Annotated in this window: 44 protein-coding genes and 2 tRNA genes (1 of these 46 cut by a window edge); 27 read left to right on the forward strand and 19 right to left on the reverse strand. The window is 62.7% G+C overall.

Annotated features, from left to right (window positions below; translation table 11 throughout):
- Window positions 1-73: 73 nt before the first annotated feature.
- The 8 genes from H8S55_RS02455 (at window position 74) to H8S55_RS02495 (ending at window position 12,277) form a co-directional block, all read left to right on the forward strand.
- Complete coding sequence (locus H8S55_RS02455; protein ID WP_186877657.1) at window positions 74-1,240, forward strand: D-alanyl-D-alanine carboxypeptidase family protein; 1,167 nt, start codon at window positions 74-76, stop codon at window positions 1,238-1,240.
- A gap of 218 nt (window positions 1,241-1,458) precedes the next feature.
- Window positions 1,459-3,732 (forward strand): 1,4-alpha-glucan branching protein GlgB, encoded by a 2,274-nt coding sequence (gene glgB / locus H8S55_RS02465; protein WP_243200421.1) that lies wholly within the window; start codon window positions 1,459-1,461, stop codon window positions 3,730-3,732.
- 120 nt (window positions 3,733-3,852) lie between these two features.
- Window positions 3,853-5,061 (forward strand): glucose-1-phosphate adenylyltransferase, encoded by a 1,209-nt coding sequence (locus H8S55_RS02470; protein WP_186877659.1) that lies wholly within the window; start codon window positions 3,853-3,855, stop codon window positions 5,059-5,061.
- Window positions 5,058-6,170: a glucose-1-phosphate adenylyltransferase subunit GlgD gene (gene glgD, locus H8S55_RS02475; protein WP_186877660.1), complete on the forward strand. Its 1,113-nt coding sequence runs from the start codon at window positions 5,058-5,060 to the stop codon at window positions 6,168-6,170. The genes H8S55_RS02470 and glgD overlap by 4 nt, the downstream gene beginning before the upstream one ends.
- Before the next feature lie 103 nt (window positions 6,171-6,273).
- Window positions 6,274-7,707: a glycogen synthase GlgA gene (gene glgA, locus H8S55_RS02480; RefSeq protein ID WP_186877661.1), complete on the forward strand. Its 1,434-nt coding sequence runs from the start codon at window positions 6,274-6,276 to the stop codon at window positions 7,705-7,707.
- Between the two features lie 213 nt (window positions 7,708-7,920).
- Window positions 7,921-10,353, forward strand: a complete 2,433-nt coding sequence (locus H8S55_RS02485; RefSeq protein WP_186877662.1) for a glycogen/starch/alpha-glucan phosphorylase — start codon at window positions 7,921-7,923, stop codon at window positions 10,351-10,353.
- Between the two features lie 129 nt (window positions 10,354-10,482).
- Window positions 10,483-11,328, forward strand: coding sequence for a transketolase (locus H8S55_RS02490; RefSeq protein WP_186877663.1), 846 nt, complete (start codon window positions 10,483-10,485; stop codon window positions 11,326-11,328).
- A 1-nt stretch (window position 11,329) separates the two neighbouring features.
- The gene (locus H8S55_RS02495; protein ID WP_186877664.1) at window positions 11,330-12,277 is read left to right on the forward strand and encodes a transketolase family protein; all 948 of its coding nucleotides are present in this window, start codon (window positions 11,330-11,332) and stop codon (window positions 12,275-12,277) included.
- 66 nt (window positions 12,278-12,343) lie between these two features.
- Here H8S55_RS02495 and H8S55_RS02500 read toward each other — a convergent pair whose 3' ends face one another.
- Window positions 12,344-13,300 carry a LysR family transcriptional regulator gene (locus tag H8S55_RS02500; protein WP_186877665.1) on the reverse strand — a complete coding sequence of 319 codons (957 nt, stop codon included), beginning with the start codon at window positions 13,298-13,300 and terminating at the stop codon, window positions 12,344-12,346.
- A 400-nt stretch (window positions 13,301-13,700) separates the two neighbouring features.
- Between H8S55_RS02500 and H8S55_RS02505 the strand changes: the two genes are divergently transcribed.
- The 4 genes from H8S55_RS02505 (at window position 13,701) to H8S55_RS02520 (ending at window position 19,023) form a co-directional block, all read left to right on the forward strand.
- Entirely contained in the window at window positions 13,701-14,882 is a 1,182-nt protein-coding gene (locus H8S55_RS02505; RefSeq protein WP_186877666.1) for an amidohydrolase, read from the forward strand.
- 43 nt (window positions 14,883-14,925) lie between these two features.
- A complete protein-coding gene (locus H8S55_RS02510; RefSeq protein WP_186877667.1) occupies window positions 14,926-16,338 on the forward strand; it encodes a YfcC family protein in 1,413 nt (470 codons plus the stop codon).
- 242 nt (window positions 16,339-16,580) lie between these two features.
- Entirely contained in the window at window positions 16,581-16,865 is a 285-nt protein-coding gene (locus H8S55_RS02515; RefSeq protein WP_186877668.1) for a DUF6110 family protein, read from the forward strand.
- Window positions 16,866-16,923: 58 nt separating this feature from the next.
- Window positions 16,924-19,023, forward strand: coding sequence for a heavy metal translocating P-type ATPase (locus H8S55_RS02520; RefSeq protein ID WP_186877669.1), 2,100 nt, complete (start codon window positions 16,924-16,926; stop codon window positions 19,021-19,023).
- 93 nt (window positions 19,024-19,116) lie between these two features.
- On the opposite strand, the gene H8S55_RS02525 is transcribed toward H8S55_RS02520, so the two are convergent.
- From H8S55_RS02525 to H8S55_RS02545, 5 genes are all read right to left on the reverse strand, one after another.
- Window positions 19,117-19,578 carry a helix-turn-helix domain-containing protein gene (locus H8S55_RS02525; RefSeq protein WP_186877670.1) on the reverse strand — a complete coding sequence of 154 codons (462 nt, stop codon included), beginning with the start codon at window positions 19,576-19,578 and terminating at the stop codon, window positions 19,117-19,119.
- Window positions 19,579-19,774: 196 nt separating this feature from the next.
- Window positions 19,775-20,545, reverse strand: coding sequence for an HAD family hydrolase (locus H8S55_RS02530; protein ID WP_186877671.1), 771 nt, complete (start codon window positions 20,543-20,545; stop codon window positions 19,775-19,777).
- Window positions 20,546-20,581: 36 nt separating this feature from the next.
- Window positions 20,582-21,343 carry a response regulator transcription factor gene (locus H8S55_RS02535; RefSeq protein WP_186877672.1) on the reverse strand — a complete coding sequence of 254 codons (762 nt, stop codon included), beginning with the start codon at window positions 21,341-21,343 and terminating at the stop codon, window positions 20,582-20,584.
- Complete coding sequence (locus H8S55_RS02540) at window positions 21,337-23,049, reverse strand: sensor histidine kinase (protein ID WP_186877673.1); 1,713 nt, start codon at window positions 23,047-23,049, stop codon at window positions 21,337-21,339. Before H8S55_RS02540 ends, H8S55_RS02535 begins: the two co-directional genes overlap by 7 nt.
- A complete protein-coding gene (locus H8S55_RS02545) occupies window positions 23,046-24,080 on the reverse strand; it encodes an ABC transporter substrate-binding protein (RefSeq protein WP_186877674.1) in 1,035 nt (344 codons plus the stop codon). The genes H8S55_RS02540 and H8S55_RS02545 overlap by 4 nt, the downstream gene beginning before the upstream one ends.
- Before the next feature lie 209 nt (window positions 24,081-24,289).
- Between H8S55_RS02545 and H8S55_RS02550 the strand changes: the two genes are divergently transcribed.
- The 5 genes from H8S55_RS02550 (at window position 24,290) to H8S55_RS02570 (ending at window position 33,226) form a co-directional block, all read left to right on the forward strand.
- Complete coding sequence (locus tag H8S55_RS02550; RefSeq protein WP_186877675.1) at window positions 24,290-25,672, forward strand: hypothetical protein; 1,383 nt, start codon at window positions 24,290-24,292, stop codon at window positions 25,670-25,672.
- A gap of 122 nt (window positions 25,673-25,794) precedes the next feature.
- Window positions 25,795-27,624, forward strand: a complete 1,830-nt coding sequence (locus tag H8S55_RS02555) for an ABC transporter permease (protein WP_186877676.1) — start codon at window positions 25,795-25,797, stop codon at window positions 27,622-27,624.
- A gap of 3 nt (window positions 27,625-27,627) precedes the next feature.
- Window positions 27,628-29,247, forward strand: coding sequence for an ABC transporter ATP-binding protein (locus H8S55_RS02560; protein ID WP_186877677.1), 1,620 nt, complete (start codon window positions 27,628-27,630; stop codon window positions 29,245-29,247).
- A gap of 191 nt (window positions 29,248-29,438) precedes the next feature.
- Window positions 29,439-30,833: an asparagine--tRNA ligase gene (gene asnS / locus H8S55_RS02565; RefSeq protein WP_186877678.1), complete on the forward strand. Its 1,395-nt coding sequence runs from the start codon at window positions 29,439-29,441 to the stop codon at window positions 30,831-30,833.
- 194 nt (window positions 30,834-31,027) lie between these two features.
- Window positions 31,028-33,226 (forward strand): S-layer homology domain-containing protein, encoded by a 2,199-nt coding sequence (locus H8S55_RS02570; RefSeq protein ID WP_186877679.1) that lies wholly within the window; start codon window positions 31,028-31,030, stop codon window positions 33,224-33,226.
- 607 nt (window positions 33,227-33,833) lie between these two features.
- Here H8S55_RS02570 and H8S55_RS02575 read toward each other — a convergent pair.
- The gene (locus H8S55_RS02575; RefSeq protein WP_186877680.1) at window positions 33,834-34,874 is read right to left on the reverse strand and encodes a hypothetical protein; all 1,041 of its coding nucleotides are present in this window, start codon (window positions 34,872-34,874) and stop codon (window positions 33,834-33,836) included.
- Between the two features lie 829 nt (window positions 34,875-35,703).
- Between H8S55_RS02575 and H8S55_RS02580 the strand changes: the two genes are divergently transcribed.
- On the forward strand, window positions 35,704-36,009 hold the full coding sequence (locus H8S55_RS02580; protein ID WP_186877681.1) for a tyrosine-type recombinase/integrase: 306 nt from the start codon (window positions 35,704-35,706) through the stop codon (window positions 36,007-36,009).
- 110 nt (window positions 36,010-36,119) lie between these two features.
- Here the strand turns inward: H8S55_RS02580 and H8S55_RS02585 are convergent.
- Together H8S55_RS02585 and H8S55_RS02590 are read right to left on the reverse strand one after the other, a co-directional pair.
- Window positions 36,120-36,195 (reverse strand) — tRNA-Met (locus tag H8S55_RS02585).
- A 3-nt stretch (window positions 36,196-36,198) separates the two neighbouring features.
- Window positions 36,199-36,285 (reverse strand) — tRNA-Leu (locus H8S55_RS02590).
- 247 nt (window positions 36,286-36,532) lie between these two features.
- Here H8S55_RS02590 and H8S55_RS14320 point away from each other — a divergent pair.
- Together H8S55_RS14320 and prfB are read left to right on the forward strand one after the other, a co-directional pair.
- Window positions 36,533-36,655: a hypothetical protein gene (locus H8S55_RS14320; protein ID WP_279287388.1), complete on the forward strand. Its 123-nt coding sequence runs from the start codon at window positions 36,533-36,535 to the stop codon at window positions 36,653-36,655.
- Between the two features lie 162 nt (window positions 36,656-36,817).
- Window positions 36,818-37,939 carry a peptide chain release factor 2 gene (prfB, locus tag H8S55_RS02595; RefSeq protein ID WP_186877682.1) on the forward strand — a complete coding sequence of 374 codons (1,122 nt, stop codon included), beginning with the start codon at window positions 36,818-36,820 and terminating at the stop codon, window positions 37,937-37,939.
- Between the two features lie 74 nt (window positions 37,940-38,013).
- Here prfB and H8S55_RS02600 read toward each other — a convergent pair whose 3' ends face one another.
- The 3 genes from H8S55_RS02600 to H8S55_RS14440 all read right to left on the reverse strand — a co-directional run bounded on the left by H8S55_RS02600 (window position 38,014) and on the right by H8S55_RS14440 (window position 41,591).
- Window positions 38,014-38,715 (reverse strand): coenzyme F420-0:L-glutamate ligase, encoded by a 702-nt coding sequence (locus H8S55_RS02600; RefSeq protein ID WP_186877683.1) that lies wholly within the window; start codon window positions 38,713-38,715, stop codon window positions 38,014-38,016.
- Between the two features lie 135 nt (window positions 38,716-38,850).
- Window positions 38,851-40,140, reverse strand: coding sequence for a tRNA (N(6)-L-threonylcarbamoyladenosine(37)-C(2))-methylthiotransferase MtaB (mtaB, locus tag H8S55_RS02605; RefSeq protein WP_186877684.1), 1,290 nt, complete (start codon window positions 40,138-40,140; stop codon window positions 38,851-38,853).
- The gene (locus H8S55_RS14440; RefSeq protein ID WP_186877685.1) at window positions 40,140-41,591 is read right to left on the reverse strand and encodes an AAA family ATPase; all 1,452 of its coding nucleotides are present in this window, start codon (window positions 41,589-41,591) and stop codon (window positions 40,140-40,142) included. Before H8S55_RS14440 ends, mtaB begins: the two co-directional genes overlap by 1 nt.
- A 209-nt stretch (window positions 41,592-41,800) precedes the next feature.
- Here H8S55_RS14440 and H8S55_RS02615 point away from each other — a divergent pair, with 209 nt between their 5' ends.
- On the forward strand, window positions 41,801-42,832 hold the full coding sequence (locus H8S55_RS02615) for an SH3 domain-containing protein (RefSeq protein ID WP_186877686.1): 1,032 nt from the start codon (window positions 41,801-41,803) through the stop codon (window positions 42,830-42,832).
- Window positions 42,833-42,896: 64 nt separating this feature from the next.
- Here the strand turns inward: H8S55_RS02615 and H8S55_RS02620 are convergent, their stop codons facing one another.
- Together H8S55_RS02620 and H8S55_RS02625 are read right to left on the reverse strand one after the other, a co-directional pair.
- Window positions 42,897-44,210, reverse strand: a complete 1,314-nt coding sequence (locus H8S55_RS02620) for an LCP family protein (RefSeq protein WP_186877687.1) — start codon at window positions 44,208-44,210, stop codon at window positions 42,897-42,899.
- 111 nt (window positions 44,211-44,321) lie between these two features.
- Window positions 44,322-45,335 carry an alpha-hydroxy-acid oxidizing protein gene (locus H8S55_RS02625; protein ID WP_186877688.1) on the reverse strand — a complete coding sequence of 338 codons (1,014 nt, stop codon included), beginning with the start codon at window positions 45,333-45,335 and terminating at the stop codon, window positions 44,322-44,324.
- 368 nt (window positions 45,336-45,703) lie between these two features.
- Here H8S55_RS02625 and H8S55_RS02630 point away from each other — a divergent pair, with 368 nt between their 5' ends.
- Window positions 45,704-46,978 carry an IS110 family RNA-guided transposase gene (locus H8S55_RS02630; protein WP_186877689.1) on the forward strand — a complete coding sequence of 425 codons (1,275 nt, stop codon included), beginning with the start codon at window positions 45,704-45,706 and terminating at the stop codon, window positions 46,976-46,978.
- 53 nt (window positions 46,979-47,031) lie between these two features.
- Here H8S55_RS02630 and H8S55_RS02635 read toward each other — a convergent pair whose 3' ends face one another.
- The 4 genes from H8S55_RS02635 to H8S55_RS02650 form a co-directional block, all read right to left on the reverse strand.
- Window positions 47,032-48,435, reverse strand: a complete 1,404-nt coding sequence (locus H8S55_RS02635; RefSeq protein WP_186877690.1) for a Sapep family Mn(2+)-dependent dipeptidase — start codon at window positions 48,433-48,435, stop codon at window positions 47,032-47,034.
- A gap of 20 nt (window positions 48,436-48,455) precedes the next feature.
- Window positions 48,456-49,334: a radical SAM protein gene (locus H8S55_RS02640; RefSeq protein WP_186877691.1), complete on the reverse strand. Its 879-nt coding sequence runs from the start codon at window positions 49,332-49,334 to the stop codon at window positions 48,456-48,458.
- On the reverse strand, window positions 49,331-50,401 hold the full coding sequence (gene mutY / locus H8S55_RS02645) for an A/G-specific adenine glycosylase (protein WP_186877692.1): 1,071 nt from the start codon (window positions 50,399-50,401) through the stop codon (window positions 49,331-49,333). Before mutY ends, H8S55_RS02640 begins: the two co-directional genes overlap by 4 nt.
- Window positions 50,402-50,562: 161 nt before the next feature.
- Complete coding sequence (locus H8S55_RS02650; protein WP_186877693.1) at window positions 50,563-50,739, reverse strand: hypothetical protein; 177 nt, start codon at window positions 50,737-50,739, stop codon at window positions 50,563-50,565.
- Window positions 50,740-50,992: 253 nt separating this feature from the next.
- Between H8S55_RS02650 and H8S55_RS02655 the strand changes: the two genes are divergently transcribed.
- The 5 genes from H8S55_RS02655 (at window position 50,993) to H8S55_RS02675 (ending at window position 57,515) form a co-directional block, all read left to right on the forward strand.
- On the forward strand, window positions 50,993-51,577 hold the full coding sequence (locus tag H8S55_RS02655; protein WP_186877694.1) for a hypothetical protein: 585 nt from the start codon (window positions 50,993-50,995) through the stop codon (window positions 51,575-51,577).
- Between the two features lie 151 nt (window positions 51,578-51,728).
- Entirely contained in the window at window positions 51,729-53,429 is a 1,701-nt protein-coding gene (locus H8S55_RS02660; protein WP_186877695.1) for an efflux RND transporter periplasmic adaptor subunit, read from the forward strand.
- 4 nt (window positions 53,430-53,433) lie between these two features.
- Window positions 53,434-54,174 (forward strand): ABC transporter ATP-binding protein, encoded by a 741-nt coding sequence (locus H8S55_RS02665; protein WP_279287389.1) that lies wholly within the window; start codon window positions 53,434-53,436, stop codon window positions 54,172-54,174.
- Window positions 54,171-55,421 (forward strand): ABC transporter permease, encoded by a 1,251-nt coding sequence (locus H8S55_RS02670; protein WP_186877696.1) that lies wholly within the window; start codon window positions 54,171-54,173, stop codon window positions 55,419-55,421. Before H8S55_RS02665 ends, H8S55_RS02670 begins: the two co-directional genes overlap by 4 nt.
- Window positions 55,422-55,646: 225 nt before the next feature.
- The gene (locus H8S55_RS02675) at window positions 55,647-57,515 is read left to right on the forward strand and encodes an S-layer homology domain-containing protein (RefSeq protein ID WP_186877697.1); all 1,869 of its coding nucleotides are present in this window, start codon (window positions 55,647-55,649) and stop codon (window positions 57,513-57,515) included.
- 63 nt (window positions 57,516-57,578) lie between these two features.
- Here H8S55_RS02675 and H8S55_RS02680 read toward each other — a convergent pair whose 3' ends face one another.
- Window positions 57,579-57,671: the 3' end of an NUDIX hydrolase gene (locus tag H8S55_RS02680; protein ID WP_186877698.1), read on the reverse strand. It continues 396 nt past the right edge of the window; only the last 93 of its 489 coding nucleotides appear in the window; its start codon lies off the right edge, out of view; it ends in the stop codon at window positions 57,579-57,581.

The raw sequence follows: 57,671 nt of genomic DNA on the forward strand, positions 1-57,671 counted from the left end.
TTTTCCCCGCATAGTCCGCCCGTTTTTTCCTATCCTATGGACAAACACCGCCATCAAAACAGGAGGGACCCCTATGTATCAGCTCCGCCGCCTTTCCGCTCTGGCCCTCAGTCTGGCCATAACCTCGCTTCTCTTCTCGCCGCTCCCCGCCGCAGCGGCCCAGGAGGACAACATGCCCCTCCCCCTCTCCTCCGCCTCCGCCCTGCTCATGGAGAAGGAGACCGGTACGATCCTCCTCCAGCAAAATGCCCATCAAAAATTAGAACCCGCCAGCGTCACCAAGGTCATGACCCTGCTCCTAGTCATGGAGGCGGTGGACTCTGGCCGCCTCTCCCTGGACGAGTCCGTCCCCGTCTCCGCCCACGCCGCCGGCATGGGCGGCTCCCAGGTCTATTTAAAGGAGGGGGAGCGCCTCTCCGTCTCCGACCTCATCAAGTGCGTGGCCGTGGTCTCAGGCAACGACTGCGCCGTGGCCCTGGCCGAGCGCCTTTCCGGCAGCGAGTCCGCCTTTGTGGACCAGATGAATCAAAAGGCCCAGGCCCTGGGCATGGAGGACACCCACTTTGTCAACTGCACCGGCCTCCCCGCCCCCGGCCACCTCACCTCTGCCTACGACATCGCCCTCATGTCCCGCCAGCTCCTTCTTCACCACCCGGACATCCGGCAATACACCACCATCTGGACCGACTCCATCCGAAACGGTGCCTTCGGCCTCACCAATACCAACCGCCTGATCCGCTTCTACGACGGGGCCACCGGCCTGAAAACGGGCTTCACCGCCTCCGCCCAATACTGCATGTCCGCCGCCGCCCAGCGAAACGGCATGGAGCTCATCGCCGTGGTGATGAAGGCCCCCACCACCGCCCAGCGCTTCCAGGATGCCTCCTGCCTGCTGGACTACGGCTTTGCCAACTACGCCCTGCTTACCCCCCAGCCCGAAGGCCCCCTGGCCCCCATCGACGTACTCCTGGGTCAGAGCAAGACCGTCCAGCCTCAGCTCCAGCGGGAATGCCGTCTGCTGGTAGAAAAGGCCCAGGCCGATCAAATCACCACCCGCGTCGACCTGGCCCGGGATGTCCAGGCCCCGGTAGACCCCGGCCAGACCCTGGGAGAGTTTCAGGTCTATGTGGGGGAGCAGCTGCGGGACACCGTCCCCATCGTCGCCGCCCAGGGGGTGGAGCGTCTCTCCGTCCCCGGCCTGTTCTCCCAGCTTCTCCGCCGCCTGCTGTTTGCCGGCTGAATCGTCAAAGAAACGTCTGTAGCCTCCATCCCATCCGGCCCCCCGGCCAGCCGGATGGGGATACATCTCCCGTTTTCCCGCCCTGGTTTACCGCTATTTTACTTGACGGCTCCGCTGTATGGTTGTATAATTTATATAAATAATTCCAGTCACTTTCAATGTGGAATTGTGCTTTTTCGCCCATCCCACCATGGAAATCCCAACCAGAGGTGATCACTTTGTCCAAATATTTAGAAAATCTCAACCCCAATGACCTGTTTTTAGAGCTCCAGGCCTTTTCCGACGGCCGCTCCGCCCATGCCTGGCGCTGCTTCGGCTCCCACCCCGCCAAAACAGAGGACGGGACCGAGGGCTATCTCTTCCGGGTCTGGGCCCCCAATGCCCCCAAGATCACCCTCATCGGTGACTTCAACCACTGGGACCTCCAGGCCACCCCCATGGAAAAGATCGAGGGCGGCATCTGGGAGGTCTTCGTCCCCGGCCTCCAGCGCTACGATGCCTATCAGTATGCCGTTTTCCAGGCCGACGGCTCCTATGTGGGCAAGGCCGACCCCTTCGCCTTCCACGCCGCCACCCGGCCCGATGTCTCCTCTAAAATTTACGACCTGAACACCGGCTACACCTGGGGCGACCAGGCGTGGATGGACCGCCGGGCCAAGCAGGTACCTTACACCGCCCCCATGAACATCTACGAGTGCCATCTGGGCTCCTGGCGGCGCACCGGCGACGGCGAGTTTCTCAGCTACCGGGACACCGCCTCCTACTTAGTGCCCTATGTGAAGGAGATGGGCTTCACCCATGTAGAGCTCCTCCCCGTCACCGAGTACCCCCTGGATGCCTCCTGGGGCTACCAGTGCACCGGCTACTTCGCCGCCACCAGCCGCTTCGGCATCCCCGATGATCTGAAATACCTCGTCGACCAGCTCCATCAGGCGGGCATCGGTGTCATCATGGACTGGGTCCCCGCCCACTTCCCCCGGGATGCCTTTGGCCTCTACCAGTTCGACGGCACCCCCACCTATGAATACGCCGACCCCCGAAAGGGCACCCACGCCGACTGGGGCACCAACGTCTTTGACTATGGCCGCAGCGAGGTCCGCTCCTTCCTCCTCTCCTCCGCCATGTTCTGGCTGGAGGAATACCACATGGACGGCCTGCGGGTGGATGCCGTCTCCTCCATGCTCTATCTGGACTACGGCCGCAAGGATGGGGAGTGGGTCCCCAATGTCAACGGCGGCCACGAGAATCTGGAGGCCGTGGACTTCCTGCAGAAGCTGAACACCGCCGTCTTCTCCGCCCACCCCGACGTGCTCATGGTGGCCGAGGAGTCCACCTCCTGGCCCAAGGTCACCCACCCCGTGGACCAGGGCGGCCTGGGCTTCAACTTCAAGTGGAACATGGGCTGGATGAACGACATCTGCCACTACATCAAGATGGACCCCTACTTCCGCCAGTTCAACCACAAGGACATCACCTTCTCCCTCATGTACGCCTTTTCCGAGAACTATATCCTCCCCCTCTCCCACGACGAGGTGGTCCATATGAAGGGCTCCTTCTTCGGCAAAATGCCCGGGGACGACCCCCAAAAGTTTGCCGGGGTCCGGGCCTTCTATGCCTACATGATGACCCACCCGGGAAAAAAGCTCTCCTTCATGGGGGCTGAATTCGCCCAGTGGAACGAGTGGCACTATGAATACTCCCTGGATTGGCACCTGCTCCAGTATCCCCCCCACCGCCAGACCCAGGATTTCTTCAAGGCCATGAACGCCTTCTACCTCCAGCAGCCCGCCCTCTGGCAGCAGGACGACTCCTGGCACGGCTTCCAGTGGCTGTGCGCCGACGACAACACGGCCAATACCGTCTCCTTCCTCCGCTGGGACAAGGACGGCAAGCCTCTGCTGGTGGTGTGCAACTTCTCCCCCAACCACCGCAAGGGCTACCGGGTGGGCGCACCCTTTGCCGGTGTCTGGGCCCCCGTGCTGAACACCGATGATGCCCAGTTCGGCGGCCAGGGTCTGGGAGATCACGACCCCGTCAAGACAGAGAAGGTCCCCTGCCACGACCAGGCCCAGTCCCTGGTCATCGACCTGCCCCCCATGTCCGCCATGATCTACCGCTGCACCCGCCGGTTCCCGGTGCGCAAGCCCGCCGCCCCAAAGGCGGAGCAGGCCGCAGCCAAAAAGGCCGCCCCCAAAAAGCGTGCGGCCAAGGCCAAAGCAGCCGCCGCCCCCGCACAGGAGGCGGCCCCTCAGGCCGCTCTGCCGGAGAAGCCCGCCCGGAAGGCGCTGCCCAAGAAAGAGCCCCAGCAGGCGCTGCCCAAAAAGGAAGAGAAGCAGGCCCTCCCGGAAAAGGAGAAGCAGCACGCCCTGCCCAAAAAGCCGGAGCAGACCGCCCTGCCCAAAAAGGAGGACAAGGCCGCCCTCACCGCTCCGCCCCAGCCCAAGGCGCTGACGGGCCGCAAAAAAGCCAGCAAGCGAAAAAAGCGCTCCTAAAGCTCCGCCTTCAGCCTCCCCTGTAAAAGGGAGATAACACAGGCTCTGCCTGTGCCGGAAGGACCACACTCAGCGCCTTCGCTGCATGATATCGACCCAGTATTCGTAAGAGGTGACAGTATGAAAAAAGAAGTTGTAGCCATGCTGTTGGCCGGAGGACAGGGCAGCCGTCTCTACGCCCTCACCAGCCACGTGGCCAAGCCCGCCGTCCCCTTCGGCGGCAAATACCGCATCATTGATTTCCCTCTCTCCAACTGCGTCAATTCCGGCATCGACACCGTGGGTGTCCTCACCCAATACCGGCCCCTGGAGCTGAACAGCTACCTGGGCAACGGCCAGCCCTGGGACCTGGACCGGGCCGACGGCGGCGTACATATCCTCCCCCCCTACATGCGTGAGGGGGACCAGGGCACCTGGTACAAGGGCACCGCCAACGCCATCTATCAGAACATCGGCTTTCTGGACCTGTATGACCCGGAATATGTGGTCATCCTGTCCGGCGACCATATCTACAAGATGGACTACACCCACATGATCGACCTGCACAAGAAAACGGGGGCGGCCTGCACCATCTCCGTGCTGGAGGTCACCATGGAGGAGGCCACCCGCTTCGGCATCATGAACGTGGACGAGCACGACCGTATCTACGAGTTCGAGGAGAAACCCGCCCACCCCAAGAGCAATCTGGCCTCCATGGGCATCTATGTGTTCACCTGGTCCAAGCTGCGGCAATATCTCATCGACGACGAGGCCGACCCCGGCTCCTCCAACGACTTCGGCAAAAACATCATCCCCAACATGCTCGCCGCCGGCGAACTTCTCACCGCCTACCGCTTCCATGGCTACTGGAAGGACGTGGGCACCATCGACTCCCTGTGGGATGCCAACATGGACATGCTGGCCCCCCACAACTCCATCGACCTCCACGACCCGGAGTGGCCCATCTACGCCCGCTCCCCCATCAAGCCCCCCCACGCCACCGGTCCCCATGCAAAAATTTCCCATTCCCTGGTCACCGGCGGCGGCCAGATCGACGGCACCGTGGAAAACTCCGTCCTCTTCCACTCCGTCGTGGTGGAGGAAGGCGCCCGGGTGCAGTACTCCATCCTCATGCCCGGCGCAGTGGTCAAAGCCGGGGCCGACGTGTCCTATGCCATCGTGGCTGAAAACGCCGTCATCGAAGCAAACGCCCATGTGGGCTCCGCCCCGGACGACAGCCCTGACTGGGGCATCGCCGTGGTGGCCGGCGGTGTCACCATCGGCGCAGGGGCCACTGTCGCCCCTCGCGCCATGATCCGCGAAGATGTGAAAGGAGGCGAGCAGGCATGAACGACCTCCACGGACTTCTCTTTGCCTATCGCGCTGATGCCAACCTGGGTGAGCTCACCCGTCCCCGCAACACCTGTTCTCTCCCCTTCGGCGGGCGCTACCGCCTCATCGACTTTATGCTCTCCAACTATGTCAACGCCGGCATCTCCGACGTGGGCATCATCGTCCACCAGAACTATCAGTCCCTCCTGGACCACCTGGGCTCGGGCAAGGACTGGGACCTGAGCCGTAAGCACGGCGGCCTGCGCATCCTGCCCCCCTTCAGCTATGCCCGCCGGGGCGGGGACTACCGGGGCCCCATGGACGCTCTGGCCGGGGTGTCCGACTACTTAAACAACATCCGTCAGGACTATGTCATCCTCGGCCGGGGGGATGTGGCATTAAATCTGCCTGTGGCCGACGTGTTCCAGCAGCACCTGGACTCCGGGGCCGATGTCACCGTGGTCTGCACCCCCACCCTCCGGGGCGCGCCCCGCTCCTCCGAGTATGTGGAGGTCAGCGAGTCCGGCCGCATCACCGACCTGTCCATCCACCCCATCGCCGCCGGCGACCAGCTGGAATCTCTGGAGCTGTACGTTCTGTCCAAGCAGCTGCTGCTGAGCATGGTAGACTACTGCGCCGCCCACGATGTCACGGACTTCAGCCGGGGCGTTCTCCAGCCCCGCCTGGACTCTCTGAAGCTCATCCCCTATGTCCACAAGGGCTATGTGGGCCGCTTCCAGTCGGTGGATGACTACTACCACCGCTCCATGGATCTGCTGGACCCCGCCGTCCGGGCTGACCTCTTCAACCCCCAGCGCCCCATCCGCACCAAGGACCAGTCCAACCCCTCCACCTACTACGGCCCCAGTTCCACCTGCACCTGCTCCCTGGTGTCCGATGGCTGCCACATCGAGGGGGACGTGGAAAATTCCATCATCTCCCGTGGTGTCACCATCGAACCCGGGGCCAAGGTGGTCAACAGCGTCCTCATGCAGGGAACGGTGGTCAAGGCCGGTGCCTCTCTGGCCTACGTCATCGCCGACAAAAGCGTCACAGTGAACCAGGGCCGCATGCTTATGGGCCACAGCACCTATCCCCTGGCCATCGCCAAGGGTTCCGTCGTGTAAACTCTGACTTGCCCGCGCTCTTGTCCTTGCGAGGAGCGCAGCGGCGTGGCAATCCGTATTCTCATGTTTCTTCGGGGGCTCCGCCCCCGGAAAGGGGATATCTATGAACATTCTTTTCGCCTCCTCCGAGGTCGCTCCCTTCATCAAAACCGGCGGTCTGGCCGACGTGGCCGGCTCCCTGCCCCAGGCCCTTGTCAAAGAAGGACACCAGGTCACCGTCATCCTCCCCCTCTACCAGGGCATCAGCCAGTTCTGGCGGGACCAGATGACCTTCCTCAAGCACTTTAATGTCTCCCTGTCCTGGCGGCAGGCCTACTGCGGCCTGTTCCAGCTGGTGCGGGAGGGCGTCACCTACTGGTTCGTGGACAACGAGTACTACTTCAAGCGCGCCCAGGTCTACGGCCACTTCGACGACTGCGAGCGCTTCGCCTTCTTCTCCCGGGCCGTTCTGGCCGCCCCCGCTCAGATGGACTGGGCCCCGGACATCATCCACTGCAACGACTGGCAGACCGCCCTGATCCCCGTCTATCTGCTGGAGGAGCGCTACCGGGTGCCCCAGCTGGCGGGTGCCCACGCCGTTTTCACCATCCACAATATCGAGTACCAGGGCCGCTATGGCGAGCAGGTCCTCCAGGATGTCATCGGTCTGGACAGCAGCTATTTCAACGAGGGCATGCTGGCCTACTTCGGGGACGTGAACCTGATGAAGGGGGCCATTCTGGCCTCCAGCCAGGTGACCACCGTCTCCCCCACCTATGCCCAGGAGCTGCACACCCCCTTCTATGCCCACGGCATGGATGGGGTCATCTGCCAGCAGGACGGCAAGTTCTGCGGCATCTTAAACGGCATCGACATGGACCTCTACGACCCCGCCGCCTGCGCCGACCTTCCTGAGCACTACTCCGCCAAAGACCTCACCGGCAAGGCCGCCTGCAAGGCCGCCCTCCAGCGCTCCATGGGCCTGCAGGAGGACCCCTATGTCCCCCTCATCGGCTGCGTCTCCCGCCTGGTGGGCCACAAGGGCTTCTCCCTGGTGACCGATGCCCTCCACGACATCATGGGCCTGGACGTACAGATGGTGGTCCTGGGCACCGGCGAGTGGCAGTATGAGGAGGCGTTCCGCAGCGCCCAGGGTCAGTACCCCGGCCGCTTCGCCGCCCATCTGGCCTACTCCCCCGCCCTGTCCAACCTGGTCTACGCCGGGTCCGACCTGTTCCTCATGCCCTCCGTGTCCGAGCCCTGCGGGCTCAGCCAGCTCATCGCCATGCGCTTTGGCTCCGTCCCCGTGGTGCGGGAGACCGGCGGGCTGAAGGACACCGTCCCCCCCTACAACAAGTATACCGGCGAGGGCCGGGGCTTCACCTTCACCAACATCAATGCCGGGGACATGGTCTGGGTCCTGCGGGAGGCCGCCGCTCTCTACCGCAGCAACAAGCCCGCCTGGCGCTCCCTGCAGAAGGCCGGCATGACCGCCGACTTCTCCTGGGGCCCCTCCGCCAAGCAGTATCTGGAGGTCTATCAAAAAGCCATGGGCTGATCTCCCCGTCCGAAACGTCTCCCGCCAAACCCGGCGGGAGACGTTTTTTCTTGTGCATTTTTCGCCCGCAGCCCCCGAACTCCCCTGTGTTTACGCCCCTTTTGCCGATTGACGCACCTTTTGAAAGCTGATAAAATGTTTCAGCGGGGGAAAGATACGTTCCAGCCCCCACTTTTCTTGAAAATTCAATTAAACCGTACAGGAGGAACTGTTATGGCTGAATATACCAAAGCGCAGCTCACCGAAATGATCACCGGCAAGCTCCAGCGCAACTTTGGCCGCACTGTGGACGAGGCCGCCCCCCCCCACATGTTCAAGGCCTGCGCCCTGGTCCTGCGGGACATCATGTCCCGCCGCCAGATGGCCACCGACAACCAGGTGTGGGAGGGCCAACAGCGCCAGGTCCACTACCTCTCCCTGGAATTTCTCATGGGCCGCTCTCTGGAGAAAAACGCCTATAACCTGGGCCTGCTGGGCACCTTAAAGGACGCTCTGGAGGGCCTGGGCTTCTCCGCCTCCGACCTGTTCGAGCTGGAGCCCGATGCCGGCCTGGGCAACGGCGGTCTGGGCCGTCTGGCCGCCTGCTATCTGGACTCCATGACCACCCTGGAGATCCCCGCCACCGGCTACTCCATCTGCTACGAGCTGGGTATCTTCAAGCAGAAGATCATCGATGGCAAGCAGGTGGAGCTGGCCGACAACTGGCTGGGCCTGGGCGATGCCTGGCTCATCCCCAAGATGGACGAGGCGGAGGAGGTCCGCTTCGGCGGCAAAGTGGAGGACTGCTGGGACAGCGAGGGCCACAACCACCCCGAGCACACCGGCTACACCACCGTGCTGGCCATCCCCCGGGATATGGAGATCGCCGGCTACCAGACCCGCCACACCAACGTCCTGCGCCTGTGGGATGCCAAAAGCCCCGTCCCCGTGGACATGTCCCTGTACTCCCGGGGGGAATACCTCAAGGCGGTGGAGCAGCAGGCCATGGCCGAGGTCATCGCCAAGGTCCTCTACCCCGACGACAACCACTACGAGGGCAAGTCCCTGCGTTTAAAGCAGCAATACTTCTTCGTCTCCGCCACGGTGCAGTCCATCATCCGCAAGCACCGCGCCCAATACGGCACCCTGCGCAACTTCCACGAAAAGCACGTCATCCAGATCAACGACACCCACCCCACTCTGGTCATCCCCGAGCTGATGCGCATCCTGCTGGACGTGGAGGGCTACTCCTGGGAGGACGCCTGGCACATCGTCACCCAGACAGTCTGCTACACCAACCACACCGTCCTGGCCGAGGCCCTGGAGCGCTGGCCCCAGTCCCTCATCCAGACCCTGCTCCCCCGCATCTGGACCATCCTCAAGGAGATCGCCTCCCGCTATCAGCGGGAGCTGGAGCACCGCTACGGCAATGACACCGGCAAGATCGCCAACATGGCTATCATCTGGGGCGGCGAGGTGCGTATGGCCAACCTGTGCATCTGCGCCTGCCAGACGGTGAACGGTGTCTCCGCCCTCCACTCCGAGATCCTGAAGAAGGATGTCTTCCACGACGCCTATCTGGCCCGGCCCGAGCAGTTCACCAACGTGACCAACGGCATCGACCACCGCCGCTGGCTGTCCCAGATCAACCCCCGGCTGGACGCCCTCATCCGGGACTGCACCGGCGGGGATGCCTACCTCCTTCACCCGGAGGCTCTCCAGGGTCTGGAGAAATACCGCTCCGACAAGACCGTGCTGAAAAAGCTGGCGGACATCAAGCACGACAACAAGCTGCGCTTTGCCTCCTGGGTGGCCCGGGAGTCCGGCGTGGTGCTGAACACCGATGCCGTCTTTGATGTCCAGGTCAAGCGCCTGCACGAGTATAAGCGCCAGCTGCTCAACGTGCTGCACATCATCTCCCTCTATCACCAGCTCCGGGATAACCCCAATATGGACTTCGTCCCCCAGACCTTCCTCTTCGGGGCCAAGGCCGCCCCCGGCTATCATGTGGCCAAGGAGATCATCCAGCTCATCAACTCCCTGTCCGCCCAGATCGACCGGGACCCCGTGTGCAAGGATAAGCTCCAGGTGGTCTTTTTGGAAAACTACCGGGTCTCCCTGGCAGAGAAGCTCATCCCCGCCTCCGAGATCAGCGAGCAGATCTCCACCGCCGGCAAGGAGGCCAGCGGCACCGGCAACATGAAGTTCATGATGAACGGCGCCCTCACCATCGGCACCCTGGACGGCGCCAACGTGGAGATGCACCAGCAGCTGGGGGACGAGAACATCTTCCTCTTCGGCCTCACCGCCCAGGAGGTGGTCCAGCGCAAGCAGCAGGGCTACCACCCCATGGACTACTACCAGCAGGACCCCGTCCTCAAGCGGGTCATCGACCAGCTCTCCGCCGGCTTCGACGACCACGTCTCCTATGCCGACCTGGCCACCCGCCTGCTCTATGGGGCCGGCGGCTCCCCCGCCGACGAATACCTGCTCCTGGCCGACTTCCAGAGCTACTGCCAGGCCCACGACCGGGCCCTCCGGGTCTATGGCGACAGCAAGCGCTGGAACCAGATGTCCCTGACCAACATCGCCCGCTCCGGCATCTTCGCCGCCGACCGCTCCATCAAGGAATACGCAGAAAACATCTGGCACGTCCCCACTCGCTAAGCCCCACTTTTTCTCCCCGCGCCCTTGTCCCTCTTTGGGAAAAATGGTATAATGATTCGTACCGATCAAGCCGCCTTTGCGGCCTCACTTTCCGCCTGTCGGAAAAAACAGAAGAAAGGTTGATCCTATATGCAGCCACTTTCTAATCAGCAGCTGGCGATCAAGGCCAACGAGGCCCGCATTCTGGGCCTGACCATGGTCCACGATGCCGCCTCCGGCCACCCCGGCGGCTCCATGTCCTGCATGGACCTGGTCACTGCCCTGTACTTCAATGTCATGCATGTGGACACGCAGAATCCCCAGGACCCCGACCGTGACCGCTTCGTCATGTCCAAAGGCCACTGCAGTCCCGCCCTCTACCCCGTCCTGGCGCTGCGGGGCTTCTTCCCCGTGGACGAGCTGCACATGTTCCGCCGCATCGACGGCCATATGTCCGGCCATGTGGAGATGCACCACGTCCGGGGCGTGGATATGTCCACCGGCTCCCTGGGCCAGGGTGTCTCCGCCGCCGTGGGCATGGCCCTGGGCGGCAAGCTCAACCACAAGGACTACCGGGTCTATGCCGTCATGGGCGACGGCGAGCTGGACGAGGGCCAGGGCTGGGAGGCCTTTATGTCCGCCGCCAAGTACAAGCTGGACAACCTGTGCGTCATTGTAGACGTGAACGGTCTGCAGATCGACGGTGCCACCAAGGACGTGATGCCTCTGGAGCCCCTGGACCAGAAGTTTGCCGCCTTCGGCTTCCACGTCATCACCATCAACGGCCACGATTTCGACCAGATTCTCTCCGCCTATCAGCAGGCTGCCGCCACCAAGGGCCAGCCCACGGTCATCCTGGCCAAGACCGTCAAGGGCAAGGGCATCTCCTTCATGGAGAACGACGCCGGCTGGCACGGCAAGGCCCCCAACGACGAGCAGCTGGCGCAGGCTGTCTCCGAGCTGAAGGCTAAGATCAAGGAATTGGAGGGGAACTGACATGTCTGAAAAGAAAGCCACCCGTAATGCCTACGGCGACGCCCTGGTCGCCCTGGCTGACCGCTATCCCCAGCTCGTCGTGCTGGAGGCCGACCTGGCCGGAGCCACTATGACCAAGGGCTTCAAGGCCGCCTATCCCCAGCGCTTCTTCGACATGGGCATCGCCGAGAGCAACATGCAGGGCGTGGCCGCCGGCCTGTCCACCTGCGGCTTCAAGCCCTTCACCAACACCTTCGCCATGTTCGCCGCCGGCCGCTCCTGGGAGCAGGTGCGCAACTCCATCGCCTACCCCGGCATGAACGTCAAAGTCGTGGGCTCCCACGGCGGCCTGTCTGTGGGCGAGGACGGTGCCACCCACCAGTGCATCGAGGACTTCTCCCTCATGCGCACCATCCCCGGCATGACCGTTCTGTGCCCCTGCGACGCCCACGAGATGACCCTGGCCGTAGAGGCCCTGCTGCAGTACGAGGGCCCCGCCTACATGCGCCTGGGCCGCTCCGCTGTGGAGACCGTCACCGACTCCATCCCCGGCTACCACTTCCAGCTGGGCAAGGGCGTCACCCTGCGTGACGGCAAGGACGTGACCATCGTGGCCGTGGGCATGATGGTCCAGATGGCCCTGAAGGCCGCCGATATCCTCTCTGCCGAGGGCATCTCCGCCCGTGTGCTGGACTTCCACACCATCAAGCCCCTGGATCAGGAGCTGCTGCTTGCCGCCGCCAAGGAGACCGGTGCCATCGTCACCTCCGAGGAGCACAACGTCATCGGCGGTCTGGGTGCCGCCGTGGCCGAGTTCCTCAGCGAGAACTGCCCCGTGCCCGTCATCCGCCACGGCGTGAACGACCAGTTCGGCCGCAGCGGCAAGGCCGACCAGGTCCTGGCCGCCTACGGCCTCACCCCCGAGGTGCTGGCTGACAAGGCCCGCCAGGCCATTGCCAAAAAGGGCTGATCCTCTCTGATCGCATAAAAATACGGCGATCCCAATATTTTGGGACCGCCGTATTTTTATGCTTTTTTATTCATATTGGACCTGCCTCAGCATCTGTAAAAATCCATCCACCGCCTCTGACAGTTCCTGTCCGGGGCGGTACACGACGTACACACCCCCGTTCATCGCTCCCTCAAAGCCTGCAACAAAATCCGGGTCAAAGGGCAGGGACATCACCTGATTCACCCGTTCCTGGTTGTTCACCGCCTGGGCCCCCACAGCCACCGCATCGGTCTGGGTCAGCAGGTCATAAAAGGTCCCTCGGCTGGAGACATAGATGATCTTCCCGATCCGGCTCCAGTCCATATTCTTCATGCCCCGCTCCACCGAGGAGTGGATGCTGGACCCGCCGGGCATCAGCCAGTCCAGCTCGGGATAGATCACAAAGCTCTGGCCATACAGGTCCTCCGCCCGGATGGGCCGATTCAGCCTTGCCAGCGGGTGGCCCACCCGCACCACCAGATGGGGCACGGTATCAGACAGCTTCTCCATGTACAGCCCCCTGCTCTCCACCTCCCGCCGGGCCAGCTCCAGCACACCGTTGTGCAGGTGGAGCACCCCCAGCTCCGACTCCCCGGTGAATACGTCTCCGATGGCCGCCAGGGGGTCGGTCTCCTTATAGAAAAATCGGAAGCCGTCTTTCTCTCCCCAGGTCCTTACATACTCCAAAAACACGTCGCAGGTAAAGGACAGAAAGGTTGCAGATATTCTGGCGCTGTTGGCCTGGTCCACCAAATACAGCAGTTTCTCTTTCCCCTCCGCCTCCTCCACAATGTCCCGGGCGATCTTTAAAAATTTCTGTCCCGCCTCCGTGGGCGTAAGGCCGTTGTTCTCCCGTTTGAAAATGGCCACGCCGTATTTTCGCTCTGTCTCCGCCAAGATCTTGCTCAGTCTGGGTTGGGACAGATACAGAACTTTGGCCGCCGCCGTCACCGATCCCCGCTGGGCGATCTCCAGCAGATACCGCAGATTCTGTATGTTCACTGATTTCCCCTCCTTTTTAGATATTCCTCTCGGGAATACGGTTTGTTGATTTTATGATAGCAGTTCCCTCTTTTTCAGCTGTTTCACTCATATCCTACCTGTTTATTTGTGTAAAGTATCAATTTTCCCCTCCGCCCACGCTCTCCCATGGGATAGGGCCCCGCTGTTTGGTTATTTGCCCTTCGTCCGACCCAGCTTTATAATCTCTATCGCCGGCAGCAAAATTCTTTTCTTTTGTTGGTTTAGATTCGTCGAACCCTTAATTTTTAAAAGTTTTCCTCTTTCGGCGCTGCCTGTATCCACCGGTTTTTTGATTATAACATATCTGCCGCCGGGATGCAAAATGCGCCGCTGCCCCGTCTGTCATCAGACGAGATCACACCGAAAAGGATGAAAGACCATGATCTCTAACGACCTCTCCCAGGCCATCCAACGGCACTGGCATACCGCCGTTGCCCTTAGCGACGACCTCTATGCCCACCCCGAGATCGCCCATCAGGAGTTCCGCTCCAGCCAGAAAGTCGTGGAATTGCTCCGCCAGGCCGGTTACCAGGTGGAATACCCCTACATGGGCTACCCCACCGCCTTCCGGGGGGTACTGAAAAATGGGGAAGGTCCCTCCGCCGCCATTCTGGTGGAATACGATGCCCTCCCCGGCCTGGGCCACGCCTGCGGGCACAACGCCCACTGCGCCATGGCCGTGCTGGCCGCCCTGGCCATGGCCGACCTCAAGGACCGGTTTCAGGGCACGATATACGTCTTCGGCACCCCCGCCGAGGAGGAGGCCGGTGCCAAGATCGGCATGGCTGCCAACGGCGCATTCGACGGCATGTCTCTGGCCACGATGATCCACAGCTGGAGCGGCCCGGCCAGCATCTCCGACATGGACGTGCTCAGTCTGCGGTGTTATCTCATGGAGTTCAAGGGGACCAGCGCCCACGCCGTGGCCGGTCCCTGGGCGGGCCACAGCGCCCTGGCCGCCGCCCGGGGCTTCCTGTCCCTCATCGATGCCCGGCGGGAGAGCTTCACCAGCGATGTCCATGTCAACGGCATCATCACCGACGGCGGTCTCTGCCCCGCCATCCTGCCGGATCGTGCGGAGCTCCGCATCGAGTTCCGTACCGATTCTCTCTCCAAGCTGGAGCGGCTGGACGATATCATCAAAAAGTGCGCCCATGGCGCAGCCTCCGCCATGGACTGCACCGTGAACTTCACCAAGGCCTTCGACGACTTTGCCGACATGGTCCGGGTCCCCGTGCTGGAGGATACGGTGGAGGAGCTGCTCCATGAGATGGGACGGGCCAGCGAACCCGTGCGGATTCCCAACGGCTCCTCCGACGTGGGCAACGTGAGCTATCACTGCCCCGCCATCCAGCCCCTGCTGACCATCGGCGACACGTTTTACGCCCTGCACACCCCGGAGTTCCGGGAGGAGACCCTCAAGGAGCCCGCCCACCAGGCCATTGCCGACGGCGGCAAGCTCATCGGCAGCCTGATCCTGCGCACCCTCACCGACGAGAAGTTCCGGGACCAGGTCTGGCAGTCCTATCTGACCCAGCGGGAAAAAAAGTTAGACCCCTGATCCTCGCTGCCCCTACTATTTGTGTGAAAAAGGAGTGCTCTTCATGTCAAGCGGAAACATGTTAAAAAAGAAAAAAGGCATCCAGCTTCCCCACATCTATGTTCTGCTGTTCAGCGTCATCATCGTCTGCACCATCCTCACCTGGGTCCTCCCCGCCGGCGAGTTTGACCGGGTGATGAACGAGGCCACAGGCCGTACCGTAGCCGTGGCCGGCACCTTCCACACGGTGAAGCAGTCGCCGGTCGGTATCTTCCAGATGTTCCAGTCCATCTATAACGGCATGTGCGACGCCGGGTCCGTCACCTTCTTTGTCTTCGTCTCCTTTGCCTCCATCAATATCATCATCGCCAGCGGTGCATTCAACGGTCTGGTTGCCGGCCTGCTGAAGGTGTTCAAGGGCAAGGCCCGCGTGGCCATCATCCCCATTTTCATGTTCATCGTGGGTATTGCCTCCTCCACCATCGGTCTGTTCGAGGAGTGGTTCCCCTTCGTCCCCGTATTTGCCGGCATCGCCATGGCCATGGGCTTCGATGCAGTTGTGGGCATGGCCATTGTGGCCTTCGGTGCCGCCACGGGCTACTCCGGCGCTATGATGAACCCCTTCACCGTGGGCATCGCTCAGGGCATCGCCGAGGTGGCCCCCATGTCCGGCACGGGCTATCGCTTCCTCTGCCACATGGCCCTGCTGGTGGTGGGCTCCGCCCTCACCATCCGCTACGCTCTGAAGGTCCAGGCCGACCCCAGCAAAAGCCTGGTCTACGGCGAGACCGGACACATCACCATGAGCGAAAACGACGTGCAGAATTCCCCCTTCGGCATTCGGGAAAAGCTGGTCCTGCTCATCCTGCTGGGCGGCATCATCGCTGTGGTCTATGGCTGTAAGGTCTATGGCTGGTACTTCGCTGAGCTGTCCGCTGTCTTCGTCATCATGGGCGTCCTCAGCGCCCTCGTCATGGGCTGGGGTCCCAACAAGATCGGCGAGCTGTATTCCAAGGGCTTCACCGACATCGCCATGGCCTGTATGATGATCGGCCTGGCCCGGGGCATCCTGATGGTCCTCCAGGCCGGCAACATCATCGACACCGTGGTGTACTACTTCTCCCTGCCCCTGGCCGCCTTCCCCTCCTGGTTCTGCGGCGTGGCCATGCTGGTCATGCAGACCCTGCTGAACTTCTTCATCCCCTCCGGCTCCGGTCAGGCCGCTGCCTCCATGCCCATCATGGCTCCCCTTGCCGACCTGCTGGGCGTGTCCCGGGACACCGCCGTGCTGGCCTTCCAGTTTGGCGACGGTCTGTCCAACGTTCTGTGGCCCACCGCCTACCCCGCTATCCTGGCCGGTCTGGCCGGCATCAAGGTGGAGAAGTGGTGGAAGTTCGCCATCCCCGTGGGCCTCGCTCTGGTCCTCACCCAGGCCGGACTGATGATCCTGGCTGTTCTCACAGGCTTCGGGGCCTGAACCCCTTTTCTTTTCCCTTCTGGCGGCGGTCCCTCCCGGGGCCGCCGCTCTCTTTTGTCTATTTTGCTGTTTTTTGTTTTTTACACGCTTTTTACTTTCTCCAGTTATCCTACGATAATATTTCCAAAAATAATTGCATTTTTTTGTCCCTTGTGCTATATTTCTTGCATCAAAAAAGTTGGCCCGTCCGGCTCCCCGCCTGACATGCCGCCTTACTTATTTACTTTAAGGAGGAACGCTCTATGAATATCTACAAGAAACTGGCCCTGTTCGCCGGCGGCACCCTGTTTGGCTCTGCCGGTATCAAGCTGCTCTCCAGCAAGGATGCCAAGAACGCCTATGCCCACACCGCCGCCGCCGTCCTGCGGATGAAGGACTGCGTCATGACCACTGTGAACACCGTGCAGGAGAACGCCGCCGATGTTCTGGCCACCGCCAAGGACATCAACGAGCAGCGCGCCCAGCAGGCCGAGCAGGCCCAGCAGGCTGACGAGTCCGCCCAGGCCGAGCCCGCCGACGCTGAGTAAATCCACCACGCCGTAGGGGGCCGCTTCGGCGGCCCTCTTTCCTTTGGAGGCATACGCTATGAAATTCATCATCAAACACGAAAGCCGGGGGCGGATGCGGGTGCAGCTGTGCCAGTCCCGCATGACCCTGGCGCAGGCCGACCTGCTTCAGGCCTGGCTCCACGCCCAGCCCCATGTGCTCCAGGCCGATGTCCACGAGCGCACCTGCTGCGCCGTGGTCACCTTCCGGGGCGACTGCCGGGAGCAGCTGCTCTCCTCCCTGCGCCGCTTCTCTTATTCTGACAAGGCCGTCCAGGCCTTCTCCGGCGTCCAGAGCGGCCGGGCCATCAACCGGGCCTATCAGGAAAAACTGGTGGGCCTGGTCTGCGGCAAAGCCGCCCGCTTCCTCTTCCTGCCCGCCCCTCTCCAGGCTGCCTGGGCGGTGGTCACCGCCGTTCCCTATGTCCTGCGGGGCCTGGGCTGCCTCATCCGCCGCCAGATGCATGTGGAGCTGCTGGACGGCCTGTCCATCGGCATCTCCCTGGTCCGCCGGGACTTCGGCACCGCCGGCTCGGTCATGTTCCTGCTGCGCCTGGGCGAGCTGCTGGAGGAGTGGACCCACAAGCGCTCGGTGGACAACCTGGCCCGCAGCATGTCCCTGAACATCGACCGGGTCTGGCTGAAGACCCCCGGCGGGGACGAGATCCTGGTCCCCCTCACCCAGGTCCAGCCCGGCGACCGCATCTGCGTCCGCACTGGCGGCATGATCCCCCTGGACAGCGTGGTGGACCAGGGGGAGGTCACCGTGAATCAGGCCTCCCTCACCGGCGAGTCCATCCCCGTGCCCAAGCGCCCCGGCTCCGCCGTCTACGCCGGCACCGTGGTGGAGGAGGGCGAGTGCGTCCTGCTGGTGCGCCAGCACTCCGGCTCCAGCCGCTATGACAAGATCGTCTCCATGATCGAGCAGTCGGAGAAGCTCAAGTCCGCCGCCGAGAGCCAGGCCGCCAACCTGGCCGACAAGCTGGTGCCCTACACCCTGGTGGGCAGCGGCCTGGTCTATCTCCTCACCCGAAACGTCACCCGGGCCCTGTCCGTGCTCATGGTGGACTTCTCCTGCGCCCTCAAGCTGGCCATGCCCCTGGCCGTCCTGTCCGCCATGCGGGAGGCCAGCGACTTCCGTGCCACCGTCAAGGGCGGCAAATATCTGGAGGCCATCGCCAAGGCCGACACCATCGTCTTTGATAAGACGGGCACCCTGACCTATGCCAGCCCCGTGGTGGCCCAGGTGGTCCCCTTCGGCGGCAACAGCGAGGAGGAGATGCTCCGCCTTGCCGCCTGTCTGGAGGAGCACTTCCCCCACTCCATGGCCAACGCCGTGGTCAGCGCCGCCCAGCAGCGGGGCCTGTCCCACGAGGAGCTCCACTCCCAGGTCCAATATCTGGTGGCCCACGGCATCGCCAGCACGGTGGGCGGCAAAAAGGTCATCATCGGCAGCGCCCACTTCGTCTTCGAGGACGAGCACTGTGCCATCCCCGCCGGGGAGCAGGACAAGTTCGACGCCCTGCCCCCGGAGTACTCCCACCTCTATCTGGCCATCGCCGGCCAGCTCTCCGCCGTCATCTGCATCGCCGACCCCTTGCGGAAGGAGGCCGCCCAGGTCATCCAGACCCTGCGCCAGCTGGGCGTGAAAAAGACCGTCATGCTCACCGGCGACAGCGAGCGCACCGCCGCCGCCATCGCCGCCCAGGTGGGCGTGGACGAGTACCACTCCGAGGTCCTGCCCGAGGACAAGGCCAACTTTGTCCAGCAGGAGCGGGCCCTGGGGCACACCGTCATCATGCTGGGTGACGGCATCAACGACTCCCCCGCCCTGTCCGCCGCCAGCGTGGGCATCGCCATCAGCGACGGAGCGGCCATCGCCCGGGAGATCGCCGATGTCACCGTGGCCGCCGAGGACTTAAACGAGCTGGTCGCCCTGCGCCGGGTGGCCCAGGGGCTGATGGACCGCATCCACTCCAACTATCGCTTCGTCATCGGCTTCAACGGCTCCCTCATCGCCCTGGGCGCTCTGGGCATCCTGCCCCCCGCCACCTCCGCCATGCTGCATAACCTGTCCACCCTGGGGGTCAGCCTGCGCAGCATGACCGACCTCCTCCCCGACCAGGACAAGCTGGTCTGACCCCAGCCCATAAAACACAGTGAAAAAGCGGCCCCCGGTTCGGCATATGCCAAACCGAGGGCCGCTTCTCTTTTGCTCAAAGGCGGACTCCGCTCATCTCCGGTCCAGCTCCCGGCGCACGGTGCGGGACAGCAGCTCCTGCCCCTCGGGGGAGCGGAGCACCTCCAGCACCGTCTCCCGGACCATCTCCTGGAAGGCCGGGGTACGCAGGAGGGAGCCGAACACGGTGCCCTGGTCCCCGCCGCCGCTCTTGGGCTGGGGCGCAGGCCGCACGGCCCGCTTGGGGGCGGGGCGGACGGGCTCGTCGTCGTCCACAAAGTCCCCGTCCATCCAGGTCTCCTGGCGGGTCTTATCGTTGCTCTCCCCCTTCAGATAGAACAGGGACACCCCGAAAAAGTCCGCCATTTTCTTCTGCTGCTCGGCGGTGGGGGTGGCCCGCCCGGTCTCAAACTTCTCCGCCGCCGTCTTGGGAAAGCCCAGTGCGGCGGACAGGGCGGGGCGGCTGAGCCCCTTCTCGGTGCGCAGTTCCTCAATGCGCTGTGCCATGGTGATCATAACAAATTCCTCCTTGGATAGTTGAGTTGTTGACATAATAGCCGCCCCTACAAGAGCAATCGTGACCTGGTGTAGGGGCGGATGTCCCCATCCGCCCGTTCAATGGCCGTCCGGGTAACGCCGGGCCGCTGGGGACAGCGGCCCCTACGGTAGGGTGCGGTAGCTCTCGTAGGGACGGCCTGTCCCGTCTGGCCTCTCACAGCGTGCGCAGCACGTCCTCCACCCTGCGGCAGTGGTTGGGGAATTTCTCCCGCAGCTCGGGGGCGGCGTTGTCCATGATATAGGGGCAGCCGGCGGCCTCCAGCATGGGCAGGTCGTTGAAGTTATCCCCAAAGGCCATGACCTCCTCCGGCTTTACGTCCAGGGCCTGGCACAGCTGCTCCAGGCCGGTGCCCTTGTTGGCCAGATTAAAGTCCAGCCAGGCCTCCCCGGCGATGGCATGGTGAAATTCGTCCTCCCACTTGGGGCCCAGCACAGGCTGGACCTCCACCGCCCCCTGGGGGCAGTAGGCAGAGACCTTTACGATGTTCTCCGGCATGTCCTCCACCGTGGGTAGGATGGCCAGGTTGTTGCCCACGAAATAGCGGATGTGGTCCACCACGTCCCCCTTCTTGGGGCACAGATAGCTGGTGTTCACCCCGGAGATAAGTACCTCGCACTCCGGGATGTCCATGATCTGGTGGGCCAGGGCCAGGGCCCTTTCCCGCTCCATTACCGTCTTGCCCAGCAGCCTGCCGGGGTTCCCCGGGCCGAACAGCACCGCCCCGTTTTCGCACAGATAGGTCAGCTCGTCCGCCGCCGGGGCGAACAGCCGCCTAAGGCTGTGATACTGCCGCCCGCTGGCCGGGCAAAACAGGATGCCCTTCTGCTTCAGGCGGTGGATCTCCTCAAAGATCACCGGGTCGATCTCCGCCGCACCGTTGTGCAGCAGGGTCCCGTCTATGTCGCTGGCGATCAGCCGGATCATATGTCGTTCCTCCTTGGATATGGCTCAGATAAGCTGTTAATTGCTCACGTCCTGGTATTCCGACGGGCTCATGCCCACCAGCTTTTTGAACGTGGCGGAAAAATAGGCGATGTCCCGATAGCCCACCTGCTCGGCCACCTCATACACCTTCAACCGGCAGTCCCGCAGCAGCTCCATGGCCCGGTGGATGCGATAGCGGGTGAGATAGTTCAGCAGGGTATAGTCGGTCTCCTTCTTGAAGGTATGGCTCAGGTGCCCCTCGCTGATACCCAAATGCTGGGCGATGGCTGCCACGCCGATATTGGGCTCGTGATAGTGCTCGCCGATGTAGGCCATGGCCTCCAACACATATTTGCTCTTGTCCCCTTTTTTCAGCTCGGGCAGGGGCAGGGGCGCAGGGCCCTTTTCGCCCCCCTGACCGGCCCGGTCCATGCGCTGCTTCAAGCGGGTGACGGCCTGCTCCAGCTCCCCGTCGTGAAAGGGCTTTAACAGAAAGTCCACCGCCCCCAGGCGCAGGGCGGCCTGGGCATAGGCAAAGCTGTCATAGGCCGTGAGGATGATGACAAAGGCGTTGTTGCCCCGCTCCCGCAGCTGGCGCAGCATCTCCAGCCCGTCCATAACGGGCATTTTCAGGTCGGTGATGATCAGGCTGGGGGCATAGCGCTCCACCGCCTCCAGGGCCTGGAGGCCGTTGGCCGCCTCGCCCACCACCACGCAGTCCAGGGCGGCCCAGTCCACGGCCAGCACGATGCCCTTGCGGATCATCTCCTCGTCCTCTACCACCAGCACCTTCAGCACTGCGCCTTCTCCTCCCTTCGTATGGGCAGGGTGGCCGTGACCACGGCCCCCGGCCCGTCCGTCCGGTTCTCCAGATACAGGCCAAAGCCCTTACCATAATATTTTATCAGAATGGTGTCCACGTTGTACAGCCCCAAATGTCCCCGGGACAGCTCCCGGTCCCGGCAGGCATAGGGCCCCAACAGCTCCTCCGGCAGTCCCCGGCCGTTGTCCAGCACCTGGATCTGCAGCTTGCCGCCGGTCTCCCGGGCCCGGACCCAGATCTCCCCGTGCTCCGCCCCGTCTACGCCGTGGAGCACGGCGTTTTCCACCAGCGGCTGCAAGATCATCTTGGGGGTCAGGCAGTCGGCCAGCTCCTCCGGCAGGTCCAGGCGGAAGGAGATGGCCCCGGACATGCGGATGTGCTGGATCTCCATATACCGCTGCAAGATCTCCGCCTCCCGCCGCAGGGGGACAAACTCCTCCGGGGAGATGCAAAAGCGCAGGATGTCGGCCAGGTCGGTGGACATCACCGCCACCTGGGGCACCTGGTTGATCTTGCTGATCCACTTCATGGTGTCCAGGGTGTTGCACAGGAAATGGGGGTTTAATTGGGCCTGGAGCATCCTGATCTGGGCCTGATTCAGCTCCCGCTGGTTTTCCACCAGCTGCTCCTGGTTGTGCTTGAGCGCCGCCACCATGCCGTCAAATCGCTTTGCCAGCTCCCCCAGCTCGTCGTCCTGGTCCAGCTGCACCCGCACATTCAAATCGTTCTGCCCCACCGCCTGGATGGCGGAGTGGAGATGCTGGATGGGCCGGAACATCTGTCGGCTCAGCTTCCAGCTCAGGCCCACACAGATGAGCACCCCCAGGGCCGCACAGCCCAGGCTGACGGTGTAAAGCAGGTCCAGGGTGTTCCGGTTGAACACCTGTGGCCGCTGAAGGATCAGATACAGCCCCGTATCCGGCTGCTGGGCGGCGGTACAGATAAAGTCCTCCTCCGCCGTCTCCAGATCGCCCCCCGCCAGCAGATGCTGCCGCAGCCGCGCAGCCCGGGCGGCAGCCTGGGAGGGCTGATCGCAGTACACCGGCTGCCAGAACCGGTCCACCACCAGCAGACTGTTCTGCACTCCGTATTTCCCCGCCACCAGCTGCCGCAGGCCGCTTTGATACAGGCTCACCACCAGATAGCCGTCCAGGCCGCCCTCCGGGCCATAAAGGGGGGCCGCCCCCTGGAGCAGGGGCTCCCCCTGGGCGTTTACGTCCTCACAGGCCACAAAGCGCAGGCCCCCCGCCTGGCGGGCCGCCCGCAGCACCCCCCAGTTCACCGGCAGGGTCCGCTCCGCCGGGGCGGCCTGGGTGGAATAGCGACACCGGCCCTGACCGTCGTACAGGTCAACCCGGGCATAGCTGCGCACCTCCTGCACCGCCTGAAACAGGCTGTTATACACCTGGGCGCTGTCCTCCTGGCTCCCGGCCAGGGCCGCCGTCACCACGTCTTCCCCCGCCAGCCGCTCCGCCGCCCGGACAAAGCCGTCATAGGCCGTTTCCACAGCGTACAGGGCGCTGTTCAGATGGGCCTGGGCCTCGGTGCGGGCTGCGTCGTTCAGCCGCAGGCGAAAAATCTGCAGCAGCGACCCGGCACACAGCAGCAAGGGGACCATAGCCGCGGCCAGAAAGGCCCAGAACAGCCGTCTGCGAAAGGAGCCGGACCAAAATTTTCTCATGCCGTCTCCTCCCCGCCCAGACAGAAGGCCCAGGTCATCAGAACGCCCTCCCGGTTCTCGCTGGCCCAATCCACATCATAGTCCACAAAGCAGATGCGCTCCAGATCGGGCAGGCTCTCCCCGGTCGGCACATCCGTCCGCACCGAGCGGCGGTAAAACTGCTCCCCCAGCAGCCGCTGCACGTCGGCGCTGATGGTAAAGTCCAAAAATTTTTTGGCGTTATCCTCATGGGGCGCACCCTTCACCAGGGCGCTGGCATCGGGCACGGCGCTGGTGCCCTCCTTGGGATAGACGATGCCCACGTCCGCCCCGCCGGAGACATATTTCAGGGCCGTCTCCTCCAGGGTCACCCCCAGCCAGGCCCCGCCGTCGGCCACCTGGTCCAGCACGGCTCCGGAGCTGTCCAGCTGCCGCCCGTCCAGGTTTTTTGCAAAGGAGCGGATATCCTCCCGCCAGTCATTCCCCAGGGCGGCGGTCATGGTCACCAGACTGGTGAAGCAGGAGCCGGAGATCTCCGGGTCTGCAAAGGCGATATGCCCCCGAAAGGCGGGGGAGAGCAGGTCGTGCCACCCCGTCACCCGGGCAGCAGACAGCAGCTTGTTGTTATAGATGAGCACCACGGGCAGGGTGGAAAAGGGGGTCCACAGCCCGTCCGCCCGGGAAAACCGGGCATCCAGCTTGTCCGCATCCCGGGCGGTGTAGGGGGTGAAGCAGTCGGCATAGGCCGCCAGCCCCTCCACGCCGCCGCCGAACATCACGTCGGCCCGGGGGGCCTCCTTCTCCTGGTCGATGCGCTCTAAAAGCTCGCTGCTGCCCCCGGTCTCCACCACGACCCAAACGCCCGTGCGCTCCTCAAACTCCCGGACGATGGGCCGCCACACCTCCGCTTTGTGGGAGGTATAGATCACCAGCCGCTCCCTCTCCTCCGGGGCAAAGCCGCTCTCCCCCTGCTCCTGCCCGGCGCAGCCGCCCAGCCCCAGACACAGGGCCAGTGCCGTCCCAAATGCCGCCAGCCGCCGCATAAGCCCCATGGTCATCCCCCTTTTCTTTCAAATCTCACTAATTATAGCACAGCCGCCCCGAATTTTGTCATCAATTTCACCACAGATATCAGCCTTTTCAAAGAAAGCGCAGATTTGTCCCCTGTTTTTTCCGCCGGTCCTCCCATATAATAAAAGTGCTGTAAGAAATGTCATTTGACGTTTCGTTTTTATGGAAATTGTTTAAAGGAGGACAAAACATGAAACAGCTGAAACGATTGATCTCTCTGGTCCTGGCCGCTTCCCTGAGCCTGGCTCTGGTATCCTGCGGCGGGAACAGCGCCGGAAATACCTCCGGCAGCGCCGGCGGCAGCTCCAGCAAGTCCGGCGACCTGACCCCCACCCAGCAGATCATCCAGCAGGCCCAGGGCATGAGCCTGGAGGAGCTGGCCAAAAAGGCCATTGAGGAGTCCAACGGCAAGATGTTCTATGGCGTGGGCAACTCCAGCCGCGGCAAGAGCGCCCTGCCCCTGTTCATCGAGTATCTGCAGTCCATCGACCCCAGCTATACCATGGAGTTCGAGTGGCAGCAGCCCAAGAACAACAAAATTTTCGACCAGCTCACCGCCGACTCCCTGAAGGACACCGGCACCTTCGCTATGACCCTGATCCAGGACGGCAACCAGATCGAGTCCAAGATGGTCCAGCCCGGCGTGCTGGACACCTTCATCCCCAAGGAGTGGGCCGAGGCCAACAACACCACCGCCGCCGATTACGACGGCTTCCTGCCCCTGCAGACCCTGAACAAGGTGTTTATGTACAACAACACCGGCAGCAAGACCTATGACAACTGCTGGGACTTCGTAGCCGAGGGCGAGCACGGCCTGTTCATGGACATCGACTCCGAGATCGTGGGCAAGAACTTCCTGTACATGCTCACCCGGGACGACTATGCCGCCTGGATGAAGGAGGCCTTCGAGGCCCTGTCCGCCGACGAGCAGGCCTATTTCCAGCCCACCATCGATGCCATGGAGGCCGAGGCCGCCGACCTGGGTCTGGGTGCCGATGCCAAGTACTCCCTGGCCTGGATCAAGCTGTGGGTAGAGAGCTATAACGAGCAGACCGACGACGGCCCCATCTGCAACACCCTGGTGGACAAGTCCGCCACCGATCAGTTCGGCCTGCTGGTCTACTCCAAGCTGCGCAGCGTGGAGGAGTCCTCCTCCGTCTCCGTGAACAACGTGAACGTGGCCGCCTATGACGACGGCTATCAGGGCATCGGCGGCTACGGCTACTGCCACTACCTGTTCGTCACCGACAACAGCCCCCTGCCCTGGACCGCCTGCGCCTTCATCGCCTACATGACCTGCACCGAGGACGGCTTCTCCGCCTGGGGCAAGGACATGGGCGGCTACTCCTCCAACCCCGCCGTCATGGCTGAGAACGAGGAGACCTATCACCACCAGACCGGCGGCATGGCCGAGGACGGCGTGACCGTGCAGTTCCCCGCCAAGAACGACCGGGGCTACGAGTGGTGGACTACCGACGGCAAGCTGGTCCTGGAGGACCCCGAGTACTGTGCCTCCGTCGCCTTCACCGTGGGCAGCTGGGTAGAGATGCTCACCAAGTACATCACCACCTAAGCTCCCCCGTTTCTGTCGGGCGCTGTTGACCGGCCCTGAGCACCGCATGAACAAGCGCCCTTGGAGTCCGGCTTGCCCCGCCTCCAAGGGCGCTTTTCCCGGTAACAAGAAGGAGAGATTTCATGGATCAGACAACCACCTCCCGGGCCTCCCGGTCCGCCATTCGCACGAACAAGGTAAAGACCTTTTTTTCCAAACCCCATAACGTGATCCTCCTGCTGATGGGCCTGGTCCTCACGGTCACCACCGTCGCCCCCATCATCGCCATTGTCGAGGATACGTTCAAGATCCACGCCGGAACGATAGACGCCTATCTCACCGGTCAGTCCAGCGGCTACACCGCCGTGAACTACATCGACCTGTTCACCAGCTCCATGGCAAAGTCCAACCTGTGGATGCCTCTGCTGAACACGGTGTGGCTGGCGGTGGGCACCTGTGTGGTGTCCATCCTCTTCGGCGGCCTGTTCGCCTTTCTCATCACCCGGACCAATCTGGCCTGGAGAAAGTATCTTAGCTCCATCTTCATCTTCCCCTATATCATGCCTCAGTGGACCCTGGCCGTGGTGTGGCAGAACCTGTTCAACTCCAATGCCGTCACCGGCACCTCCAACGGCCTGCTGGCCGCCACCGCCGGCATCACCATGCCTATCTGGTGGTGCAAGGGCCTGTTCCCCAGCATTGTGGTGCTGGGCCTGCACTATGCCCCCTTCGCCTATATCCTCATCGGCGGCATCTTCCGCAACATGGATGCCAACCTGGAGGAGGCGGCCACCATTCTGGATACCCCCAAGTGGAAGATCATGTGCCGGGTCACCCTGCCCATGGTCAAGCCCGCCATTTTGTCCACCATCCTGCTGGTGTTCGGCAGCGCCATGGGCTCCTACCCCGTGCCCCACTATCTGGGGCTGACCACCCTGGCCACCAAGTATGTGTCCATGAACTCCAAATACACCGGCGAGGCCAGCATCCTGGCCATCATCATGATGATCTTCGGCGTGGCCATCATGCTCCTCAACCAGCTCAGCCTGCAGTCCCGCAAAAACTACACCACCGTCACCGGCAAGTCCGGTCAGATCTCCAAGATCAACCTGGGCCGGGTGGGGCGCTATGTCATCGCCCTTGTCCTGGTGGTGGTCACCTTCTTCACCAGCATCTTCCCCATTGTCTCCTTCGCCTTCGAGACCTTCCTGCCCAACCCCGGGGACTACTCCTTCCTGTACACCGGGGACACCAAAAATCTCACCACCAAGTGGTGGGTCACCAGCGAGAACGTCACCGAAAACGGCATGTACGGCCAGAAGGGCATCCTGCATAACGAGACCATCTGGCACGCCTTCCGGGGGACCATCTGGGTCAGCGTGTGCTGCGCCCTGCTGGCGGGCACCATCGGCACCCTCATCGGCTATGCCGTGTCCAAAAACAGGCGAAGTAAATGGGCAAACTATGTCAACAGCGTGGCCTTTCTGCCATATCTGATGCCCTCCATCGCCGTGGGTGTGGCCTTCTTCATCCTGTTCTCCAACGAGCATGTGAACCTGTTCAACACCTACACCATCCTCATCATCGTGGGCACCATCAAATATATCCCCTTCGCCAGCCGCAGCTCGCTGAACTCCATGCTCCAGCTCTCCGGTGAGATCGAAGAGGCCGCCATCATCCAGGACATCCCCTGGGTCCGGCGGATGACCCGTATCATCATCCCCATTCAAAAGTCCTCTATCATCAGCGGATATCTCCTCCCCTTTATGACCTGCCTGAGAGAGCTGTCCCTGTTCATGCTGCTGTGCGTCCAGGGCTTCATCCTGTCCACCACCCTGGATTACTTCGACGAGATGGGCCTGTACGCCTTCTCCAGCGGCATCAACCTGATTTTGATCATCACCATTCTGGTCTGCAATACCCTGGTCAACAAGGTGACAGGGGCCAGTCTGGACAAGGGAATTGGAGGTTAAATCATGCCTGAAATCAAATTAGAGCACGTGACCAAGCGCTGGGGCAAGTTCTACGCCGTGGATGACCTGGACCTGGTCATCAAAAATAACTCCTTCGTCACCCTGCTGGGCCCCTCCGGCTGCGGCAAAACCACCATCCTGCGCATGATCGCCGGACTGGAGACCCCCACCTGCGGCCGGATCACCATCGGCGACCAGGTGGTATTCGACTCGGACCTGGGCATCAACGTCCCGCCCAACAAGCGGAAGGTGGGCTTCCTGTTCCAGAACTATGCCCTGTGGCCCAACATGACGGTGTATGACAACATCGCCTTCGGCCTGAGCAACGTGAAGGACACCCTGCCCAAGGTCGATTTTGAAGCCAAAAATGCCGCCCGGCTGGCCCAGATCCTAAAGACCCCCGGCGAGGTGGTCAAGATCCTGGAGGACTGCCGGGACAAAACCGGAAAGCTGGACGAGAAGCGGGCCTATATCAAGCTCATCGATGCCTTCACCCTCTCCATCTACACCGCCAAAAAGCTCTTTGCCTATCACCTGGAGTCCGGGAAGGACCCCGCTGCCGACATCGCCGCTTTGGAACGCAAAGTTGCCGCCGCCCGGAAGAGCCAGACCCTGGACGACCAGTTCCGGGTGCTGCAGAACGGCCAGCCTGTGCTGGAAAAGCGCAAGCTCACGAAAGAGGAGATCGACCTGTCCGTGCGCCGGGTCTCCCGCATCGTAAAGATCGGCATGTTCATGGACCGCTACCCCGCCGAGCTGTCCGGCGGCCAGCAGCAGCGGGTGGCCATCGCCCGCACCCTGGCCCCGGAGCCCTCGGTGCTGTTCATGGACGAGCCCCTGTCCAACCTGGATGCCAAGCTCCGCCTGGAGATGCGCTACGAGCTCCAGCGGCTCCATGTGGAGACGGGCTCCACCTTTGTCTACGTCACCCACGACCAGATGGAGGCCATGACCCTGGCCACCCAGATCTGCCTGGTCAACAACGGCGTGCTCCAGCAGTATGAGGCCCCGCTCACCGTGTACAACAAGCCCAGCAACCTGTTCGTGGCCGACTTTGTGGGCAACCCCTCCATCAACTTTGTGGAGGCCACCGGCGCCCAGGCCGCCGACGGCACCATCCCCCTCACCCTGCTGGGTGGCCGCAAGGCCGTGTTCCGCCCCGCCAGCCCCGTCAGTCTGCCCGACTGGTTCCGGGCCCGGAACGAGGATATCGCCCGCCGGGAGGCCGAGCATCAGAAGAATGCCGCCCAGAAGTCCTATGTGGAAAAGAGCAACAAGGACGAGACCTTCCGCTATCACATCGCCAAGGTGGAGGAGGAGGACGACTCCCTCCGGGACGACCCCGTCCTCACCGATACCGACCTGGTGCTGGGCATCCGGCCCGAGTTTTTGGACATCGCCGACTCCAGCACTCTGGAGGGGGAGATCTACGGTGCCATGCCCACCGGCATGGAGTCCACCATCAAGGTCCGGGTGGGCGAATTCCTGCTCACCGGCGTGATCTTCGGCAGCTCCCTGTTCACCATCGGGGCCAAGGTCCCCCTGTCCGTCTCCGGGGACAACATCATGCTCTTCGACCGCCAGAGCGGCCGGTGCATCGCCTTCGGCTCCCTCCGCTTCTGATTTTTCCTCTTTTGTGCAAAGCTGCGGCCCCCAAACGGTGGGAGCCGCAGCTTTTTTGTCCTGAGCCGGGATAAAATCCCCCATGACCCTTGTAAATGTGGAAAAAATCATTATAATAGATGTGTCCGGCCCTGCGGGGCCGGCTTCAACCATGTTCGATCAACATTTAAAATATTGGAGAGGATCATTTTATGGAACGCACTGTTATTGCGGCCCTGTTCGCCGACCAGGAGGCCCTCAGCGGTCAGACCATCACCGTCTGCGGCTGGGCCCGCACCATCCGGGACATGAAGACCTTCGGGTTTATCGAGCTCAACGACGGCTCCTGCTTCAAGAACCTCCAGGTGGTCATGGATGCCAACACCCTGGACAACTACAAGGAGATCGCCGGTCAGAACGTGGGGGCCGCCCTCATCGTCACCGGCACGGTGGTCCTCACCCCCCAGGCCAAGCAGCCTCTGGAGGTAAAGGCCGTCTCCATCGCCGTAGAGGGCCCCTCCGCCCCCGACTATCCCCTGCAGAAAAAGCGCCACAGCGTGGAGTTTTTGCGCACCATCCAGCACCTGCGCCCCCGCACCAACCTGTTCTCCGCCGCCTTCCGGGTGCGCTCTGTGGCCGCCCACGCCATCCACTGCTTCTTCCAGGACCGGGGCTTCGTCTATGCCCACACGCCCATCATCACCGCCGCCGACTGCGAGGGTGCCGGCGAGATGTTCCAGGTGACCACCCTGGATCTGGCCAACGTGCCCATGACGGAGGACGGCCAGGTGGACTACAGCCAGGACTTCTTCGGCAAAAAGGCCAGCCTCACCGTATCCGGCCAGCTCAACGCCGAGAACTTTGCCATGGCCTTCGGCAACGTATACACCTTCGGCCCCACCTTCCGGGCGGAGAACTCCAACACCGCCCGCCACGCCGCCGAGTTCTGGATGGTGGAGCCCGAGATGGCCTTTGCCGACCTGAACGACTATATGAACACCGCCGAGGACATGATCAAGTATATCATCCGCTTCGTTATGGAGCGCTGCCCCGACGAGATGAACTTCTTCAACTCCTTTGTGGACAAGGGCCTGAAGGATCGTCTGGAGCATGTGGCCTCCTCCGACTTCGGCCGGGTGAGCTACACCGAGGCGGTGGAACTGCTGAAAAAGGTCAACGACAAGTTCGATTACAAGGTGGAGTGGGGCTGCGACCTGCAGACCGAGCACGAGCGCTATCTCACCGAGCAGGTGTTCAAAAAGCCCGTGTTCGTCACCGACTACCCCAAGGAGATCAAGGCCTTCTACATGCGCCAGAATGACGACGGCAAGACGGTTGCCGCCGCCGACTGTCTGGTCCCCGGCATCGGCGAGATCATCGGCGGCTCCCAGCGTGAGGAGCGGCTGGACGTGCTGGAGGCCCGCATCCGTGAGCTGGGTATGAACCCCGAGGACTATAAGTACTACTGCGACCTGCGGCGATACGGCTCCTGCCGCCACGCCGGCTATGGCCTGGGCTTCGAGCGCATGGTCATGTACCTCACCGGCATCGGCAACATCCGGGACGTGGAGCTCCACCCCAGAACGGTGGGCAACGCAGAATTCTAAGACCAGAACCCCCCAAAAGGCTCAGGCGCAGCGTGCGCCTGAGCCTTTTTTTGCAAATATACCCTGAAAGCATCCCTGAATTCTGGGTTTTGCTTGTCTGTGAGATATTTCCATGATATACTCAGGTCAGAGTCATCTGTTCTTTGCCCAAAAACAGTCCCGGCTCTGATACGAGGAAAAGAAAGGGGATCACCATGAAGAAGCATCTCACAGGAAAACGTCTCTTGCAAGCGCTGCTCCTGTCTGCGCTGCTCGTCTGCTGCATGGGGACAACGGCGTTTGCGGCGCAATATCCCGACGTAACGGCCAAGCACTGGGCCAAGCCCTATATCGACAGATGGTCTGACTCCGGCATTCTCAAGGGCTATCCCGACGGGAAGTTCCACCCGGACGACCCCGTCACCCGGGGACAGCTCTCCGCCATTCTCTACAGCATCCTGGGGGTAGAGCCCATCGCGGGCTACTCCTATCCCGACCTGCCTAAAACGGCCTGGTGCTATGACGCCGTCACCGCTATGAACTACTATCGTGTGACCCTGAACACCGACCTGAACATCCAGCCCGACCAGCCCCTCTCCCGGGAGGAGGCCATCTATATGATCGCCAGCGGCTTCCGCCGGGCCGATCTCAGCCGTGACCGGATGCGCTGCTCCGGCAAGGCCCCCAGCGACTATGCCCAGGTGTCCGATCCGTTCACCGAGGCGGTGAGTACCATGCTCCGCCTGGGCCATGTCCGGGGCAGTGCCGACGGCAGACTGATGCCCAAGGACATCGTCACCCGGGCCCAGGTCATCACCATCATCAACAGCATGTTCGACCTGTATGTCACCCAGCCCGGCACCTATCACCTGACCTGCGGACAGAACGCCCTGGTCACCTGCCCCAACGTGACCATTCTTCTGGATAGCGCAGCTCCCGGGAAGAGCTCCAACGTCTATCTCTCCGCCAAGGCGGACAAAAATGTGGTCATCGCCAACGACGGCGGCACAGAGCCCGCCCATGTGTCCTTCTTCGCCACCCAGAAGGGGGAGAACGCCTGGACCCTGCGGGGCAACGTCAGGGAGGACATGGTCAGGACCCGCACCCTGTCGCAGAGCCAGAGCTTTGACGGACGCTATGCCGCAGGCTTTGGATTTAAATCTCATCCCTACCTCATCACCACGGCGGACCAGTTTGCCCTGCTGGCCCAGCGCACTGACACCCTGGACCGGAGCGTCTATTTTAAGCTGGCCGCCGACCTCGCCCTGCCCGACGGCATGGCCCCCCTGTCCTCCGCCGACGGGGCCTTTCCTCAGACCAATTTAGACGGCGGCGGACACTCCGTCGCCTATCGCATCCAGAGCCGCAGCTATTCCGGCGCCGGGGGCGGCCTGTTTTATGGCTGGAATGGCCCCTGTGAAAACCTGACGGTGAAGGGGGCCATGGACCTTACCCTCAGCGAGAAGGCCGTTCAGGTGGGCTCCGGCAAGCTCTATTTCGGCGGCTTTGCAGCCTATCTGGACCGGGAGCTGACAAACTGCACGGCGGACATGGACATCTGCGTCCGCTATGAGGGCGGCAGCAACGTGGACCTGAACGTGGGCGGCCTGGCGGGCTTTACCCAGGCTGCCCAGCTCACCGGCTGCACCGCTGCGGGCACGGTGAAGGCCGTCCTGCCCAAGGGGGTGGGCGACGCCCATGTGGGCGGCCTGGTGGGCGGTGCAGCGGCGGTGCCCTTCGCCAGCATCGTGCCCCAGGGCAGCATGACCGGCTGCGGGTCCACCGGAACCGTGGCGGCAGAAGGCGGCTATCAGACCGCCGTGGGCGGCGTTGCGGGCCTGGTCACCTATCTGGGGAGCAGCGCCCCCACGGGCACCCTGAAAAACGACGGCATTTTGAACTGCTGGTCCACCGCCCGGCTCTCTGCCGTAAACGCCGGCTTTCAGAGCGACTGCGGCGGCATTGTGGGCCAGCTGAACTATGGCACCCTGTCCGGCTGCTGGGCCAAGCCCGTTATCGCCCTGTCCGGCCCGGAGTTTTCCAACGCCGGGGGCATCGCCGGTGCCTGCTATGAGGGCGGTAACGTATCCGACTGCTGGGCCAACGCAGCGGAGCTGCCCTCCGGCGGCGGGGTGCGCGCCGGCGGCATCGTGGGCCGTCTGCGGGGCGGGGCGGTGGCAAAATGCTTTGCCCTGGGCTCCGGGCCTGTGGGCAGCGAGAACGCCATCGCCTTTGCCGGTGCCAACAGCGGCACCGTCTCCGCCAGCGCCGACCTGTCCGGCCTGTCCTCCGCCCAGCGGGCGGCCTTCCTAGCCTCCTGCGGCTGGGACTTTTCCGATACCTGGGCGCAGACCGGCGGCCTGCCCCTGCTGAAGAACATGGACAGCGCAAGGCAGCAGGCCGCACAGAAGTAAATAAAAGTCATAAAAAGACGCAAAAAAGCCTGTCATTGCGAGGCCGATTCCCCTTGTCAAGGGGAAATGTCCCGAAGGGACAAAAGGGATAGGGAGGGGCATCGCCCCGACGTGGCAATCCGTAACCCCCGTCCCTTGGCCCCCTTGTTAAAGGGGGCTGTCAGCGAAGCTGACTGAGGGATTCCGTTTTTAGGATAGCTTTCCGGGGGTCGGAATCCTTCCGTCACGGCTTCGCCGTGCCACCTCCCTTTGACAAGGGAGGCTGCTGGACGGGGATACGGATGCGGCGTACCCCTTGCGGGTACTTCGCTCCTCGGAATGACAGAAAAGGGTTTATCGACACGCTAAAAAAGTCCTGATTTCTTACGAAATCAGGACCTTTCTGGTTGCGGGAGCAGGACTCGAACCTGCGACCTCCGGGTTATGAGGCAGTCTCAAGCACAAATCGGAGTCATTTCGGCTTCAATTTGTGCTTTTTACCGCCGTTCGCTCGGCGGATTTTCCATTGTTTCCGTCCAGCCCTGCCCGCTTTTTTCGCGTTCTGGGTCAAAACTGGGTCAGACACGGTGCACCCGCACCCACGCTGTCCACGGCTTGTATGGACTGCTCAGTCGCCTGCAAAGAGCTCGTTGGTGGCGTTGAGGGTCACCCGGAGGTAGGGACCGATGTCGGCGATGCCAGTATAGCCGGTCTCGGCGGTGAAGCGGTAATAACCGTCACCGAAGTTCCTGCCGTGGATGGGGCTGTCAGCCAGAGTGACGGTCAGCACGGCGCTGTTCCCATCCTGACGCAGATCCGCATTCTCAATGAGGGTGCAGCTTCCCGCCAGCTCCCCAGCGGGGAAGCTCTCTGGGTAGAGGGAGCCGTACTCCTTCAAAAAGTCCGGGTCTACATCCTTGGAGAGGGTGCCGCTGCTGAGGAAGGTGTCGTGCATGGTGACGGTGAGGGTCATACCGTCCTCCGAGAGAGCCACCTCGGTATAGGGGATCTCGCAGTAGGCGGCCACGAAGTCGCTGCCGTCCGCCAGGGGCGCGAAGGCCACGGTGAGGCCGCCTGCATCGACCTGGGCGGAGCGGATGGCCTCCCGGCGGCCCTGCATCCCCATGGAATAGCGCTCCCCAGCCCCGGCCCAGTAGATTTCAGAGCTGGCAGTGCCAGGAGAAACATAGGGATCATAGCCTCGGTCGCAGCCCTGCTCATCGTAGAGAAGGCTCAGTGTGGCCAACTCCACGCGTGGAAAACCGGGGACGCCGTTATAGATGTTAGGCCCGCCAGTGACCACCCGGACGGATGCCTGGGACTCGATCTCGCACCGAAGCAGGGGCGTATCCAGCCACAGCATCCGGCGGCGGATGCCGCTCTCACCGTAGACCCAGTCCAAGCTGGGGCAGGAATCATCTGTTCCCAGTTGCACCAGGAAGTCGCCCTGGTACGCCTCGATGGAGGCGATGAGGTCCGCGTCGTCCCCGTAGAGAGCCCGAACCTCCGCCTCCGTGGTGATGGGGGAGAAGGCATCCGGCTGGGCGGGATCGGCTGAAGATGAAGAATCGTCGGAGGAACCTGATGGATTGGAAACGGAGCTTTCCCCGCAGGCGGCAAGGTTCAGCAGCAGGAGGGCCGCCAGAGCCAAGGAGATGAGTTTCTTCATGGGATAGCACTTCCTTTCTGTTGTTTGGGGCGTGGCCCCGGTGAGGAACTTGCAATTGCAAACGGGAATTTAACGGCATAATTGTTCTGAAATTCTTCCAATTCTTTGGATTTATTGTACCATAGCGCAAAAGTGTTTGCAACTGGAACTGCCGACAGAAAATTCTGTATATTCGAAAAAAATAGGAACTGCGCAAGGAACGCTGCTCACCCGACCTCAGAAAACGGCAAATGAGCCGCTTTGACAAGCGGCCGTCCAGCGTTTCGGCAACACGCGGAGCACGCCGAGGGTAGTGATACCACCCCAGCCTTGCACGTTCAGAAAGTGCTGCGCACAGAGTGAAAAAACAGCAACATCACCAAATTGCAAAAAGATCACGCAGCCCAGCGGGGCCGCGACGCCTCGGAACAGCGACACGCATGAGCGCATCGCTGTTCCGAGGCTCTCTGCGTTCTTCGGGAGCACCCTCCAGCCAAGACCCCAAAGCGGCAAAGTTTGCCGTTCTACCCCCTGGCCACGCAGGGTTTCCGAAACGCGCGGAACGATCCGAGGGTAGTGATACCACCCCCACCCAAAACGCCACCTGTTTCGCCGTGTGTGCCCTTGTGTGCGATCCTTTGAGCAGGGCCGAGTGTGTACCCATTTTCACCCGAGAAAGCAAGCGTGGGCTGTTTGTGCCGGAGGTGTTGAAGTCCGTGTGATCGATGCGTTGGAAACGTTGGTATGACTGCGTTTTCTGCGCTTTTGCGGCTTTTCTGAGGACGAAAAAGAAAGCAGGATAAAGGGCTGGCGTCGGAACCGACGCTCTGCCTAATCACTTCTGCCCGCAGTGCGGGCAGTTGACGAGGGCTTTCTATTTGCCCAGGACAACGGGAACCCAATGCACCCGGACAGCGTGACGGACTGGCTGAAAAAGTTCAGCAAGCGCCACGGCCTGCCCCATATCAACCCCCACGCATTCCGGCATACCATGGCCAGTATGCTCTACTTCAACGGCGTGGACAGCGTGTCTATCTCCAAGCGGTTAGGCCATGCCCAGGTCAGCACCACGGCAAATATCTATGCTCACGTGATGGAGGCGGCAGACCAGAAGAACGCCGACATTCTGGCTGACGTGTTTTTGAAAAAGGCTTGAACTTTGGGGGCGAGTTGAACTAAAGTTGAACTTTTGGAGCGGGACCATTTTTAAATATGCTCAAAAAGTTAGAAAAACAGCCGTTTTCGATAAGAAAACGGCTGTTTTTATGGTTGCGGGAGCAGGACTCGAACCTGCGACCTCCGGGTTATGAGCCCGACGAGCTACCAACTGCTCTACCCCGCGATATGGTGCCGGAGACCGGGGTCGAACCGGCACGGGATCGCTCCCACGGGATTTTAAGTCCCGGGCGTCTGCCAATTCCGCCACTCCGGCAAACTGTGTACTCCAGTCTCAATCTTTAAGGCTAGGATAGTCTAACATATATCTTCGCCTTTGTCAACAGGAATTTTTCAAATTTTATTCGACAGCGTTCCCCGGCGAAATAAGCAGAAAAATTTCCGAAATTTTCCGCTTCGGTGTACAAAAATCGGCAACTCTCTCCCTGTGCCCGCCATATACTGATATGTACCGGCTTTCGCCGGACGACTACCAATGGAACAGAGACAGGAGGAACCGATTTATGAGACGTTTGAGCGAGACCATTTCCACCCCTATTTTGCAGCTGCCGCCCCAGCCCGACCCCAGGGACGACCTGGACGATCTGATCTTCCGGGGCGAGAACTGGTGGGTCAGCGACCGCTGAGGGGGGCCGTCTTTCCGGAAAGGCGGCCCCTTCGTCCGCCTTTCGGGGGCAGCGGCCAGTTTTTCCTTTACTTTTGCCGCCCCTTCATATATAATAGTTTGGCCTAAATACAACATGTTCCCCGGACTTCCGGGAGTTTTTACAAGAGAGAGTGAGGACCCTATGCTCCAATTCGACGAGTATAAAGTCAAACTGAACAACCTGGCCCCCGCCCTGGAGGAGCTGGCCCAGGCCCTGGACCTGGAGAGCGCCGAGCGCGAGCTGGATATGCTCCAGGCCGAGTCCGCCGCCGACGGCTTTTGGGATAACCTGGCCAAGGCCCAGAAGGTGCAGCAGCGCATCAAAAACCTGCAGGACAAAGTGGACGGCCAGAAAAAGCGCCAGAGCCAGTGGGACGACATGATGGCCATGTGCGAGATGGGCAACGAGTTTGAGGACGAGTCCCTGCTGCCCGAGCTGGAGGAGAGCTTCCAGACCCTGGAGCACGAGATGGAGGAGGCCCGCCTGGCCACCCTGCTCACCGGGGAGTACGACTCCTCCAACGTCATCCTGACCATCCACCCCGGTGCCGGCGGCACCGAGGCCCAGGACTGGGCCCAGATGCTCTATCGCATGTACACCCGCTGGACCGAGCGCCACGGCTTTACCTATCAGATCATGGACTATCAGGAGGGCGACGAGGCGGGCATCAAGTCGGCCACCATCATGATCGAGGGGGAGAACGCCTATGGCTACCTCCGGGGAGAGCACGGCGTCCACCGCCTGGTGCGGGTGTCCCCCTTCGATGCCAACGCCCGGCGGCAGACCTCCTTCGCCTCGGTGGAGGTCATGCCCGACCTGCCCGAGGATGTGGAGGTGGAGATCCGCCCCGAGGACATCGAGATGCAGGTCTACCGCGCCAGCGGCGCCGGCGGCCAGCACGTAAACAAGACCTCCTCCGCCGTGCGTCTGATCCACAAGCCCACCGGCGTGGTGGTGGCCTCTCAGCAGGAGCGCAGCCAGTTCCAGAACAAGGACAACTGTATGAAGATGCTGCGGGCCAAGCTGGTGGAGCTGCAGATGCAGGAGAAGGCGGAAAAGATCTCCGACCTGAAGGGCGTACAGCTGAAGATCGAGTGGGGCAGCCAGATCCGCTCCTATGTCTTCATGCCCTATCAGCTGGTGAAGGACAACCGCACCGCCTATGAGACCAGCAACATAGGCGGCGTGATGGACGGCGACCTGGATGGCTTCATCAACGCCTACCTCACCTGCGAGGCCACGGGCGCCTGGTCCACCAAATAAATCCGCATAACAAGCCAGAACAAAACCCCCGGCAGCTGCGTTTTTTCGCAGCTGCCGGGGGTTGCTTTTTGAATTCACGCCTTGCGGATGATGCCCATGGGGGTACACTCGCTGGACTGGCCCAGGGGGTTGTCCCCCAGGATCTTGGCCAGCTGGTCCAGAGTGGGCTGCTGCTGGGAGAAGCCCAGGATGTTGGCCCCCAGGTCGTTGATGTCCACAATGGCCACGGGGTGGCCCAGGGCACGGGCCAGGCGCTTGGCGGTGCCCATGGGGTCGTCGGGGGTGAGGACCACATAGTGGTCATAGGGGGGGATGGTCCCCTCGGTGGGGCCGTCGATGCCCCGGGCCTTGGGGCCGGCCACGGTGTAGAACCAGCCCTTCTTGCCCAGGATCTTGCCCACCACGCTGCAGAAGGCGGCAAACAGGATGCGGGGGGTGCCGCACTCCTGCAGGGCCATCTCCATGGTCTCGGGGATGCCCAGGCCGATTCCGGCGGGGGTCTTGGTCACATAGCGGCTGAGTGTGACGGCCAGCTTGCGGGGCTTGATGTCCTCCATGGGGATGGCCCGGTTCTGGGTGCAGGCCACCGACTTCTCCGAGCAGAACAGGATGTCCCCGTCCTGCATCTTGTCCTTGGCGTATTTCACCACCACGTCGGCATAGTCGTCCTTGTTGGTGATCAGGTGGGTCTTTACGGGAATGCGCTGATAGTCCACGCCGTCGACGGTGCGGATCAGCTCCTTGCCCGGGTTTGCGCTGTGCAGTTCCTCGCTCATGGCAGGTGCTCCTCTCAAAAAACGGGGCCGGTCGCCCCTGTTTGGTCATTTCACGGCCCCCATTATAACACCGGGGACGGGGCCGCGCCACATCTTTTCCACAAAATTCTCTGGTTTGTGGAGAAAAAACAAAAGTTACGCCAATTCCCCCCGGAGGGTTCCGTGCTCCGCCGACAAAATATGCACATCCCGCAGGCAGTTGTGGAGATTTTCTGCGCTCTCCACACAGACGGGGACATACCGGGTGGTATAGCCGTGCCACGCCCCGTCCCGCTGCTCCTCGAACAGGACGGAGACCGTCTCCCCCGGCCACCGGCTGAGATAGCGCTGCTCCATCGCCTCCGCCACGGCGGCGGCCCGGTGGGCCCGCTCCTCCTTCACCTGGTTTAAAATCTGGTCGGGGCGCTGGGCCGCCGGGGTGCCCGGGCGTTTGGAATAGGGGAAGATGTGCATGGAGGAGAAGGCGCACTTCTGGATAAAGTCCAGGGTCTGGACAAACTCCTCCTCCGTCTCCCCGGGGAAGCCCACGATCAGGTCGGTGGTGATGGCGGGACAGTGAAAATACTGGTTCAAAAGCCGGACGCTCTCATAATACCGGGCGGTGTCATATTTCCGGTTCATCCGCTGCAGCACCGTGTCGCAGCCGCTCTGCATGGACAGGTGGAAGTGGGGGCACAGGTTATTAAGCTCCACGGCCCGGCGGCAGAACTCGTGGGTGATGGTCCGGGGCTCTAAGGACCCCAGGCGGATGCGGCAGTCCGGGGCGGCCTGGCACACGGCCTCGATGAGGTCGATGAGGGAGGAGCCGTCCTTCCACTCCCGGCCCCAGGAGGAGATCTCAATGCCGGTGAGCACCAGCTCCCGATAGCCCTGGGCCGCCAGCTGGGCGGCCTGGACCTTGGCCTCTTCCAGAGGGAGGGAGCGGATGGGCCCCCGGGCATAGGGGATGATGCAATAGGTGCAGAAGTTCACGCAGCCGTCCTCCACCTTGAGCATGGCACGGGTGCGGCCCTCCAGCCCCCCGGCGGGCAGGACCTCGAACAGACGGCGGCCCATGGCGTTATCCAGGGCGGTGATGGGCTGGCGCTCCCGCCAGGTCTGTTCCAGCAGGTCGGCAAACCCCGTCCGGTCCCCGGTGCCCGCCACCAGGTCGATGGACAGGTCTGCCATATCCTCCGGGTGGGTCTGGGCGTAGCAGCCGCACACGGCCAGAATGGCATCCGGGGCGGCCTTGCGGGCCCGGCGGATCATCTGGCGGGACTTTTTGTCGCTCACCGCCGTGACGGAGCAGGTGTTGATGACGTAGGCGTCCGCCTCCCCCTCGAAGGGCACCAATTCGTGCCCCCGGGCGGTCATCATCTGCTCCATGGCCTGGGTCTCATACTGGTTCACTTTGCAGCCCAGGGTGTAAAAGGCAATTTTCATCAGGGTTCCTCCGGTTCGTCGATGTCCTGGGGCAGCAGCTCCATCAGCTGCTCCCGGGTGGGAGATTCCAGCAGGGCCACCCGGTCAGACTGGCGGGTGACCGCCTTTTCAAACAGGTTGCGCACGTCCCGGGCGTTGCCGAAATTCTCGTCCCGGTCCTCATACAGCTGGTCCAGCAGCTTCCGGGCCGCCCCCTCTCCCTCAGCGGATAGGGTATAGCCGCCCCGGGTACACATGGACCGGAAAATCTCCAGCAGCTGGGGGGCGGTGTAGTCCTCAAAATAGAAGTATTTGTTGAAGCGGGACTCCAATCCCGGGTTGGCGTGGATAAATTTCTCCATCAGATCGGTATAGCCCGCCACGATGACGATAAGGTCGTCCCGGTGGTCCTCCATATTTTTCAGCAGGACCTCGATGGCCTCCCGGCCGAAGTCGTTGGCGCTGTCCTGGTTGACCAGGGCATAGGCCTCGTCGATGAACAGCACGCCGCCCAGGGCCTTTTGCACCGCCTCCTGGGTCTTCAGGGCCGTCTGGCCCACATAGCCGGCCACCAGGCCGGAGCGGTCCACCTCCACCAGCTGCCCCTTGCTGAGCACCCCCACCGCCCGATAGATCTGGGCCAGCAGCCGGGCCACGGTGGTCTTGCCCGTGCCCGGGTTGCCCAGAAAGACCAGGTGCAGGGACATGGGGGGCACGGGCAGGTCGGCCTGCTGGCGCAGCTTTCGCACCTTCACCAGGTTGATCAGGCTCTTCACGTCCTTCTTCACCTGGTCCAGGCCGCACAGGCCGTCCAGCTGGGAGAGCAGCTCGTCCAGGGAGGGCAGGGGCTCCTCCTCGGGCTGTTTCTGAGTTTGCGTCTGGTCCTGGGTCGGTTCCCGGGTCTGCTTTTGGGGAGCGGCCGGGGCCTGGGGGGCGGACTTGCCGGAGGTGCGGCGGGAGACATAGTCCCCGGCGTTCACCCCGGGGCTGTCGGGCCGGATGCCGTCCAGGCAGCACTGCTCCAGCAGAGCGTCGCTGCAGGCGTTTACATAGCCCGCCTCCTCCTCGCTCACCCCGCCGTCGGCGGAGGCAAACAGCAGCAGGAGCAGGGTGAGCTGGTCGGCAAAGCGTCGGGACAGGCTGGTGGCGTGCTGCCGGTCATAGGACCGCAGGTCGGCAAAGAAGGCGGGGGGACAGAAGTCCCCGGCCCGGGCCACGCCGGTGGCCACCTCCCAATAGAGGGCGGCGGGGGCGGAATCGGCCCGGGACCAGACGGCGTTATAAATGTCCACCTGGTGCTGCTCCACGCTCTCCCCCCCGGCCTTCCACAAGGCCAGAAGATACTGACGGAAATAGCCGTCCACCTGATGGGCAAAGGCCACCCGCAGAGCGGGCTCTGGAAGCAGCGCCCCATAGGCGGCCACCGTCTGCGCATATTGCTGATGAAGCTCCTCCGGGGTAAGCGTCTGCACGGCACCCCACTCCTCTCTTGTGGCAACATTATTGTACCATTATAAAGGGAAAGACGGGCAGGGTCAAGGACAACGCCGGGGACGGGGTGACATAAAATGTGAATATTCTGTTATATCTCCGGGGAATTCGTTGACGGGGATGTAAAATCCTTGTACAATAAAGCTGTATGGTCTGAAAGACTGAATTACTAAACGGAGGAATCAAAACCATGGCAGAGAAAAAAGCCCCCTCCAGACGACTGGCTAAGCCGGACGGCGCGGCGGAGAAGGCCCCGTCCCGGAGTAATCATATGCAGAACACCCAGGCCCCCCGCAAGCGGCAGCCCCTCATCCGCAACGACGTGATCCGCTGCGAAAAGTGCGGCGAGGACTATTCCGTCACCTATAAGCGCTGCCCCTTCTGCGACGAGCGCCCCGGCCGCCCCGGCGTGGGGCACAGTGGCCGCCACCCGGTACAGCTGGTGGGCCTGGTCATCTCCCTGGCCATCATCGCCGCGGCGGTGTTCATCGTCTTTACTTACGTCAGCCCCCTGATTTTCCACAACCAGGGCGGCACCGACCCCGGCGGGATCAGCTCCAGCCAGGGAGACACCTCCCTCACTCCCATCGACGGCAGTTCCTCCTCCGCCCAGGAGGAGCCCACCGTGCCGGTGAACTCCATCACCCTGAGCCGGACGGAGTTCACCCTCCAGGCCAACGAGCCCTATCCCATCACCGCCACCACCGACCCAGCCGACGTGGCCGTGAAGTGGAGCAGCAGTGACACCTCTGTGGCCATCGTGGACGAGGAGGGCACCGTGACCAACGTGAACAGCGGCGACAGCCTGCTGAAGGTCACCATCACCGCCGCCGCCGGGGACAAGACGGCGGAGTGTATCGTCTACTGCCGGGGCGGCTCCACCCCCGCCCCCGGGACGGTCACCACCCCCGGCGACAACAGCTCCACCGGCGACAACAGCTCCACCGGCGGCAGCACCACCACTACCCCCGGAACCACCACTCCCAGCGTCACCGTCCCCAGCTCCACCGGCACCCTGACGGCCAATAAAGAGGCCATCATCGTCAACGCCGGCGACGGACTGAATATCCGCTCCGGCCCCGGCTCCCAGTATGATGTGGTGGCCAGCGCGGAGAACGGCTCCACCGTGGTCATCCTGGAGCAGTCCGGCGACTGGACCAAGGTCAACTACGGCAACGGCAAGACCGGTTATGTGGCCAGCGCCTATCTGCAGATGAAGTAACCCAAAGCAAAATTCCCCGGACCTGCGTTCACAGGTCCGGGGAATTTTTATGACAGGGATGCGCTCAGCTGCCCTGAAGCAGGTTCATGTCCTCCAGGGTCAGTTCTCGGGTATAGGGATTGACCAAACGGTTCACCGCCTCCAGGGTGGAGGTGGGGTCCAGGGCATAGCAATAGGAGAAGCCCCGGTAGTGGGCCTCGCCGTTGCCCTGAAGGGTGCAGGTCTCCACGTCAGAGGACGGGTCGATGTGAATGGCCTGAGAGGCGAAATAGAGCATCTCCGTCGTGGACAAGTCGGTGTCCACATATTTGTTGAAGATATCCACAAAACCGTTGAGCTTGGTCAGGCTGTTCCAGGCCAGAGCTTTTTTCGCCAGAGCCACCAGAATGTCCTGCTGGGCCTGGGTGCGGCCCACGTCGGTATAGCCGGAGCCGTCGTTGTTCTTGCGGAACCGGGCCACCTCCATGGCCTGCTGGCCATTCAAGTGCTGCATGCCCTTTTTAAAGTGGATGGACAGGTTCTGATAGGGGTCGTCATAGCTCATGTTGCAGGGGACATCAAAGTCCACCCCGCCCATATAGTCCACCAGGGCGATAAAGCCCTTTAAATTCACCTTGATGTAGTGGTCCACGGGGACGCCCAGAATTTCAGAAATTTCTTTCATCCGCCGTTCCACCCCGCCGGCACCGTAGACCAGCTTGGGGTTTTTCCCGGAACCCCGGTTCACAATGGTGTCCCGGGGAACGGAGACCACGCCCACCTTTTGGTTGGGCACGTCATAGCTGAACACCATCATGGTGTCCGTGCGGAAGCCGTCCCGGTCGGTGCCCGCCAGCAGGATGTTGTATACCCCCTCCCGGCGGACCAGGGCGCTGGGGTCTGCTGGGACAGAGACATCGGAACCGGAGGAGGTGTCTGCGCTGACATCCGGCACTGCTGTGCTCTGGTCGGGGGCGGGCGGCACCTCCGGGGGCCGGATGGCGAATTTGGCCGTTCCATAGCCCACCACGATTATGGCCGACAGGACAACGATCAGCCGATAGAGCCAGCTGCACAGCCGCCCCAGCGGGGAGCGGTGGCGCTTGACCGAGTGCTTTTTATGGGCGGGGGCATGCCCGGAACCGTGCCCGGAGTGCCCGGATTTTTTCCGGGGGGGCGGGTCATAGTCGTAGTCGTAGTCGTCGTCATCATAGCCGCCGTAACCGCCCCGGTCGTAGTCATCATAATACGGATCGTCGTAAAACTCATCGTCGTAGTCAACATGATCCCGGCGGGGGCGGCCCTGGGGCTTTCTGGCCGGAGGGGCCTGGCGCTTGCCGCCCCTGTGGACGCTGATATATCTCTCTTCCAGGTCGTTCCCCTCCCCGTTGGTTTCCATAAATACGAAACTGCTTTCCCAGTATAGCGTTTTCCGCCCGCCCCGGCAAGGGGGGCGGGCGGAATTTTATAAAAATTTTAAAAGTTTTGTCGAAAGGGGAAGAACGGGCCCTTAAAAGACCAGGGCGTGGGTGATCTGGGACAGGCTGTGCACCCCGCACATGGCCATAGCGTCGGTCAGCTCGGCCTTCAGCTTTTCGGTGAGCAGCCGCACCCCCTCTGCCCCGCCGCCGTACACGGCGGTGACATAGGGCCGGGCCAGAATGCAGGCGTCCGCCCCCAGGGCCAGGGCCCGCAGCACGTCCAGACCGGAGCGGATGCCCCCGTCCACCAGGATGGTCATCTTGCCCTTCACCGCGTGGGCGATGGCGGGCAGCACCTGGGCCGTGGCGGGCACGCCGTCCTGCACCCGGCCCCCGTGGTTGGACACCACGATGCCCGCCGCCCCGGCCTCCAGGGCCTTGCGGGCCCCGGCGGGGGTCATGATGCCCTTGATGATAAAGGGCACCCCGGCGTACTCGATGATCTCCCGCAGCTCGGCCACCGTCTTGGGGCCGGCGGGGGGATTGAGTCCCTTTAAGAAGGGCAGTCCGGCAGCGTCGATGTCCATGGCGAACACTTTGGCGCCGGAGGCCTTGGCGGCGTCCAGCTTGGCAAACAGGGTGTCCCGGTCCCAGGGCTTTACCGTGGGGATGCCCCGGCCGCCGTTCCCCCCGATGGCCTTGGAGGCGGCGGCAAACACCCCGGGGTCGACTCCGTCGCCGGTGAAGGCGGCGATGCCCGCCTGGGCGCAGGCGGGGACCAGAATGCCGTTGTACTCCTGGTCGGTGAACTTGTCCCCGTAGTGCAGCTTTACCGCCCCCACGGGCCCGGCGAACACAGGCAGGTCATAGGTCTGGCCGAACAGGGTGAACCGGGTGTCCACAGCCCCGTTCTCGCAGATGGTGTCCATGTTCAGCAGCACGTCCTGCCAGGCATCATAGTTCCGGGCGGCCACCGTCCCCGTCCCCTTGGAGCCCGGGCCTGGCATGGTGTTTTTGCAGGCCCGGCCGTTGCACACCGGGCACACCTTGCAATAGGGCCCGCTGCAGGTACGGGCGTTGGCCAATACTTCCTGATAAGTCATCGTAACACTTCCTTTGAGTGATGAGTTAGGAGAGATGAGTTTCAGCCTTCGCCCCGCAGGGGAGAAGGTGGCATGGGCGCAGCCCATGACGGATGAGGGGGAGTAACGTGGGTGCATCGGTTGTCGAGTGGGCCGACGCGGAGGTCGGCCCCTACAAGAGCCATCGTAAGTCGGTGTAGGGGCGGACCTCTGTGTCCGCCCGTCGATGACCACCGCACCCACGAGGCCCACCCTTGTATAATAAGCAAGACCGCACAAAGTGAATAGTGATGTATACTAAAGGCAAGCACTGTGGACTGGCAGCCACCCATACAGCCGAAAGGACTGGTCGGATGAGGCTACGGCCACAGCAGTTTGAAGAACGGTTAATGAGTTGGTTAACGCTGGACGTTTTATTACTGGCAAGGTTACTGCTCAAGCTAGCTGTGGGGCCGGTGCTAGAAAGAAAAGGAGACATCACCATGTTTTATGTCGGTCTGGACATCGCAGCGGAAAAGCACGACTGCTGTATTATGACGGAAGAACGCCAGGTGCTGAAGCAGTTTGTGTTTCGCAATGACGCAGAAGGGTTTGAGTTCCTGAAAAAAACATTGACCAAGCTTGCTCCTACAGAGGAAATAAAGATCGGGCTGGAGAATACCGGCGTGTACGGCAGCAATCTGGTCCAGTTTCTTAGGCGTAATGGATATAAAACCTACACGTTTAATCCTCTGCTCATCAATAAGAGCATTCAAGCAACCACTCTAAGAAAAACAAAAACAGATAAAGCGGACGCCAAATTCTTGGCGCAATACCTCACGTGGGACAATTCTCAGCCCGACCATGACGTATCTTACCATATTTCCGAGCTAAAGTCACTAAGCAGATTGCGTTTTTCTTTGGTGCAGCAGCGTTCCAAGTGCAAAACGCAGGCCAAGGGCGTACTGGCACAGGTGTTTCCGGAGTTGACGCAGGTATTTTCCGATGTATTCGGAACCACTGCCCGGACGATTTTGCCCCTGTGTCCTTCCGCCCAACGCATTGCAGCGTACCCTGTTCCACAGCTGGCGGACCTGCTCCGGACGACATCCAGAGGACAACTGGGCCTGGAGAAGGCAGAGCTGCTTCACGCGCTGGCCGTACATTCGGTGGGAAACTCCTCCATTGCACTGGAATTGCAGCTTCAGATCTATTTGGAACAGATCACGCAGCTTTCTTTCCATATCTGCCGCTGTGAAGCCACTCTGCGGACGATCCTGGCGCAGATGGACTCGCCCATCACTACCATTCCGGGCATTGGAACTGTCCTGGGTGCTACAATTTTGGGAGAGATCGGGGATATTTTCCGCTTTTCTTCTCCGGCCAAGCTGCTCTCCTTTGCCGGTCTGGAGCCGAGTATTACCTGCTCCGGAAAATCCGTCTCAGCCCCGGGAAGGATGGTTAAGCACGGCTCCCACTATCTGCGCTGGGCCTTCGGCCAAGCCGCTCGCTGTATCATCCTCCGCGACCAAACCTTTGCCGCATACGCCAGCAAAAAGCGAGCCGAAGGAAAGCATTTCAATGTGGTCTGCTCGCACGTTGCGAAAAAACTTGTGCGCCTCGTCTTTGCTCTCTTGAAAAATCATTCATCGTTTATTCCTAATTATTCATCTCTTGCCGCTTGACTTTTCATAGTTGGTCTCATCTGCCCCCTGGGATGGGGAAGGTGAAACCAGGTTCACCCGCACACATCCAGAATGACCTGGGCAAACATCTTTGCGCTCAACACCAGATCATCCAGGATGGCGAATTCGTCCGGTTCGTGCATCCGGTTGTCCACGCCGGGCATGGCACAGCCGAAAGCCACGCCGCCGGGGATGTCGTGGACATAGGTGCCCCCGCCGATGGCCAGGCACCGGGCGCTCTGGCCGGTGTAGTCTCGATAGACCCCCAGCAGGGTCTGGACGAAGGGGTCGTCCTCGGGCACGCAGTGGGGCGGCACCAGGCCGGGGTCTGTCACCTCCGCCCCCAGGGGAGAGAGCGCGGCGGACAGGCGGGACAGCAGCGCCTCCTCTTGGGCACACAGGGGGAAGCGGCAGTCGAACTGTGCGGAGAAGCCCATCTGGTCCAGCTCCAGCACGCTGAAATTCAGGGTGAGGGGGCCGGAGATCTCGTCGGCGCAGGCCAGCTCCAGGGCTTTCCCCTGGGTGTCCCCGTGGGGAAACAGGCCGGCCAGCCCCCGGATGGTCCGGGCGGAGGGGCCGTCCTCCAGCGGCAGCGCAGCCAGGGCAGACAGCAGGGCGGTGAGGGCGTTGTTGCCCCGCTCCGGCTGGGCCCCGTGGGCCCCCGTCCCCAGGGCGTACAGGGTCAGGCCTTCCGGAGTCCGCCCCAGCTGGAACTCCACCCCCGTGTCCCGCTCCACCTGCCTTATCACCGGGGCCAGCTTGGCGGGGGACAGCCCGGCCACGGTGGCCCGGGCCTGCTGGGGCACGGCGTTGTGCCGCTGTCCGCCTACCACGGACAGCACCCGGGCCCCCTCCTTCTGCCGGGGCCAGCGTCCCCGAAACACCGGAGCGAAGCGGCCCTTCTCGATGTTGATGACGGGGAAGTCCCCGTCGGGGGAGAATACATGGGGCGGCGGGGCCTCCCTGGCAAAGTAATAGGCGATGTCCGCGCTGCCGCACTCCTCGTCGGTGCCCAGGATCAGACGGACGTTTTTCGCAAGCTCTGGCCGGATGGCCTTCACCGCCATCATGGCGTACAGGGCGGCCACAGCGGGGCCCTTGTCGTCCGCCGTGCCCCGGCCATAAAGCCTGCCCTCGTGCTCCGTCACGTCGAAGGGGGGATAGGTCCAGCCCGTGCCCCGGGGCATCACGTCCAGATGGGCCAGAATACCCAATTCTGTGGGTGCGCCGTTAAAGTCCACCACCCCCACATAGCCGTCCACATTCCGGGCGGAGAACCCCTCCCGCCGGGCCAGGGCCAGAGCGGTGTCCAAAGCGGCGGCGGGGCCAGAGCCGAAGGGCGCACCGGGATACGCCTCCCCCTTCACGCTGTCCACGCGGACCAAAGCGCGGATGTCCTCCACCATGGCGGCCCGGCGGCGGTCAAAAAACAGGTCTAATGATTCACGGTCGGTCATAGATATGCCCTCCTTCCCATTTATACCCCCGTCAAATCAAAGGGCGGGGTGTACTCCTCCTTGGCGGAGGTGCGCTCCTGACAAAAGCCGTCCAGCCCCAGGTTGCGCATATAGTCGGCGGCGGCGGTCATCTCCCCCCGGCGCAGGCGGCGGTCCAGCTCCGGTGTCTGACACAGGTCCCCCCAGGGGGTGTATTGGCTCATCAGGGAGAAGAGCACCGTGTGGGGCGGGAAGGTCCCGGCCACATAGTCCATCACCGCCTTGGCCCCGTTCACCTGGCCGGGGAGGATCAGGTGGCGGATCACCGTCCCCCGGACCAGCAGGCCGTTTTCGTCATATCGGCAGGGCCCCGTCTGGCGGACCATCTCCTCAATGGCCGCCCGGGCCGCCTGGGGATAGTCGGCGGCGGCGGAGTATTTGGCGGAGACGGCGGGGTCTAAGTATTTCAGGTCGGGGAGATAGATCTGTATCTTCCCCTCCAGCCCCCGCAGCGTCTCCACCCGGTCATAGCCCCCGGAGTTCCACACCGTGGGCACGGGCATAGGGTGCTCCGCCAGCAGCCGGGCGATCACATGGGCATAGTGGGTGGGGTTGACGAAGTTCAAGTTGTGGGCCCCCTGGGCGATGAGCTCCCGGCAGATATCCGCCAGGCGCTCCAGGGGAATGGGGCGGCCGAAGTCCCGGTGGCTGATCTTCTCGTTCTGGCAGAAGACGCAGCCCAGGGAGCAGCCGGAGAAAAAGATGGTCCCGGACCCCCGGCTGCCCGAGATGGGCGGTTCCTCCCACATGTGCAGGGCGGCCCGGGCCACCACCGGCCCCTCCGGCATCCGGCACAGGCCCGCCCCCTGGGTCTCGGTGCGCAGCGCAGCGCAGTTTCTGGGGCACAGGCGGCAGATCATATGGCGGTCCCTCCTTCCGACTCTGTCTTTACCAGCCGCCGCTCCACCGCCGGGGCGGCAAACTGAAAGGCGTTGGGCAGGGCATAAATTTCCCGCAGCTGGCTCAGCTCGGCCCACACCCACCCCGGGGGCAGCTCGTCCCCGGGCAGCTCCCCCGCCAGGGCGGTGAGGTGCCACTCGATGTGGGTGAAGATGTGCTTGCCCACGGCGGCCAGGGTCAGCCCCTGGGGCGCAAGGCCCAGTTCATTTAAAAAGTCAGGCTCGTCCGCCGGGGCGTTGGGATACTCCCACAGCCCGGCCAGCAGTCCCCGGGCGCTTCGGCGGCGGAGGGCCACGGCGTTTTTATGAAACAGGAGATAGACCCTCCGCTCCTCCACCCGGCGTGGCTTTTTTGGGGCCTTCACCGGAATGCGGCCGGTGGTCCCCTCCCGATGGGCCCGGCACAGAAAGGCGGCGGGGCAGCGGTGGCACTGGGGGGCCCCGTTGGGCAGACAGACGGTGGCCCCCAGCTCCATCATGGCCTGGTTGAACGCCCCCGGGGCATCCACGGGGATGATCTCGGCCAGGGCCGCCGTCACCTTCTTTTTCATGGCGGGGGAGGTGATGTCCCCCTCGTCCCCGGTGATGCGGGCGGTGACCCGCAGCACGTTGCCGTCCACCGCAGGCACGGGCAGGCCAAAGGCGATGGAGGCGATGGCCCCGGCGGTGTAGTCCCCCACCCCGGCCAGGGAGTGGATGTCCTCGTAGGTGCTGGGGAACGCCCCGCCGAAGTCGTCCATGATCTGCCGGGCGGCCTTTTGCAGGTTCCGGGCCCGGCTGTAATAGCCCAGCCCCTGCCACAGCTTCATCAGCCGGTCCTCGGGCAGGGCGGCCAGAGCCGCCGGGTCGGGGGCGGCTTCGAGAAAGCGGCGGTAGTAGTCCAGCACCGCCGCCACCCGGGTCTGCTGCAGCATGATCTCGGACACCCACACCCCATAGGGGGTGGGGGCGCTGCGCCAGGGCAGCACCCGGGCGTTGTCCCGATACCACAGCAGCAGGGGGATGGGCAGTTGTTCCAGTTGCGTCAAAATGGGGGTCCTCCTGTTTCGGGGAATTTCCCCGTTATTATACGCCGGGAACCGCCTGCGGTCAACGGCAGGGCGGTCTGAACCCGGGGGAACCCGTTGGATTTTATTCTCCCTATAACCAAACACTTATATAAGCCATAGTACATTTGGGAATGGTTTTTTTAAGTCCGCCGTGGTAAATTCTTAACAGAAACAAAAGTTAAATATTTAACAAGGCCGGCCAGCTCAAGCCGAACTGAAAAAGCTTTTGTTTTAACTATTCCTTTTTCATTTTTCATCCATCCTTCCAGAACAACCAGCAGAGGGCATCCGACCGGATGCCCTCTGCTGGTTTTCAAAATTTTAAGCCCCTGCATCGGGACTGTGCTATACTGTATTCACACGACCGGGCCGCCGGGGACGGCGGCCCCTACGCCCATTGCCCCGCCGCTCTGCCTTAGGCCTAGTCCTGCTGGTGGGGGGAACGCTGGTGATGCTGGTGTAACGCCAAGGCAAGCCGCCAAAAAGACGGCTTGTTTTTTCGTAAAAGTTCCGGTAAAATCGTCTTGAGGAAAGATATCCGCCCGATTTCGTTCAGACAGGAGGTTCCCCATGAAGAAAAGACGGTTAGCAGCTTTATTTCTTGCCGCCGCATCTCTGCTGGCCCTGTGCGCCCTGGCCGGGTGCGCCGGTCGGGGGGAGAGCCGGACAGAGGAGGACGTCCCCCTGGATCTTTTGGCTTACTCCGTGTGGGCGCGCCTGGACCGGCAGAACGACGTATATTTCCAGGCGGCCCGGTTAGCAGACGACTATCTGTCGTCGGAGGAGCGGGACACTGCGGAGGCCCGGTTCCAGGGCTTCTGCCGGGGCGTGAACGTCATGGCCCAGGACCAGATCATCTATAACCAGGTCAACGCCATTTTTCAGGGGCAGGATACCCTGAAAAAGGCGGTGAAACAGCTGGTCACCGCCACCCTCACCTGTAAGCTGGACGAACTGCCCCTCTCCCGGCTGTCGGACGAGGAAGTGACCCAGCTGCGGGACACCCTCCAGACCCTGGCCGGGTGCTGTGACCGGGGAGAAGAAAGCTCCCTGGCCCACTGCATCGAAAACCGGACGGAGGGCGACGATTTGACCGCCGCCATCGCCCGGGTGACGGAGGCGGTACAGGGGCTGGAGAGACTGACTGCCGAGTAACATCCATCGACCTGCGGGCCGCCCATTTGGCGGCCCATTTTTTGTCCCCGCCCAATCTTAAACAAATCTTAATACTTTCTTTGTCCGGCGCTAAAACTTCTCTGCTATGCTGTGCAATACATCAAGCGTCACAGCAAAAGGAGAAGAGCATATGGCATCTGCACAGGAGCTGCTGCAAGAACAGTCTGACCTCCCGGCCGCCCAGCCGGGGGAGGGCCCTAAGAAGAAGGGGCGGATCAAATTTCCCAAGTTGAAAAAGAAGCCGCCCGTAAAGCGGCTCATCGCCCTGGCCCTGGCGGCGGGGGCGGTGTATTGGATGTTTCTCCGTCCAGGGGGCGAGGGGCCGGACCTCCAGGCCAGCTATACCGCCGCGCCGGTGACCATGCGGGACATCGTGGTCTCTGTGTCGGGCACGGGGACGGTGACCCCCGCCGACTCTTACAAAGTGGGAGCCCTGGTGACGGGAGAAATTTTAGAGGCCCCCTTTGCCGAGGGAGACCGGGTGGAGAAGGGGGCCCTGCTCTATCGGGTGGACCCGGGCGCGGCCCAGACCGCTCTGGATCAGGCCCAGCTGAACGTGCGTCAGGCCCAGCTGGCCTATCAAGACCTGGCCGCCGCCCAGCACCCCGCCGCCAGTCTGGCGGGAGTGGTGCAGCAGGTCCACGTCCAGCAGGGGGACCAGGTGTCAGCAGGAACGCCCATCGCGGACATCGCGGACCTGTCGGTGATGACCCTCACCCTGCCCTTTCAGTCCACCGACGCGGCCCGCCTGACCCTGGGCCAGAACGCCACGGTCACCCTGAGCGGGACCATGGAGACCCTGAGCGCCACGGTAGAGTCGGTGTCCACCGCCGATTTAGTAGGCAACGGCGGGAGCCTGGTGCGCCAGGTGAAGCTGCGGCTGCACAACCCCGGTGCCCTGTCCCCGGACCAGAGCGCCACCGCCCGGGTGGGGGACATCGCCTGTGCCGCCGGGGGCAAGCTCCAGGCCAACTCCCGCCAGACCATCACCGCCCAGACCAGCGGCGAGGTGACTGAGGTGCTGGTGACGGCGGGGAGCCGGGTGGCCGCCGGGGATGCCCTGGCTGTGCTGGGCGGTTCCACTGCCTCCAGCGCTTTGGAGAACGCCGCCATCACCTTAGAGAACGCCCGCCTGAGCCTGCAGAGCGCCCAGGATGCCCTGAACAACTACACCATCACCGCGCCGATCTCGGGCACGGTGGTGGAGAAGAGCTTTAAGGCCGGTGACAAGATCGAGTCCGAGGCTCTGTCCGCCGCCAACGGCACCCTGGCCACCCTGTATGACATGTCCCAGCTCACTTTCCGCATGGCGGTGAACGAGCTGGATATCAATAAGGTGGCCGTGGGCCAGCAGGTGGAGATCACCACCCAGGCCTTGTCCGGCCAGACCTTCACCGGCACAGTGGACAAAGTGAATATCAACGGGACGACGACCAACGGCTTTACCACCTATCCCATCACTGTCCGCCTGGATGGAGACGGGACGGAGCTGGCCCGGCAGGGGCTGCGGCCGGGCATGAACGTGTCCGCCAAGATCATCGGCCAGTCGGTGGAGAACGCCCTGTGCGTCCCCGTGGGGGCGGTGAGCCGGGGGAACAAGCTGCTGGTGGCCGCGCCGGGCGCTCTGGCCGAAGACGGGACCACGGTGCTTGACCCCACCAAGACAGAGGAACGCCAGGTGGCGCTGGGAGCCAGCGACGACAGTTATGTGCAGATCTTGTCCGGCCTGTCCCAGGGGGAGACGGTGCTGGTGCCCGACCAGGGCCAGGACCAGGTCCAGATCCAGCCAGACGGCAGCGCGGCCATGGCCGGCTCCGGCGGGGAGGGCTGAGCCTATGGCAGAGCACCTGATCGAACTGAGGGACATCTATAAAATTTACCCCATGGGGGAGGAGACGGTCCACGCCCTGGACGGGGTCAGCCTGACCATTGACCGGGGGGAGTTCGTGGCCATTGTGGGCCAGTCCGGCTCGGGCAAGTCCACCGCCATGAACATCATCGGCTGTCTGGATGTCCCTACCTCGGGTACCTATCGCCTGGGGGGCGTGGACGTGTCCACCATGGGGGACGACCAACAGGCGGACATCCGAAACAAAATGCTGGGCTTTATCTTCCAGCAGTATAACCTGATCCCCAAGCTCACCGTGGAGGAGAACGTGGAGTTGCCCCTGCTGTATGCCGGGGTGGCCCCGGAGGAGCGCCGCCGCCGGGCCAAACGGTCCTTGGAGCGGGTGGGCCTGGGGGACAAGGGGCGGCATCTGCCCGCCCAGCTCTCCGGCGGCCAGCAGCAGCGGGTGTCCATTGCCCGGGCCCTGGCGGGGGACCCCTCCGTCATCCTGGCCGACGAGCCAACGGGGGCGCTGGACTCCCGTACCGGGCGGGAGGTGCTGCACTTTCTCCAGCAGCTCAACGACGAGGGGAACACGGTGGTCCTCATCACCCACGACAACTCCATCGCCGTAAAGGCCAAGCGCATCGTCCGTTTGCAGGACGGGCACATCATCTATGACGGGGACGCCCGCGATCCCCGGGCGGTGGTCCAGCCCGACGAGAGCAGAGAGGGGGCCGCGCCGTGAACGTCACTCAATATTTCAAGCTGGCCCTGAAATCCCTGCGCACCAGCAAAATGCGGGCCTTTCTCACTATGCTGGGCATTATCATCGGCGTGGCCGCCGTCATTATCATCATCTCCCTGGGCAACGGCCTGACGCGCATGGTGGAGCAGCGGGTGGAGAAGCTGGGTGTGACCCAGATCATGGCCTATACCTGGGGCATGGGGGACGGCACCACCGGCAACGTGACCCCACAGGAGATATACGGCCTGGTGGAGGCCAACCCGGACGTGTTCAGCGGCGTGACCCCCTGGGTCAGCGCCGGGACGGGGGTGCGCCGGGGGGACACCCAGCTGAAAAAGACGACCATCACCGGGGTGAGCGAGGCCATGTACCGCCCGGAGACGGGCACCACCTTGGACGGGGATGCCCTGGGCAAAGGGCGGTTTTTGCAGTATGTAGACGTGCAGCAGCGGAAAAACGTGTGCGTCATCGGGGCATATGTGGAGCGGGAAGCCTTTCAGGGGGATGCCCTGGGCCGGGAGCTGCTCATTGGCGGCGTACCCTATACGGTTGTGGGGGTGATGGCCCAGTCCCAGACCACCATGGAGGAGGGGGGCTGGGACGACCTGGCCTATGTCCCCTATGAAAACGCCATGCAGCTGTCCGGCAGCGGCTTTGTCTCTCTCTACCAGATGACCGCCCGCAGCCGGGACACGGTGGAGCAGGCCCGGGCCCTGTTGGTGGATCTGATGGTGCAGAAGTTCCCCGACCCGGACGCGGAATATAACCAGTATATGATCACCACCATGCTGGAGCAGGTGCAGCAGATCAACGCCATGATGGGGGTGGCCATGTCCGTGCTGGTAGCCATCGCCGCCATCAGTCTGCTGGTGGGGGGCATCGGCATTATGAACATCATGCTGGTCTCCGTCACCGAGCGCACCCGGGAGATCGGCATCCGCAAATCCCTGGGGGCCAAACGACGGGACATCCGGTGGCAGTTCATCATCGAGGCGGGCACCACCTCCGCCGCCGGCGGCCTGCTGGGCATCGGCCTGGGTTGTTTAGTCGCCAGCGGCATCGGCTCTGTTCTAGGCGGGACTCTGGCCCAGAGTATGGGGGGCGGCATCACCTTCTCTGCCACTCCCACCCCCATGGCCGTGGCCGTCAGCTTCGGCGTGTCCGTGGGCATCGGCGTGTTGTTTGGATATCTGCCAGCCAATAAGGCGGCAAAGCTGAATCCCATCGATGCGTTGAGATATGATTGAGGACGGCCCTCTCAGTCACGGCTATCGCCGTGCCAGCTCCCCCACAGGGGGAGCCAAGTTCCCAGCCCTGTCATTGCGAGGAGGGCAACGCCCGACGTGGCAATCCGTTCCTCGTCTTACTTGCCTCCCCCTTTGGGGGAGGTGCCCAGTGCGTACACTGGGCGGAGAGGGCCAGCGGCCTTTGGCCGCCCGCAGATATGATCTCTTCTGAAAGGAGCACTTCCTATGAAAAACCGACTTTTCTCCCTGGCCCTGGCCGGGGTGCTGTCTCTCTCCTTGGTCCTGCCGGTGGGTGCAGCCGGTGCCGCGGCCTCGGAGGACCAGGCCATCCAGACGGTGAACGCCCTGGGGATCATGGTGGGGGACCGCACCGGGTCTATGGACCTGTCCCGCTCCGTCACCCGGGCGGAGTTTGTCACCATGGCCCTGAAGGCCATGGGCCGCCAGATCGGCCAGGCTGCCTCCTCCCCCTATCCCGACGTGCCCTGGAGCCACTGGGCGGCGGGCTATGTGGAGGCGGGGGTGGCCGCCGGGCTGGTGTCCGGCTATTCCGACGGACGCTTTCGCCCCTCCAGCACCATCACCCTGGCCGAGGGGGTGACCATCGCCCTGCGGCTGCTGAACTATGGCCCCGACGACTTCACCGGGGCCTATCCCACCGGCCAGCTGGCCCAGTACCACAGCCTGAAGCTGGACCGGGGCGTCACCGCCCAGAGCGCCGCCAGCCCCATGACCCGGCGGGATGCCATGTATCTCTTCTATAACCTGATGACCGCCAAAAATAAAAGCGGGGCCGTCTATCTGGAGACCCTGGGCCACAAGCGAAACGCCGCTGGGGAGATCGACTTAGTCGCCCTGGTCAGCGATGCCATGGAGGGCCCCCTGGTGGTCAGCGGGGGCTGGAGAGACCGGCTGCCCATGGACGCGTCCGGGGCCCTGGTCTATCGCCAGGGGAAGCTGTCCGCCCTGTCCACGGTGAAGGACGGGGACGTGATCTATTGGAACCGGGCCATGAACGCCATCTGGGCCTACAGTGACCGGGTCACCGGGACCATCCAGGCCGTTCAGAATTCGGACAGTCCCACCGCCGTGACGGTGGCGGGCCGCACCTGTCAGATCGAGAGCGCCGCCGCGGCCTATGCCCTGTCCGACCTGGGGGAGTATCGCCTGGGAGACACGGTGACCCTGCTGCTGGGCCGGAACGGGGCGGTGGCCGCCGTGACGGGTACCCCCTCGGGCACCGGCTCCGCCGCCTATACCAGCCAGCGCATCGGCGTGGTGACGGCCATCGAGCGCGCCCAGTATTCCGACGGCAAGGGGGGCACGTACACCTCCCGCACCGCCGTGGTCCTGGCCACCGACGGCCAGACCTATCGCTATGAGAACCAGGCCGGGCTGTCTGCCGGGAGTCTGGTCCAGGCGGAGGCCGTCGCCGACAGGGTGACGCTGCGACCCCTGACCGCCGCCTCCCTGTCCGGGTCGGTGGACCGCTCCGCCGCCCGCTTGGGCCGCTATCCCTTCGCCGGCGACGTGGAGATATTGGACGTGAGCGGCAGCGCCGCCGTGCGCGTCTACCCCCAGCGCCTGGCGGGGATGAGCCTTAACGAGGGGAACGTGTCCTATTACCACTTGAACGGTGCAGGGGAGATCGACCGCCTGGTACTGAAGGATGCCACCGGGGATATGTACGCCTATGGCGTGGTCACCCGTATCTCCTCCTCCAAGGACGGCAGCATGAAGGGCTATGACTATGACGTCGGCGGCACGGCGGGGTCCATCCCCCTGTCCTCCACCCGTCTGCCGGTGGACGGCGTGGGCGGCGTGCGGTGCAAGGGCGACCCCAGCGCCCCGGCGGGACTGTACTCCCTCACCGCTTTGCGGGGCGGCACGGTGGAGGGCAGCACCCTCCGAGCCGGGGGCAAGACCTATACCCTGGCGGACAATGTGGCCGTGTACCGGGTGAAAAACGGGGCCTATTACAAGATCACCCTGGCCCAGCTGGGGCAGAGCGACGATCTGACCGCCTGGTACGACCGCCCGGACGAGCAGGGGGGCCGCATCCGGGTCATCACTGCGGCAGAGCAACAGGGATAATATAAAACGCGGGCCGCCGGGGAGTTTTTACCCGGCGGCCCGCACTGTGTTTCTCTATCGGATTTATCGGATTTTTTCGCCGTTCAGCACGGCCTCCAGCAGCTGGTCATCCTTGTCATAGCACAGCTTCAGGGAGAAGAAGGGCACGTCCTGCCC

Origin of the sequence: Flintibacter faecis (assembly GCF_014287875.1) — a bacterium.
Lineage (GTDB): Bacteria > Bacillota > Clostridia > Oscillospirales > Oscillospiraceae > Lawsonibacter > Lawsonibacter faecis_A.

What these genes read in the sequence shown, in the direction of transcription:
- H8S55_RS02640 (WP_186877691.1), bottom strand. Translation starts at nt 49,334, where the DNA reads ATGATCTGCCGCCTGTGCCCCAGAAACTGCGCTGCGCTGCGCACCGAG.
- H8S55_RS02575 (WP_186877680.1), bottom strand. Translation starts at nt 34,874, where the DNA reads ATGAAGAAACTCATCTCCTTGGCTCTGGCGGCCCTCCTGCTGCTGAAC.
- glgA (WP_186877661.1), top strand. Translation starts at nt 6,274, where the DNA reads ATGAACATTCTTTTCGCCTCCTCCGAGGTCGCTCCCTTCATCAAAACC.
- prfB (WP_186877682.1), top strand. Translation starts at nt 36,818, where the DNA reads ATGCTCCAATTCGACGAGTATAAAGTCAAACTGAACAACCTGGCCCCC.
- H8S55_RS02555 (WP_186877676.1), top strand. Translation starts at nt 25,795, where the DNA reads ATGGATCAGACAACCACCTCCCGGGCCTCCCGGTCCGCCATTCGCACG.
- asnS (WP_186877678.1), top strand. Translation starts at nt 29,439, where the DNA reads ATGGAACGCACTGTTATTGCGGCCCTGTTCGCCGACCAGGAGGCCCTC.
- H8S55_RS02655 (WP_186877694.1), top strand. Translation starts at nt 50,993, where the DNA reads ATGAAGAAAAGACGGTTAGCAGCTTTATTTCTTGCCGCCGCATCTCTG.
- H8S55_RS02505 (WP_186877666.1), top strand. Translation starts at nt 13,701, where the DNA reads ATGATCTCTAACGACCTCTCCCAGGCCATCCAACGGCACTGGCATACC.
- H8S55_RS02550 (WP_186877675.1), top strand. Translation starts at nt 24,290, where the DNA reads ATGAAACAGCTGAAACGATTGATCTCTCTGGTCCTGGCCGCTTCCCTG.
- H8S55_RS02490 (WP_186877663.1), top strand. Translation starts at nt 10,483, where the DNA reads ATGCAGCCACTTTCTAATCAGCAGCTGGCGATCAAGGCCAACGAGGCC.
- H8S55_RS02665 (WP_279287389.1), top strand. Translation starts at nt 53,434, where the DNA reads ATGGCAGAGCACCTGATCGAACTGAGGGACATCTATAAAATTTACCCC.
- H8S55_RS02635 (WP_186877690.1), bottom strand. Translation starts at nt 48,435, where the DNA reads ATGACCGACCGTGAATCATTAGACCTGTTTTTTGACCGCCGCCGGGCC.
- H8S55_RS02600 (WP_186877683.1), bottom strand. Translation starts at nt 38,715, where the DNA reads ATGAGCGAGGAACTGCACAGCGCAAACCCGGGCAAGGAGCTGATCCGC.
- H8S55_RS02570 (WP_186877679.1), top strand. Translation starts at nt 31,028, where the DNA reads ATGAAGAAGCATCTCACAGGAAAACGTCTCTTGCAAGCGCTGCTCCTG.
- H8S55_RS02545 (WP_186877674.1), bottom strand. Translation starts at nt 24,080, where the DNA reads ATGGGGCTTATGCGGCGGCTGGCGGCATTTGGGACGGCACTGGCCCTG.
- H8S55_RS02615 (WP_186877686.1), top strand. Translation starts at nt 41,801, where the DNA reads ATGGCAGAGAAAAAAGCCCCCTCCAGACGACTGGCTAAGCCGGACGGC.
- H8S55_RS02520 (WP_186877669.1), top strand. Translation starts at nt 16,924, where the DNA reads ATGAAATTCATCATCAAACACGAAAGCCGGGGGCGGATGCGGGTGCAG.
- H8S55_RS02540 (WP_186877673.1), bottom strand. Translation starts at nt 23,049, where the DNA reads ATGAGAAAATTTTGGTCCGGCTCCTTTCGCAGACGGCTGTTCTGGGCC.
- H8S55_RS02515 (WP_186877668.1), top strand. Translation starts at nt 16,581, where the DNA reads ATGAATATCTACAAGAAACTGGCCCTGTTCGCCGGCGGCACCCTGTTT.
- H8S55_RS02560 (WP_186877677.1), top strand. Translation starts at nt 27,628, where the DNA reads ATGCCTGAAATCAAATTAGAGCACGTGACCAAGCGCTGGGGCAAGTTC.
- H8S55_RS02525 (WP_186877670.1), bottom strand. Translation starts at nt 19,578, where the DNA reads ATGATCACCATGGCACAGCGCATTGAGGAACTGCGCACCGAGAAGGGG.
- H8S55_RS02660 (WP_186877695.1), top strand. Translation starts at nt 51,729, where the DNA reads ATGGCATCTGCACAGGAGCTGCTGCAAGAACAGTCTGACCTCCCGGCC.
- H8S55_RS02620 (WP_186877687.1), bottom strand. Translation starts at nt 44,210, where the DNA reads ATGGAAACCAACGGGGAGGGGAACGACCTGGAAGAGAGATATATCAGC.
- H8S55_RS02470 (WP_186877659.1), top strand. Translation starts at nt 3,853, where the DNA reads ATGAAAAAAGAAGTTGTAGCCATGCTGTTGGCCGGAGGACAGGGCAGC.
- H8S55_RS14320 (WP_279287388.1), top strand. Translation starts at nt 36,533, where the DNA reads ATGAGACGTTTGAGCGAGACCATTTCCACCCCTATTTTGCAGCTGCCG.
- H8S55_RS02495 (WP_186877664.1), top strand. Translation starts at nt 11,330, where the DNA reads ATGTCTGAAAAGAAAGCCACCCGTAATGCCTACGGCGACGCCCTGGTC.
- H8S55_RS02675 (WP_186877697.1), top strand. Translation starts at nt 55,647, where the DNA reads ATGAAAAACCGACTTTTCTCCCTGGCCCTGGCCGGGGTGCTGTCTCTC.
- glgD (WP_186877660.1), top strand. Translation starts at nt 5,058, where the DNA reads ATGAACGACCTCCACGGACTTCTCTTTGCCTATCGCGCTGATGCCAAC.
- H8S55_RS02455 (WP_186877657.1), top strand. Translation starts at nt 74, where the DNA reads ATGTATCAGCTCCGCCGCCTTTCCGCTCTGGCCCTCAGTCTGGCCATA.
- H8S55_RS02485 (WP_186877662.1), top strand. Translation starts at nt 7,921, where the DNA reads ATGGCTGAATATACCAAAGCGCAGCTCACCGAAATGATCACCGGCAAG.
- H8S55_RS02530 (WP_186877671.1), bottom strand. Translation starts at nt 20,545, where the DNA reads ATGATCCGGCTGATCGCCAGCGACATAGACGGGACCCTGCTGCACAAC.
- H8S55_RS02510 (WP_186877667.1), top strand. Translation starts at nt 14,926, where the DNA reads ATGTCAAGCGGAAACATGTTAAAAAAGAAAAAAGGCATCCAGCTTCCC.
- H8S55_RS02625 (WP_186877688.1), bottom strand. Translation starts at nt 45,335, where the DNA reads ATGACTTATCAGGAAGTATTGGCCAACGCCCGTACCTGCAGCGGGCCC.
- H8S55_RS02630 (WP_186877689.1), top strand. Translation starts at nt 45,704, where the DNA reads ATGAGTTGGTTAACGCTGGACGTTTTATTACTGGCAAGGTTACTGCTC.
- mtaB (WP_186877684.1), bottom strand. Translation starts at nt 40,140, where the DNA reads ATGAAAATTGCCTTTTACACCCTGGGCTGCAAAGTGAACCAGTATGAG.